This window comes from Clostridia bacterium (genome assembly GCA_035628995.1).
Taxonomy (GTDB): Bacteria; Bacillota; Clostridia; order Lutisporales; family Lutisporaceae; genus BRH-c25.
Window position 1 is genome coordinate 1 of the sequence record DASPIR010000025.1, and the last position, 46,192, is coordinate 46,192.

The window sequence follows — 46,192 nt, forward strand, 5'->3', positions numbered from 1 at the left end:
GTCCTGAACTTCTTCTCTTTTATATTTCTTAATATAAACTTGAATATAACTCCCATATGGCACCCCTAACCTAAAATATAAAATCTTCCCACTTTTATATAACCAAATGTATATACGGATGCTATATGCAAAAGTATTCAAAAAAAAGCAAAAAAAAAAGCTATGGGGGAGATACCAATAGCTCAAAAACTGGTTTTATGTAATTAGGTCCGTTATTAACTATTTGTTTCAAAATCCATTTTGAATTTTTTGTCGAATACTTATTCAAAATTTAGAATTTTTAGATTAGTTAATAAACTAGGTTTATTATACTATCCCCTTACAGCAACTGTCAATACAGTTTTGGGTATGTTAAAAAATTGACAGTTTTTATTTTGCCCGCTTCATATACAAAAAAGATAGGTGTAAAACCTATCTTTCATAATTCTCTTCTGTTTTTGAAGCTCACCCTTAAGAGCTGCTTTAACGGTACCGGGTGAAGCTTTCCGGGCCTTTTAACGCAAAATACGAAGGCAGTGTCCCCATACATTTTATCGATTATGCCGTACATGCCGTGCCAATCAGTGGCATCGTTCACCTTTACAATGTCTCCCACTTTCATAATCCTGACTCACCGCCATTGTATATGATACGACACTATTAAAACGTCTATTACATTATATAAAATAATGCTTGTATGGGTTCTATTCCATCCCTTCCTTTAATATTCCGTATCCTCTCATGCTCAGCACCCTGTAATATTGGATCAGAACCTTGTCCAGGGATTGACTTGCTTTAACAACCTTAGGGTCAACGAGGTCTTTTTCCTCTTCAATGACTACTTTCAGATCCTTACGAAGCTCTTCGATTCTTATTGACAACGTCTCTACCCTTTTCATAATCATCGCCCCTTATGGTTTATTAAACATTACTTAATATATTTCTATATTGACAAGAAATTTCCTCTAAATCTGAGTATATTTTTTACATTTCTCCACAATTTGTCATAATCATACCCTTTGCGCAAGCTCCTGCCATATTTCATATGTGTCCTCCAAAGCCGATTCCTTATCTGCAAGCTTTGCACCCATCTCCTGCAGGAACACATAATCTGCAGCCTTTTCAACATCTCCCATGGCTTCTTTTATGCTCTTGATCTCTTCTTCTAAAGACGCTATGACGCCCTCAACCTGTTCAAGCTTATTCCTGTCACTATCTGCCTTCTGCCGTGGCTTCTTTTCTGAAGCTGCCGGTTTGATATCCTTTTTCTTTTCTTCATGTTTGATTTCCTTGGGTCGCTTATCCTTGAAATAGTCATAATTCCCGCAGTACTCTATGAGGGCATGATTCTCAATGCTGTACAGTCTGTCGGCCAGCCTGTTGATAAAATATCTGTCATGGGATATGAATACTATTGTACCCTCATAATCCTCCAATGCTGCTTCAAGGGCTTCCCTGGTGTCAATATCCAGATGGTTGGTAGGCTCATCAAGTATCAGCAGGTTAATATCACTGTACATCAGCTCTGCAAGCTTGAGCCTTGTCTTCTCGCCGCCGCTCAGGCCAGACAGCCTTTTAAACACTGAATCCTTAAAAAAGAGAAACCTTGCCAGTCTGCCTCTTGCTTCACCTTCGGTCAGATTAAGGCTTTCCTTGAACTCCTCCAGTATTGTCCTGCTCTCATCCGCAAAGCCTATGCTCTGCTCCAGGTAGCCTATTTTTACATTGGAGCCGGTTCGAACACTTCCGCCCTCTGGGTTCTCATGTCCCATTATCATCTTTATCAGTGTACTTTTACCAGAACCATTAGGTCCAATTAAACCTACACGCTCCCCAAATCTTACAAGCATACCTGCTTTCCTAAGCAGCAGCTTGGAATCATAAGCCTTTGTAATTTCTTCGCAGACCACAGCATCCTTACCGCTTCTGCCGGCTGCTTCAAAGTTTAAGAATACACCTTTCCTATCCAATATAGGCTTGTTGATTTTATTCATCCTGTCAAGGGCTTTTTGGATGCACGCTGCCTTCCGGAAGAATTTTTCATTGTCTCCCCTGTTCCCCCAATCCCTCAGGCGCTTTATCGTGTCCTCCATCTTTTTTATTCTCTTCTGCTGGTCTTGATAGTTGTCGAATTCTACAAGGAGTCTTCTCTCCTTTTCTTTGACATAATACGTATAATTCCCTTCGTAGCTTTCGCACTCCCCGTCTTCCACCTCAATTATTCTGCCTACTGCCCTGTCGAGGAAATACCTGTCATGGGATATTATCAGCACAGTGCCTTTATAATCCCTGATAAAGCCTTCCAGCCACTCGATCGAATCTGTATCAAGATGGTTGGTTGGCTCATCCAGAAGCAGCAGCTCAGGCTGGGATATCAATATACGGGCAAATAATATCCTGGTCTTTTCTCCTCCGCTTAAGTCCTCAAAATGCATGCTGTACATGCCCCTCGGTATCTGAAGTCCAGTTGTCACCATGTCCACACGGCTCTCAATACTATAGCCATCCATGCCTTCATATTGAGCAGTCAGCTTTCCATATCTGGCTACCAATTCCTCAAGCAAACTATCGTCCTTCTCAAAAGACATCCTCTTTTCCAGTTCGGTCATCTGAGCTCTGAGCTCCATCACTTCCTCCACACCGCCCTGAAGCACGTCGTATACGCTGCTTCCTTCAAACCCACCGGGAACCTGCTCCAAGTAACCGATCTTAATGCCCTTCTTTAATGCCAGCATACCCTTCTCATATTTCTCGGTACCTGCTATGAGCCTGAATAATGTGGTTTTACCACAGCCGTTTCTTCCTACAATTGCAGCCTTTTCTCCTTCGTTTATCTCAAATGTGACGCTGTGCAACACCTTGTTGGCAGCATAATATTTTTCTATTTCCTTCATTGATAATGCTATCATCTTATATCTCTCCTTAATCTTACATATTGCGAAAAAATAAAGCCATGAACAAATAAAATCTGCTCATGGCTCTTCATAATCCGTTGAAATTAGTATGTTCCATGCAAAGACTCGTACTTGCTTAGTTGACTTATTCTATTAAAAATGGGCAGACTTATCCCGTTAAACTGGTTTACATATGCTCTTCCAGTTACTACAAAGGAATTCAAAAGTCTTTCTTTCCTGTCAACCAAGTAGTATATATTCAATCTTTGCACCACCTTTCCGATAGCATTCTTTACATAATCATTTTATTATTGCATGCAATAATTGTCAATCACTTAGTTACTGAAGGATTGTTATATTAATACTTCTCTGATTACTCTTTCAGCGTTCTTATATGATATTTTGTCTATTTCCCCTGCAGTAAAGCCCGCTTTTTTCAGTTCGTCAAATAGTTTGCCCATACAGCCAATATCTTTTATTGCCGTCAGTGGGCTGGTGCCATCAAAATCAGTACCTATAGCTATTACGTCTATGCCTGCCACATTTCTCATATGACTTATTTGATTTGTCATAGCTTCCACGGTGCCCTCATTCCCAAGGAAAATAGGCTCCAAATTTATACCTGTTACCCCGCCTTTTTCAGCCAGAACTCTCAGCATGTCGTCTGCCAGATTCCTGGAGTGGCCTTCTACAGCTCTGGCGTTTGAATGAGAGGCAACAAAGGGTTTACTGGACAGCTTTGCAACATCGTAAAAGCCCTTGTCCGAAAGATGAGCTACATCTATAATCATACCCAGCCTGTTCATCTCGGCCACTACCTCTTCTCCAAAGGGAGTAAGCCCTTTATCCTTATGCTTCCATTCGAAGTTCGGATAACCTATGCAGTTGGGATAATTCCATGTAAGTGTAATAAGCCTTACCCCTAGCCTATGAAGGTTCCTGAGGTTCTGAAGCTTTCCTTCTATTGCTCCGCCCTCTTCAACAGTTAGAAAAGCCGATATCCTTCCCTCCGACCTGTTCTTTTCCATATCTGCGATGTTTCCTGCAAATGCGATATCAGCACTGTTTTCCTCTATTTCATTATAGAAATTGTCTATCATGTCCAGGCACCTGTCCATAGGCTCGAAATCCTTGTCCAAGTCTACATACATTGCAAAAAACTGTGCAAGGGAACCCGCTTTCTTAAGCTTTTGTACATCTATGCAGAGATCGTTCTTCTGTAATTTAATCTCACCATTTGAATCTATGCATCTTAAAATGGTATCACAGTGCAAATCAATCAGTTTCATAGTATTCTCCTAACATAATGTGGTATATTAGTGTCACAATGTCATTTTAACAGATATATAGATATTTTTGAATAATAATGGAAATATTCTATTTTAAATTTTCTCTTTTTGATATCATAGTAAAGAGGAGATGATTTGATGTTTAAAGAAATGAGAAGACAGGATAGAAAGATAGATAATTCAGAAGCGATACGTGTACTAGAGGCCGGTCAATACGGCATACTCTCTACCACAGGCAGTGATGGCTATGCATACGGTATACCCATTAGTTATACATATAGTAATGACAGCATATACTTCCACTGTGCCGTGGAAGGGCAAAAGCTGGAGAATATAAAGCACAGCAACAAGGTATCCTTCTGCGTAGTAGGAGAGACAACTCCTCTACCCCAAAGCTTCAGTGTGAATTACGAAAGCGTAATAATATTCGGCAAGGCCGTTGAGATATTTGAAAGCGAAAAGCAGGCAGCTCTGGAAGCTATAGTTGCAAAGTACTCTGCAGCTTTCACAAAAGAGGGCTTGGAGTATATAAAGAAGTCTTCCGGTGATACCAGGTTGTTTAAAATAGAAATAGAAAATATTACCGGTAAAGCACGAAGGTAGTTAAAATCAGCTGTTGGGAGGTATGTGCTATGACAGAAGTAAAAAAGCAAAACTGCTGAGATACTTCACAGCAAGCAGTTGGGTCCAACTGCTCAGCAACCATGGAAAATGCATACGATTATTTAAAGGTCTTGGAGCCCGCACCTGATTGGATAGTTGGGTACATAGAGACTCCTATTGCTAAGATTCCGATAATAAGCACAGCACTTAGTTCGACTGACAAGGCAGGCACGATAAAAATAAGGCTTGGTATCGGCAGGGATAACTATAAAGTACCGCCCGGTATATATGCCGTCGGCAAGCCTGACAATACCTCTCCCATACTGGTTACAGCCAACTACAAGCTTACCTTTGACAGTCTGAGATGTGAGCTGACCGGTCTAAATGCCTGGATTGCAGTCGTTGACACCAAAGGTATAAACGTGTGGTGTGCAGCAGGAAAAGGTACTTTTGGCACCACAGAGCTGTCGGGCAGGATAAGCGCCTTGAGATTGGGGAGGCTTGTAACACACAATGTGCTGATACTTCCGCAGCTTGCCGCACCCGGAGTAGCCGCTCAGGTCGTGTTCAGGTTATGCGGCTTCAGAGTTGTATACGGTCCTGTAAGAGCAAGTGACATAAAAGAGTTTCTAAGTAATGGAATGAAAGCAACTGTAGAAATGAGAAAGGTAAGCTTTGGGCTTAAGGAGAGAGTTATACTCACTCCGATAGAACTGGTGCATAGCATAAAACCCATGCTGTTGATATTTCTTGCATTGCTTGCACTCAATCTCATAGTTGGAAAACATCCATCCATATCCACAGCAGCTTATACGGCGTTCCTGAATTTCATACCATACCTAGCAGCTTTCCTAATTGGCTGTGTTGTCGTGCCGGTGCTGCTTCCCTGGATACCCTTCCGTTCCTTTGCGTTGAAAGGTCTATTGGTGGGATTGCTACCGGCAGTTTATGCACTGCTTTATCCTGAGGTCTTCGGATATTATAGCGCCAGCTGGCTTATCAGAACCGCTTACATGCTTATTATACCGGTGGTTGCTTCCTTCCTGAGCTTAAGTTTTACAGGCTCAACCACCTATACCTCCTTATCGGGGGTAAAAAGGGAAATGAACTATGCACTTAAGCCTTATATTGCAGCTGTGGCATTAGGACTGATATTTTTAGCCACAGACAGCATAATACGGCTGCTGTATTGATGAGGTATTGTTATGGAGCATAAATATATCAAAAATGTTTCCACTCTAAAGCTTGATAGTGAAAAATGCATAGGCTGCGGCGTGTGTGTAGATGTATGCCCGCACCAGCTGCTTGTCATGAATAATGGCAAGGCAGCCGCCATAGACATTGATATGTGCATGGAATGCGGTGCCTGTGCGAAAAATTGCCCCGCTTCAGCCATATCAGTGGAATGCGGTGTAGGCTGTGCAATAGCTATATTGAACGGACTTTTCAGGAAAAGCAGTCCTACCTGCGAATCTGGCAGAAAAGGCAAGGGCTGCTGCTAACGAGACTTCAAAACAAGGCTACGGGTACCACTGAAGACACTGAAATCCACTGAATACACGGCAGGAAATATAAATCATACCGTGAAATTCCGTGGAACATCCGTGTGTTCCGTGGTACCCGTAATCTATTTTTTACCTATCTAAGTTTTATAAACTTCTCAATGTCTTTTCTTATAAGCTCTAGTGAGCTTCTCCAGAAGTCCACCTTTCTTACATCGATATTCATGACCTTTGCCACATCGACAATATTCATCTTGCCAGTCACAGACAGCATCTTATCGTAATCTTTCACAAATTCCTTGCCGCGTTTCAGGTACTCGGCATACAAGCCCTTTGAGAAGAGCAGTCCGAAGGCATAGGGGAAGTTGTAGAAGTTGAAGTCCGCATTGTAATAATGAGGCTTGCAAAGCCACATATACGGGTGCAGCCAATCATGATCGAGTCCATTGCCGTATGCTTCTTTCTGTGCGTTCAGCATGATTTCCTTCAATTGGTTCACTGAAAGCGAGCCTGATTCCCTTCTCTTGAATACTTCACTTTCAAAAATGTATCTGCTCAAAATATCCACAATGACCTGCGCTGAATCTGATATATCATTTTCCAGTATAGAGAAAGTCTCTTCCTCATTTGCTGTTTTTAATGCCGCTTCCTTTACAATAGTCTCACAGAATATCGAGGCTGTCTCTGCTATAGGCATTGGATAATCTGAATTAAGAAATGCCTCCTTCATCAGACATGCTCCATGGTATCCGTGGCCTAGCTCATGGGCTAAGGTGGTCACATTGCTGAAGCTTCCATCAAAGTTTGAGAGTATCCTGCTCTCCCCTATTGCATGAAGATTTTCGCAGAAAGCCCCTCCACGCTTACCCTCTCTTGGCTCCGCGTCAATCCACCTTTTATCAAAAGCATTGGCCGCAAAGTCCGCCAGAGAGTCGCTGAAGGTCCTGAAGTTGGCAACTATATAGTCTCTGGCTTCCTTATAGCTGAACTGCATATCCACATCCCCCATGGGCGCAAACATATCGTAGAAAGGCAGTCCCTTCTTATAGCCCATAAGCTCCGCTTTCTTCCTGAAGTATCTGTGGAAGTCCGGCAGACTTTCACGCATTGCGGTAAGCATTGCTTCCAGCGTTTCCATATCCATCCTTGCATCCAAAACTGTCTTTTCCAGAGGAGACTTGTAGCCCTTCATTTTGGATACAGTAATTACTTCGCCTTTTATTCCATTAAGACACGCCGCTACTGACTCGTCGACCTTGAGATAAGTCTTAAGCTCTGCTTCATAAGCTGTCTTTCTGAGCTTGGCATCCTTATTATATGCCATATTCCTGACTACTGGCAGTGGAAGCTGCTTTGCCTCCCCGTCAATTGTTATATCCACAAGAAGTGTTGAAGTTAAAAGCTCCTGGAGCTTTTCCCATGCAGCAGAGCCAGTTGTCTGCATTTTTGAAATCAGCACTTCTTCCTTGTCGCTTAAAAGGTATTTGCTTTTTTTCAGGCTTTCACGGAAATAGAACTGGAACTCGCTCAGGTAGCTGTCAGACTTGATAAGCTCATCTATATTACTTATGCTTCCAAGCCACTTTTCAAAGTTTACCTGGGGTTTTGTAAGCTCTGTAGCTCTTTCCTCCAAATTTTCAACTACTTTCAAAGCCTTCTCATTCTTAGCTTCAACACTCATAGTGAGCTGTGCAAAGCTGTAAAGACGGGTATAAAGCAGATAGAACTCATTAAGAGTCTTAACATACTTCTTCATCTTATGGACTGCATTTGTAGAATCCTTAAGATTGCTTTCTGCCCACTCCTTTATACTTTCGATTTCTTTCACACACTTCTCATAGTCTTTTTTAAACTTTTCGGACTCAAAGGATTTGTATAGTTCATCCAAACTCCATCTCTGATTCATCGGGTAACCTCCACTCATTTCTTTTTATGTATTATGCATTACCAATAAGCTTCTGCTTGAGCTCCTTTTCTATTGTGACAAGCTCAGCTTCAGCCTGCTGTCTCTTGAGTCTGCCTTCCTTCTGGATGTTAAGAGTCTCATCAATTGTAGCAATAAGATCCACATTTACCTTCTTCAGAGTTTCTATATCCACCACTCCGCGTTCTGTTTCCCTCGCCAGGTCAATTGAGCCAGTCTTCAGCATCTCTGCATTCTTTAACAACAGGGTATTGGTAGTATCAGTCACTTCCTTCTGCACTGCCAAAGCATTCTTCTGCTTAAGAAGGCTTATTGCAATAACAATCTGGTTTTTCCACAGGGGTATGGTATTTAATATAGAGCTCTGTATCTTTTCCACCAGCACCTGGTTGTTGTTCTGAATAAGCCTTATCTGCGGAGCTGTCTGCAGGGATACCATCCTGCTGAGCTTCAGATCATGTATCTTCTTCTCAAACCTGTTTGCCATCTGTATAAGGTCGTTCAGCTTCTGAGCATCTACAGGGTCGTTGGTTTCCTTCACCTTCGCCTGCATTTCGGGGATTATCTTTTCGCTTATTTCCTTAAGCTTCAAGGTTCCTGCCATTATGTAATAGTTGAGATTGCCGAGGTATTCAAGGTTTTTCTCAAAAAGGTAGTCCAGCAGTGTAATATCCTTCAGAAGCTGCATCTTTGACTTGTCAAGCTCATCAACAATCTTCTCTATCTCGGTGCTTAGCTTCTGATATCTTGCTGCAAACTTCTGAGTGCTGTTCACAAGGGACCCGATAAACGGGAATTTTGACATGAAGCTTTTCCCAGAGCTCACTCCGTCAACATCCAGCTCCTTTACCTTCAGCATAAGGTCAGTGAGTATGTCGCCTACATAGCCGCCATCCTTTGATCTTACCTCGCTTACAACATTATCAGCAAAGCCTGCAATCTGGCTTTGGGCTCCCACCCCGTACTGAAGTATGAACTGGGAATCCTCCAAATTAATGGTCTTCATTATTTCTTCCAGCCTTTGCCTCTGCTCAACCGTAAGCTTGGAAATTTCAACTTCCTCCAGCTTGGTTTCCACAGCTTTATATTTTTCAGTTTCCATAAGCACTCCTCCTCCGTATGATTATATATACGTAAATTTGCAATTTTCTACTAACGGAATATAATATCATTTTATCATTATTTTCTCAAAAATGTATACGCAATATCAATTTAACTTCCATTTTATGTACAATCAGCCTCCGGTGTAATATAATTACTTATATCGTACATCCGAGAGGAGATGCTAAAATGATTGCTTATAGAAAGCTGACACATGAGGATTATAATGATATAGTTGATATTTGCAGGGATATTTGGGAAGGTACCGATTATCTGCCTGAGCTTTTCCATGCATGGGTTGATGATAAAGGCTTGTTTTTAGGAGCTGTAGACACTGATACTAATAAGGTCATCGGAACGGACAAATATTCGGTGCTTTACGACGGCACAGGCTGGCTTGAAGGTTTGAGAACCCATAAGGATTACCGTGGAAAGGGAATAGGAAAAGAGCTTGCCTTGAGAGTGTTCAAAGAGGCTTTGGATGACCTTGGCGGGGACAAGATAAATAAAATTGCCTTTGCTACCCACATTTCCTCTGTTGAGAGCATCAGCATGATGAAAAAGCTGGGCTTCAAGCTTGAGCAGGAATACATATTTGTACAGAAGAACTATGAGGATGTGAAGGATACTCCGAGCAGCAAGGACTTCTCCATAGAAAGCTGGGAACCTACTTATGAGGAATTTAAAGAGCTTCCTTATATTAAAAGAAGAAATGGCATACTGCCCTTTGCTTTTTACTTCCAGATGCCCACTCCCGAACTATATAAAGAGCTGGTTGCGGATAAATGCTTCATATCAGTAAACGGTTATAGGGGAATGCTCAAATTGAAAGGCGAGCCTCACTTCATAGTATTTGATGAGAGCATTGAGGGCATAAATGCTTTTATGGATTACTCATTACTGATGTTTAAGGACAAATGCCCCTCTCCGCCTCTGACCTCAGTCATGCCAGAGGACTCGGAGCTGATTGAGTTGTTAAAAGCTGCTGGATTTGGCACAATGGCATCCTGGTCTTGTGATTATCTCTATTTTATATATTCAAGCAACAGGGCATAGCACCTATGAAGCGCATACAAATGTATGTGCTTTTTTGTATGCAAAATATGTGAAAAATCAGCGAAATATGATAACATATTTATATAATTATGTTAAATAAAAGAAATGAGGACTTCCTATGATTCATTCTTTTTTCGATAAGTCATTTAAAGCCATTTTACTTTTGGCTTTGATTTCATCTGCATTCATTCTGCCGCTTTTTATAATGGTCCAGCCACCTCACCCCACTGCGGTTTCCGAAGTCTGGCAGTACCGTTATGGAGATTCCGAGAAAAATGCTCAAGGTATTCCTCTATGGGTTTACGACAAAAATGAGGATCCGAGCTGGAAGTCCTTTTCTTACCCCGGCCAGCCACCAGTCAAACCTGACACAGGTGATGTATGGCTTCGCACTCAGCTTCCTGCCAAGGATTGGGAAATTCCACGCATAATGTTCACAACCAATGACCAGCTCTTCGAGGTCTATTTGGAGGACAAGCTGATTTATAAGTTTGGGAACATAGAGCAGCATGATGACCGGATTGCTCCCGGATCTCCCTGGCATATAATAAAACTTCCTGAAGACTATCATGGCAAAACAATATTCTTAAGGATGCATACCCCCTTTAATAGAAACCTTGGGCTTGTAAGAAGGTTTGAAATTGGGTCGGAAAACGAGCATTACTCTTATCTTGTAGCTAATGAAATTGATAATTTGCTGCTGACAACACTTTTCACCTTCCTTGGCTTCAGCCTGGTATTCATATATATGCTGAGGAGAAGTGTCAACTACGAGTTCCCTGCACTGGGCTTGTTCTCCATAAGTATTGGTGTCTGGCTGCTTGCAGAGACCAACTTCAAACAGTTGTTCCTGGACGCCCCCAGATTTTGGCTTTACGTAGCCTTTCTGTCCTTCTATCTTATGCCGGTAGGTTTTATGATATTTGTGGAAAGAGTGTTTTCCCCCGGCAATATTTATATGAAGATGATGTGGAGGCTCAATACATTCTTTGCTGCAGTCACTCTTTTACTGGATGTAACCAGGATGGTTCCTTTCATATTCACGCTTCAGGCTTTTTATATAGTACTTTTTCTAAGCGCCATAACTATTTTTGTTACCATTGCTAAGGCTGCAAAGGCCAACAGCTATGAGACAAAGGTTTTCCTATGGGGTTTCACACTGTTTTTGCTGTTTGGTTTTTATGACATATTAGGAATGTACTTTAGAATCGTGCCTTGGTCTCAGTACATTATACCCTATGGAATGTTCATATTCCTGCTTTCCATGATATATATACTAGGCCGGAGGTTCACAGAGGTATATGACAAGCTGAAGGTGTACTCCGAGGATATCAAAGCCAAAAACGAAGCACTTCATCATGCATATGAGGAAGTTAATGAGTCAAAGGATAAGCTGTCGGAATGGAATAGAGGTCTGGAGCAGACTATTCAAAAGAGAACCGCTTCGGTAAGAAACCTTCTGGATCATGCAGGTCAAGGCTTCCTGACTTTTGGAGCAGACCTTGCGGTAGGAGCGGAGTTCAGCTCAGAATGCTATAATATTTTCGGCTGCAATATCAATGGCATGACCTTTCCCGAGCTAATATACCCTGATAATGCTGAAGAAAGGGACTTTCTAAAAGCTCTTATCGGGAAAATACTTGAAAAAGAGGATGATGCTCAGAGGAGTATATATATTACTCTCCTACCCGAGGAAGTATCCTTTGGCAGTAAATGCATCCAAATAAGCTATAAAATAATAACAGATAAGGACTTAGACATCTCCGAGATGTTCATGGTCATCCTGACCGATATCACATATAAGCGCATGCTGGAGGATAAGGTGGAGCAGGAGCGCAATGTTCTAAAGATGGTGGTAAAGGTAGTTACCAGCTATAACGATTTCCTGGAAACCATCAAGGATTATAAGGAGTTCTGCAGATCCACGCTTCCCTATCTCTTGGACTGCAAGCAGCCTTTTGATGAGGTTGTTTACGAAATTTGCCGTACAATCCATACCTTTAAAGGTACTTTTAGTTTGTTTGATATGTCAAATATCATTGTAAAGCTTCATGGCTTTGAAACGGAAATATCGAATCTCAAGGACAATAAGGCTCCATCCAGCATGGATAGGCTGAAGGAGTATGTTTCAGAGCAAGATACTGAAAGCTGGCTTGAAAATGATATTAATATACTAAAAAATATATTGGGCGACCAATTCTTAAATAAGGAAGATACAATTGTTATTGAGAAGAGCAGACTGTTGTCAATAGAGGAGAAGATGCTCCTAATGCTCCCCTCGGCTGAATGCAGGCTGCTCCTACCCGATATCAGGAAGCTCAGGCAAAAACCTTTCAAAGAGGTTCTCAGCGGGATGTCCGACTATGCTCAAAAGCTAGCTGACAGACTGGATAAGATGATGAATCCTGTTGAGATTGATTCAGATAGTATACTTGTTGACATGGATAGATATCAAGGTTTTTCAAAAGTTCTAATCCATGTTTTCAGAAATATTATTGACCACGGACTGGAAACGCCGGATGAAAGACTGGAGCTGGGCAAACCAGAATACTGCAATATACATTGTGAGATAAAGCTTGTTGATAATAATATCAGCTTAATAATATCTGATGATGGAAGAGGCTTCGACTTTAAGAAAATCAGACAAAAGATTATTGATCGGGGAATTCTAGCGGAAGAAATAGCGTGCAGCCTTGCGGATAGTGAAACTGTCAGACTGATGATAGATAACCATATCTCAACCAAGGATGATATAACATACACCTCAGGTAGAGGATTGGGTTTATCGGCAGTAAAGGAAGAAACGGAAAAACTGGGAGGAACCTTCAGAATAGATGCTCACAGCGGGAATGGTACACGCTTCTTATTCCAGCTCCCTTATGAAGCAGCAATTGAAGTGCCAAATTTGTCTGCTGCCGCAATAATGGATCCCTTGGTCGAAACAGCGAAGGATTTCATGATCAATGAGTTGAAATGTGAGAACATTAGGTCATATAAAAACAGTTTCAGCAAGCTTGAAAGCATTTTACTCAAGGACTTCACTTGTTCTATCGGAATAAAGGGAATAGTATTTGGCAGATTTGTCTTTACAATGGATAGAAGGCTTGCAGAGAATCTCTTGGAGAATATTGTGATAGACGAATTGTCCAAGGAAGAAATTGATATTTATATCGAGGATGTAATTGCTGAGACCTCAAATATTATAGTTGGAAACTCCATAAAGAAATTCCCAGGGCTTGAAGATCTTATAGTTATCGAGCCGCCTATAGCCATAAGGCTTCCTGATGCAGTGATACGGTTTATAGATTCGACCGCTTGGAGCTGCAGAATCGAATCAGAGTACGGGAATATGAATATAAGCTTTATAGTGCCCTATGATAGCAGCTTTGAACCAAATGAAAATAAGGAACCTTCCTAGTTAGGAAGGTTCCTTATTTTCTACGGCACGAATACCTTTAGAAAGCGTTTCTTAACTTCTATATCCAAGGGGAGATTCGGCCCCCGCTCCCCGTCAATATCAGTCTCACAGCTTCCATCGCAGGCAATCATAAGCTTATCTGTATGAAAGTGATACAGATTTGGGTCTCCAATATGCTCTCCCCTTAATATTTTCAAAAATATAGAAAACATATTTGTGATATTGGTATTCTTTATCGCGATGACATCCATAAGTCCGTCATCGATTTTTGCATGGGGTGCAAGTTTGTTGAAGCCCCCTGCAGAGCTGCCGTTTAATATCAGAAACAACAGGAAGCTGTCTTCAATTACATTACTTCCATACTGCAGTCTCATTTTAAATGGAGTAAACTTCGGTATTTCCTCTATACCCTTCATATAGTACGCCAATTTGCCAAGAGCATTTTTAAGGTTTGTATCGGTTTTATAAGCTACGTCCGTCAGCAGACCTGCACTGCATACATTTAAAAAGTAGCTGTCGTTAACTCTTCCGATATCAACCTTTTTAATTTTTCCATTTTCTATAATATCGCAGCAAGCTTCAATGTCTCTGGGTATATTAATATGTGCGGCAAAATCATTGGCTGTTCCGAAAGGAAATATTCCAACCGGCAGGTCAAGCCTTCTGGATGCCATAATGTTTATGACACTGCTCAACGTACCATCACCACCGGAAATGCAAACAGCGTCATAATCTTCATGAATATCAAAGAATGCTTTTTCAAGAGTATTGATGTCGCTGCTTCTAAAGGGAACCATCATAAATCCGGATTTCTGGAATCTTTCAATCAGATAGTCCAGCTTATTCTTGAGAGTTCCATCTCCAGAGTAGGGATTATATATGAACTTCAGTTTTTTCATGCTTTCACCTCATTAAACATCATTATAGCATTTATAAAAGTATATTCTACTATTTTTTGTCATTTTCATCCTCTTTATGAAATAATAATTTATATATATCGGGAAAAACTAATTGCAGAACAAATTTTTAAATTTGAAAGGTAGGGAAATATGGAAAACCAAGAAAAACACAAAGGTACCTTTGAAAACAGCATTGCAACTCAGGAAGCGGACATAAAAAAAGCCCGTCTTGTCTCCAGTATTATGGAGAAAGCGGAGCAGGGTGATGAAGAAGAAAACAAAGGTAGAAGCTAAACTGCCTACCGGGTTCGAATCCGTGATATAAAAAAATCAGTGTCTTATTTAATACACTGATCATGAATTCTTTAATGGCGGAGAAGGAGGGATTCGAACCCTCGCGCCAGTTTCCCGACCTACGCCCTTAGCAGGGGCGCCTCTTCGACCAAACTTGAGTACTTCTCCTTGGACTACTTCATTAAAATTATATGAAATTATTCTGGAGGAGAGAGAGGGATTCGAACCCTCGGACGCTTTAACACGCCTCTGGTTTTCAAGACCAGCTCCATAAACCGCTCGAACATCTCTCCTCGAGTGAACAATATCCATTATAACAAGATTATTTTTAAGTGTCAATAAACAAATGTTATGTTATATGGCAAATTAGTGTCAGTGATTCATTTATATGACAGCTTTATTTATATGCAGCTTTCAAGGTTGTTATGCACGCCAAGCCAACACTTGACGTGCATAGGATTTCACTGTTATTTTTTTATTCTATCTATTCCACCCATATAAGGTCTAAGTACTTCAGGTATCATTACACTGCCATCTCCTTGTTGGAAGTTCTCCAATATGGCTGCTACTGTCCTTCCTATAGCTAAACCTGAGCCATTAAGAGTGTGAATGAATCTTGGCTTTTCCTTGGGATCCGGTCTGAATTTTATATCTGCTCTCCTGGCTTGGAAGTCTTCAAAATTGCTGCAGGAAGAAATTTCAACATACCTTCCGTAGCTTGGCATCCATACCTCCAAATCATAGGTCTTTGCGGACGAGAAGCCTATGTCGCCTGCACACAGGCACATCACCCGGTAAGGGAGCTTTAAGAGCTTCAATATGCCTTCTGCATCTGCAGTCAGCTTCTCTAATTCCTCATAGGAGTTCTCAGGGTCTGCAAATTTTACAAGTTCAACCTTGTTGAACTGATGCTGCCTTATGAGTCCTCTTGTATCCCTTCCGGCCGAGCCTGCTTCAGCCCTGAAGCAAGCAGTATAGGCTGTATGCTTTATGGGAAGTATTTTGCCATCAAGTATCTGTTCTCTGTACATATTCGTAACAGGCACCTCGGCAGTCGGTACAAGGAAGTATTCAGTGTTCTGAACCTTAAAGGCATCCTCTTCGAATTTTGGCAGCTGTCCTGTACCCATCATGCTTCTTCTATGAACCATAAATGGAGGGAATATTTCTGTATAGCCGTTTGCAGTATGAGTATCCAGCATCAAGTTTATTAGAGATCTCTCCAGCCTTGCTCCAAGTCCCCTGTAAAAGGTAAATCTTGCTCCTGTAACCTTTGCTGCAGTTTCAAAATCCAGTATGTTGAGATCTACACCGATGTCCCAATGGGCTTTTGGCTCGTACTCAAATTTTGTTGGCTCTCCGTTCTTCCTGATTTCCAAATTGTCTGCGTCAGAACTGCCGTCAGGTATGCCATCATACGGGGTATTGGGGATTGTCAGTAGTATGCCTGTTATTTCTTCATCCAGTTCTCTTACCTTTTCATCCAATTCCTTTATCTTTTCAGATGCCTCCCTCATTTCCAGAACCATTTGTTCAGCATCCAGCTTCGCTTTCTTAAGCTTGGCAACCTCTTCAGATACTTTGTTTTTCTTGCTCTTAAGCTCCTCTACCTCGTAGATTACCTGTCTTCTTTTTTCATCAAGCTTCATGATGTCATCAATTCTGAAATCCTGTCCCCTTCTTGAGAGCTTTCTCTTTATCTCCTCAGGGTTTGATCTGATTGCTCTGATATCCAGCATATTATATACCTCCTTTTGAAAAATTGGAAAAATAAAAAAGCCTTCCGTCTCAAATACAAGGGACGGAGGCCTTCCGCGTTGCCACCCTAATTAGCAGTAATTATTAATTACCACTCTCTCAAACATATAACGGCTGTGCCGGTACTGCTCCTCGCAGACTGCTCCAGGATGGACACATATAAGCTGTCTGCCGGCTTGCACCCACCGCCTGCTCTCTTAACGACACACTTATTGTTTTTCCCTTCAAAGCATTTCTAACATATATTGTATATATTTTTTAATAGTTTACTACTTATTATGCACATATGCAACTGTTTTATGAAATAATTATGCTGCCTTGCCAATATATTTGCACCGGCAGCATACTTTTTGTCCAGATAACAATTGTCCTTTTCAAACTCCAAGTAAAATATATAGTCAACTATCTCTTTTTTGCTTTTGAAATATATAATTGTGCCTACTGCAATGCCTGCCTCTTCTGCAATTGTCTTGACCTTGGCATTATGATAGCCATCTCTTGCAAATACCTCTAGCGCATGCTTTGCAATTAAATCCTTCTTCACACCTTATCCCCCTTCATTATATATACTTTATTATATCAATTTTTGCGTATATTTGTCTAACTGCAGGGCAATAATTCAGATATGCATGTTAATAAATGGAAGAAGGGAAAGGAGAGCATCATATGAATAAGCTTGATATTATAAGTCAGCTTGCAGATTTGAAAGAGATAGACTACAAGAACACACTGGCAATAACCAGTATGATTGAGCTGCTTATAGAAAAAGGCGTTTTGGAAAGGCATGAAGTCGCTGTAAAAGCACAATTCTTGGAGGATCAAACTCTGGCAGAGATAAAAAGAAGCAATAGATTCGGTATTAGCTAATACCGAATCTATTGCTGTTTTTGACTAAAATATGGTAAATTATAATCAACACAATGACCTATTTTGCTTTGGGGGTGATCAGTGTGAAGAAAATCGAAGAAGTACTTCAAGCTTTGCATGAACTGGAGGTTAAAACAGAAAAAGGGGTTTCTGCCTCTGAGATAAGTAAAAGGATGAATATCGACAGGACAAATATCAGTCGATATTTGAACCAGCTTTATAGTGAAAAGAAGATTTTGAGAATTAACGGCAGACCTGTTCTGTATTGCTCAGTAAAGTGTAAAACAGCTGATATAACCCCAAACATGCGAGTTGGTGAAAATAGCCTGGATAAGATCGCAGGAATCCATCAGAGTCTTCAGGTGCCAGTACAGCAGGCAAAAGCAGCTATTTTGTATCCTCCTAATGGACTGCACACCTTGATTCTGGGAGGAACCGGTGTAGGAAAATCCATGTTTGCCGAGCTTATGTACCAATTTGCTGTAGAATCAGGGGTAATAGCTTCCAATGCACCTTTCATTCGTTTTAACTGTGCGGATTATGCAGATAACCCTCAGCTTCTTATATCTCAAATCTTTGGAGTTAAAAAAGGCGCCTATACCGGCGCCGATAAAGATCGGGAAGGACTCTTGAAAAAGGCGGACGGAGGAATGTTCCTGCTGGATGAAGTGCACAGACTATCACCCCAGGGGCAGGAAATGCTTTTTACCTTTATTGATAAGGGCTTCTTCGAACCTTTGGGAGAGACGGAGAAAAAAGTATATGCAGATGTGCAGATAATTGCCGCCACTACAGAAGAACCTCAGTCCTTCCTATTAAATACCTTTGCAAGAAGAATTCCTATGATTATAAATCTACCGTCCCTAAAAGACAGAGGGCTCAATGAACGTTTCTATCTTGTTGAAAGCTTTCTAAGACAGGAATCAAAGAGAATCGGTAAAGGCATATATATTGACAAAAGCTCCATAACATCCTTTTTACTATACGATTGTCCAAACAATATCGGTCAATTGAAAAGTGACATACAGTTGGCTTGTGCCAGAGCATTTGTTAATTACAAATCAAAGAATGAAGACTATATGCTGGTTGCGCAAGCAGATCTTCCGCAGCACGTTAAAAAGGGTATGCTGAACCTCCAGAACAATAGAAACGAGGTTGATTACCTCCTTAAGAGCAAAGGGGATATCCTGAGATACAGCTATAAAGAGGAACAAGAACAGAGTCCAGAATACCCTCATCAGGACAGTGAGGATTTTTACGATATTATCGAGAAAAAACTTCAGCTTCTTAAGGAATCAGGAATGAAGGAAGAAGAAATCAATCATATTGTAAATATGGACATTGAAAGTCATTTTAAAAAATATATAGGAGAACTCCCTGAAAAGTTGAGAAGAAATGAGATTTCTAAAATTGTGGCCGCTGAAGTAATGGATTTAGTTATGGAAATAATCGAACTGGCACGGGAAAAACTCATGCGGGAATATGATGAAAAAATTCATTTCGGCTTGCTTTTACATGTTAACAGCTTTATAGAAAGGGCAAGAAAAGGAATCAGTATATATCATCCAAAGCTCAATTCGATTCGTGTAGAATATCCTGATGAGTTTTTAGTTGCCATGGAAGCTGCAAAGCTTATGGATAATAGATTGGGAATACATACGCCCCTTGATGAAATAGGATACTTGACAATGTTCTTAGCTTCAAACCCTTTAGAATCAATCTCAGAAGAAAAGGACAAAGTAGGAATACTGGTAATCATGCATGGTAATTCAACTGCAAGCAGTATGGTTGAGGTATGCAATTCTCTGGTCGGGACAACTCATACTGCAGCCTTGGACATGCCCCTTGCCATGAGCCCCCAGACAATGTATATCACCGCAAAAAATACTGTGCTGGAACTGGATAATGGAAAAGGCGTACTTCTGATGGTTGATATGGGTTCTCTTGTAAATTTCGGTGATATGATAAGCGAAGAAACCGGTTCATTGGTGAAGACGATTGATATGGTAAGCACACCCCTTGTCATGGATGCCTGCAGAAAGGCTGTACTAGGTAGAGACCTTTACTATATTTATGACAGTATTAAAGAAGCTTATCAATTGAATGCATTGGAAAATGCAAAGGGCGGCTCTGTGAAAAAAAGTATAATAATCACAGCTTGCTTTACAGGAGAAGGTGCATCCCTGAAGCTTAAGGAAATTATTGAGCATAAGCTGGAACAGCGGTATGAAACTGAAGTGATCCCTTTAGAGATTATTAATAAAAATGAGTTCTTAAGCAAGATAGAGCGCTATAGAGAAAGGTACAAGGTTCTGGCAGTTGTAAGTACAGTTGATGTAACCCTGGAGGATATTCCTGTGATTCCTGCAATAGAGATTCTTACCTATGAAGGAATAGGGCGGCTTGACAGTATAGTCAGGGAGGAGAACACCTACCTTGGAGTAAAGAAATCCCTGAAGGAGCATTTATCAGCCGTAGACTGTGAAGCCGCGGTAGATAATGCAAGGTACATTATTGACAACATTGAACAAAGCCTGAAAGTGCGGGTAAAAAGTGAAGTGAAGATAGGAATTATCCTTCATATGAGCTTCCTCTTGGACAAGCTTAAGCAGGGCGGGCGGGAGACTATATTCAATGACTTGGACAGCTTCAAAGAACTATATGGCCTTGAGCTTATGAAAGTCAGCCGCTGCCTGATACCTCTGGATAAGCACTTCGGCATTAAGGTAGGTGAAAATGAATCGGCCTATATATGTAAAATGTTTTTATCAAATAATGAACTTGAAGCAATAAGTGTGTAAACCGAGAAAGTGTGTAAAAAGTGTGTAACTTGTTTTACACACTTTTTTTATCTAAAAAATCCGAATTTTCAAAAATCACACTTTTATAAAAGGCTGGAATTGCAGCATATTTGCAGGCATAAAATAATATGCAAATTTTCTTAATCTTTCGCGTGGTTTGGCAGCAAATTTGCAAATATATAAAAATGACAAGAAGTAAAGGGAGGTGCATCAAGCGGTCATGAAAAAATCAACTGTTATTGTAAATAGCGAATGCGGACTGCATGCAAGGCCAGCAAGTATGCTGGTAAGTACTGCAATGAACTTTTCTTCAGATATTCTTATTAAGAAAAATGATAGGACAGCAAATTGCAAAAGCATCATGAGCATATTAAGCATAGGCGCCTCAAATGGAGACGAGTTAGAGATTGTCATCGAAGGTCCTGATGAAACCGATGCATTCAATACTATAAAGGATTTGTTTGACTTCCGTTTAGCAAATGCCTGACAAAAATATCTTGGCAAATAGGTAAACATCCAGTGCGCAGTAATAGTTAGTGGTACAAGGAATTAGTAGAGGAGGGTGAAGATTGTGTTGAGGGTTATGCTGGTATGTTCCGCAGGCATGTCTACCAGCCTGTTGGTGACCAAGATGAAAAACGCTGCAGCAAAAGATGGTATTGACATTGAGATTTTTGCAGTACCGGAGGTTGAGGTAAAGGAAAGTATCGATCATGCTGATGTAGTACTTCTGGCTCCACAGGTAAGATTTCTATTTAACAAAATGAAGCAGGAGCTTGAACCCAAGGGAATTCCTTTAGCAGTCATTGACGGTATGAACTATGGGCTGATGAAGGGAGACGCTGTAGTTAAACAGGCGTTGGAGCTTACTGCTGCCACTAAGTAGCAGTATAGTCTTACAAATAATAAAAAGGGGGATTAATATGAAAAAGTTTCTGGAATTCATGGAAAAGTATTTTGTTCCAGTAGCTGGGAGGATCGGTTCACAAAGACACCTTGTAGCTGTACGTGACGGCTTTGTAAGCATCATGCCGCTGATACTTGCAGGTTCAGTGGCCGTATTGTTGAACAACACACTGTTCAAATGGGTGCCTGCACTAGGTATTTTGACAGGTATTAACGGCAATGTATGGTGGGGTACCTTTGCCATTATGACCTTGGTAGTAGTATTCTCGATAGGTTATAACCTAGCTAAGAGCTATGGTGTAGATGCTTTGGCTGCCGGTTTGATCTCCGTTGCCTCTTTCATCACTGTTACACCTCAAGCCCACGGTAATGCAGGCTGGGGATATATTCACTGGGGATACTTGAACGCTTCGGGCTTATTTACAGGTATTATAGTTGCACTCATAGCAACTGAGATATTTGTTAAACTCATGAAAAGGAAACTTACAATCAACATGCCTGAAAATGTACCGCCAGCGGTTGGCAGAGCCTTTGCCGCAGTTATACCAGGTATGGTGGCATTATACCTTTTCGCAATAGTTGGGCATATAATCACAACCGTTGGGGCAAACAGCCTTTATGATATCATCTATAAACTCATTCAGGAGCCTCTTCAGGGTTTTAGCCAAGGATTAGGCTCAGCCATTACTCTTGCAATACTTATGAATGTATTCTGGTTCTTTGGGCTGCATGGCGGCAACATTTTCGATCCAATAGTGAACTCACTATACCTGCCCGCTCTTGAAGCAAACGCAAGTGCTGTACAGCAGGGTGTCGCCGCTACTAACATCGTAACAAAGTCATTCTATGATTCCTTTGTTCACATTGGAGGCTGTGGTGCAACTTTAGCCCTTATTGTTGCCATATATATAGCCACCAAGAAAAGGGATGAGTACAAACAGGTTGCCAAGCTGTCAGGACCTGCAGGGATATTTAATATCAACGAACCCATGATGTTTGGCTTGCCACTCATTCTCAACCCTATGCTTCTGATACCGTTTATACTTATACCGGGCGTACTGACCTTCATTGCTTATATCGCAACCGATTGGGGACTGGTGCCAAAGACATTTGTGCAGATACCATGGATTACCCCGGTTGGAATAAGCGGGTTCCTGGCTACAGGTGGCAGTATCAGGGGAGGCTTGCTGTCAGTAGTAAACTTTGCAATTGCAGTACTCATATACCTGCCTTTTGTAAAGCTGGCTGACAATATGGCAAGCGAACCTAATACAAGCCACAACGAGAAAAGTAATAAGTCAATAAATCAGAGCGCTTGATATTCAAGTGCTTCTGGCACTGAGCATGATTTAATATGTGGGAGGTAAGGGCGTGTATTTCCTTACCTCGTCACATTTATCCAAAATATACTTTATCACTATCCAACAGTAATACGACAAGGAGTGTTTTTTATGGATTTGGAAACTATGGTATTTACAATCATTGCACACAGTGGCGATGCAAGAAGCTCAAGTATGGAAGCGATCGGACATGCAAGAAATGGAGAGTTTGATAAAGCCAATGCATGTCTGGATGAAGCCAATAAGAAATTGCTGTTGGTACATTCAGAGCAGACAAAGCTCATTCAAGCAGAAGCACAAGGCCAGGAAACAAAGGTGTCCCTGCTGCTTGTACATGCTCAGGATCATCTTATGGGTGCAATGACTGTAAGGGATCTGGCAGGAGAATTCATTGAACTGTATAAAATAATGAATGCAAATAGGGGTTAGCCCTGCAGTAATATTCTTAAGTATATTGGGGGAACCGGAATGAAACAATTAGGAATTTCAATCTACCCTGACAGAGCTAGCCAGGAAGAAAACAAAGCATACATTTCACTTGCTTCTCAATATGGCTTTACAAGGATATTTACCTGTCTTATATCTTCTGATGATGATATTGACATGGTTAAATCAAAATTCAGTGATATTACCAGTCACGCTAAGGGATTAGGAATGCAAGTTATTGCTGATGTCAGTCCCTCTATATTTGATATCTTTGGCATAAGCTACCAGGATTTGAGGTTTTTCTTTGAACTGGGGCTGTCCGGAATCAGACTTGATCTGGGCTTCAGCGGGCTTGAGGAAAGCATCATGACCTTTAATCCTTATGGGCTCAAGGTTGAAATCAATATGAGCAGTGGAACCAGATATTTAGATAATATTTTTTCTCATAAACCAAATGTGGAAAATCTTATAGGCTGCCATAACTTTTATCCTCACAAATATACAGGGCTCTCCAGGAAGCATTTCGAAAAGTGTTCCAAACAGTTTAAACAAAACGGGATTAGGACGGCTGCTTTTATCTCCTCAAAGGAAGCCGGTTTTGGACCATGGCCGGTGAGTGAGGGACTTTGCACGTTGGAGGAGCACAGAAACCTGCCTGTTGCAGTACAGGCAAAGGACCTCTTCAATACCGATCTTATTGATGATGTTATCATTGCAAACGCCTTCGCGTCAGAAAGTGAGCTTATCGCCTTACACCACCTCGATAAAGAACTTCTGACCCTGGACGTACAATTGATTGAAGGCCTACCTGAAATCGAGAAAAAAATAGTCCTCGATGAGCTTCACTTTAACAGGGGAGATGTATCTGAATATATGATCAGATCTACTCAAAGCCGTGTAAAATATAGCATGCATAGCTTTAAGCTCTTTAATGCTCCAGCCATAAGGCGCGGAGATATTATGATAGACAGCAGCCTGTACGAAAGATACGCCGGGGAATTGCAGATTGCTCTTAAGGATATGGAGAACAGCGGAAGAACAAACGTTGTAGGCAGGATATCCGAGAAGGAAATATACTTGCTTGACCATATAGAACCCTGGCAGAAGTTTAGGCTTAAGTTGGAATAAGAACTAATCCCTTAATAATAAAGCTGACTATACTTGCGCAAGTATAGTCAGCTTTATTATTTAATATGCTTTTGCTACATAAACCATTTTTTCGGCCTTGCCACCGCAAACGAGGCATTTATCCCCTACATGCTCCTGATGGAAAGGCATGCACCTGATTGTTGCATTAGTATCTGCCTTTAGCTTATCCTCACAATCTCTGCTGCCGCACCACATTGTCTTCACAAAACCCGGTGTCTCCTGCATTATCTTTTTGAACTCCTCGTAATCCGTAGTGGTATAGGTCTTTTCCTCCCTATTCTTGAGGGCTTTGTTGAACAATGTAGTATGAATATCATCCAGAAGCTTGGTGATAGTCTCTGTAAGATTATCCATCGGTACAGCAAACTTCTCAAGGGTATCCCTTCTGGCTATTGTAACCTGGTTATTTTCAATATCCTTTGGTCCGATTTCCATTCTTATCGGAACGCCCTTCATCTCCCATTCGTTGAACTTCCAACCTGGGCTGTAAGTGTCTCTGTCATCCATTTCAATTCTGAAGCTCTTATCCAGCTCCTCTTTTACTGCTCTGGCCTTGTCAAGAACTCCCTCCTTGTGGAAGGCAATAGGGATAATAACAACCTGAACCGGAGCCACTCTTGGAGGCATTACAAGTCCTCTGTTGTCTCCATGCACCATTATTATTCCGCCGATAAGCCTTGTGGAAGTTCCCCAGGAAGTGGTCCAAGCATGTTTTTGTACTCCATCCCTGTCCAGGAATTTTATGTCAAACATCTTGGAGAAATGCTGTCCCAGGTTGTGTGATGTACCCGCCTGCAAAGCCTTTCCGTCGTGCATCATCGCTTCCATTGTATAAGTATCTAACGCTCCCGCGAATTTTTCCTTCTCACTCTTCTGTCCGAGTATCACCGGCATTGCCAGCTCATCTTCAGCAACCTGCCTGTATATTTCAAGCATCTGCATTGTTTCCTTCTGAGCATCCTCATAATCTACATGAACGGTATGCCCTTCCTGCCACAAGAACTCAGCCGTCCTAAGGAACGGTCTCGTTGTCTTTTCCCAACGTACTACGTTGCACCACTGGTTTATCAGGAGTGGAAGATCTCTGTAGGACTGCACCCACTTGGAATACATATCGCAGATTATTGTCTCTGAAGTCGGCCTTATGAATAGTCTTTCAGCAAGCTCCTCGTTTCCCCCGTGAGTTACCCACAGCACCTCTGGGGCAAAACCTTCAAAATGATCTGCTTCCTTCTTCAAATAGCTTTCAGGTATCAAAAGCGGGAAATATGCATTCTTATGCCCCGTAGCCTTAAATCTTTTGTCGGACACTCTTTGAATCCCTTCCCATACACCATAGCCATAAGGCTTTATTACCATGCAGCCCTTGACCGGAGCATAATCAACCATATCAGTCTTTAGAATGACATCGGTGTACCACTGGGAAAAATCCACTTCCATAGGGGTTATCTCTTTTACAAATTCCTGCTGCTTCTTATCAGCCATATTAATCTCTCCTTATCTGAATATATTATTGAATCGTAGTACTTTCCTAAAAATAAAAAAACCTTCGTCTTGTAAGGGACGAAGGTATACTCGCGGTACCACCCTATTTGAACGCACGTAATCAATACGTACATTCCTCTTAAACCTTTAACGCAGGTATACGATCGGAGTTCATCCATAGCTCTGAGGTCGGGTTCAATAAAAATGAGCCCGGAAAGCCTTCCAGCCGCTGAGCTTTCCTCTCTTTCAGCATCTTCTTATCTACTATTCCTCTTCATCACCTTGCGGTCTTAAGTTAAAATCATTATATATTATACCCATATGAGTGTCAATATACCTTGGCGGGCTTTGGAAAATTTCTTCATATTTAACAACTAAAAGTTAGCGTTTTGTCAACCAATTAAGCAAAATAAGAAGGATACTCGCGAATAATATCGAATTTATAAGTATATATTGAAGGTTAAATTTCTTCGCAAGGAAGTGTTCGCGTGTCAGGTTACAATGAAACAAAAGGCATTGATATGTTCGGTGAGGAAAATGGAGAACTCTTAAAGGTAATCCTTGACAGCATAAACGATGCCATCTGTGTAGTAGACGAAAACTGCATAACCCGTTACTGGAATCTGGCAGCAGAAAAGCTTTACCAGATTGATAGTGATAAAATAATGGGCAAGCATATAAAGGAGTTCTTCCCAAACTCATTGCTTCCTAGAATCATAAGAGAAAGGAAGGCTTATGACAATATCTACAACAGTCCCAAAGAAGGCTGCTACAATGTCATTAGCGCTTCGCCGCTATATATAAACGGCCGCCTTGTGGGTGGAATAAGCTTAGACCGCGATGCTACAGAATTCATAAAAACCTCTGAGCTGCTTGTAAAGGCTCAGTCTAACCTTAACGTACTTGAGCATGAAATATCAATAATCAATAAAAACCTATACTCCTTTTCTCAGATATTAGGCAACAACAAAACCTTCAGAGATAGCATCAGACTAGCCAGAGATATATCGAAATCGAATATAAATGTGCTTATAACCAGTGAGAGCGGTACAGGCAAGGAGCTTTTCGCCCGTGCTATACACATGGAAAGCGGGCGGAATGGTTATTTTGTACCTATTAACTGCAGTGCTATACCTAATGAGTTGATTGAAAGTGAGCTTTTCGGCTATTCAGCAGGAGCGTTCACCGGGGCTTTGAAAAGCGGCAAGATAGGAAAAATAGAACTGGCACATAATGGTACGCTTTTTCTCGATGAAATTGGAGATATGCCTTTAAGCATGCAGCCCAAGATACTGAGAGTACTGGAAAATGGAGAGATGACCAGGATAGGCAGCGAAAAAACCATAAAGGCTAATATAAGAGTAATTGCTGCTACTAACAAGGATTTGTCGGAAATGGTAGAAGCCGGCTTGTTCAGGAAGGACCTTTATTACAGACTGAACTCCGTTGTTCTTAACCTTCCGCCTTTAAGAGAAAGGAAGGATGACATCCCTTTGCTGGTAAACCGATTTGTTGAGGATTACTGCATGGAATACGGAATTAATATTCTTGGGATCACCCCTGAGGTTATGGATATATTCATCAACCATAATTGGGAAGGAAATATAAGAGAGCTGAAAAATGTCATAGAGCGAATCGTGGTACTGGCAAGAAACAAAGACACCGAAGTTATTGATATCTCATTTCTTCCTCAGAATCTGAGCAAGAATAAAAAATTACGCTCCGTCCCTAAGCAGGAGAGTTTATATGATCTGAATACCATATTGGACAATGCAGAAAGGGAAGCAATAATCACTGTAATGAGAATTGCAAAAAACAATAAATCCCATGCAGCGAAGCTATTGAATATTCCCAGAAGTACATTCTATTTCAAACTTAACAAGTATAATCTGGAAAAATGAAAAAGTCATTATTGAAACGTCAATATTTCGACATCAGTGTCAATATATTGACGTTTTTTGTATTGAAAATTAGTATAAGTGTCAATATATAGACACCCAAAATTGCAAATCGCTTTATAATGCCTGTTTTTGGCTTAATTTGATGTTCTTAAGCCTTTGGCACGCAAATTGCTATATAAATATATTATTGTAATTATTGAAAGGGGGAACTCCTGTGAGGATTGACCAGCACCCTATTATTTCATTTAACAAAGGTAAGAAAGTGAAGTTCTCATTTGACGGAAAAGAGTATGAGGGCTATGAAAATGAGCCCATTGCAGCTGCTTTACATGCTGCGGGAATCAGAGTTTTAGGGCACAGTCACAAACTGGGAAGACCCAGAGGTTTTTATTGTGCTATAGGAAACTGCTCTTCCTGCCTTATGGTAGTAGATGGTGAGCCAAATGTAAGGATCTGCGTGGAGAAGCTTAAAGAAGGAATGATCGTGGAAACCCAGATAGGAAAGGGGGATCTAAAGTGAAGCATACAGAAATAGTTGTAGTTGGCGGAGGTCCTGCCGGACTGTCTGCAGCCATAAATGCAGCAGCCTCTGGTGCTAAGGTTATGGTTATTGACAGGAGCAGCGAGCTTGGCGGGCAGTTGGTAAAGCAAACCCATATGTTCTTCGGCTCTCAGAAACAATATGCCTCTGTAAGAGGTATAGATATTGCAGCCATCTTAACCAATGAGCTTTTAAAATATCAGGACAAGGTAGAAATCATGAAGGATGCTACAGTGATAGGACTTTATGATGATGGAGTACTTTCAGTTGAAAAAGACGGAAAATACTTTAAGATAAAACCAGAATCAATAATTGTAACAACAGGAGCTTCAGAAAAGTTTCTCACTTTCCCAAATAACGACCTGCCGGGAATCTATGGAGCAGGGGCAGTTCAGACATTGATGAATGTACATGGTGTTGCACCTGGAAACAGCGTTATTATGGTAGGTGCAGGCAATATAGGACTTATAGTAAGTTATCAGCTTATGCAGGCTGGAATTAAGGTGAAAGCCATAATAGATGCAGCTCCTCGAATAGGTGGATATCTGGTACATGCATCAAAAATAAGAAGAATGGGTGTGCCAATAATGACTTCCTGCTCTGTGAAATATGCTCACGGAAAAGATAAACTTGAAAAGGTCACAGTCTGGAAGCTGGATGAAAAATGGCAGCCGATACCAGGCTCAGAAACAGACATAGAAGCAGATGTAATGTGCATCTCCGTAGGTTTATCACCATTAGGAGAGCTTCTATGGCAAATAGGCTGTGATATGAAATTCATACCCGAGCTTGGCGGACATGTTCCCTACAGAAATGAAGAGTTGGAGACAAGCATTAAAGGCGTATATGTAGCAGGAGACGTTGCAGGTGTCGAGGAAGCAAGCAGCGCTATGGTTGAAGGGCGGCTTGCAGGTCTCTGTGCAGCAAAGAATCTTGGACACGCTGCAAAGGAATTCGAAACCTTAAAGAAGGATTATATAGAACAGCTGAATTCTCTAAGATCAGGCCCTGTAGGTGAAAAAACACGCAAGGGTCTTAACCAATTGGTAGTATAAGGAGGTAAGTGATATGTTGGAAATAACCGGTATAGCAACTCCTGCGAATTTAGCTGATGTTACTCCTTCAGCGGAAAGAATGGCTAAAGGACCAGTTGCGGTGATAGAATGCTTCCAGAAAATACCCTGTAATCCATGCCAAACTGCATGTAAAAGGGGAGCAATAAAGGAATTTGAAGATATTAATAATAGGCCTGATATAGACCACGAAAAATGCAATGGCTGCACAATGTGTGTAAGCAATTGCCCAGGACTTTCTATTTTCGTAATTGATGAGACTTATTCTGAAAAGGAAGCACTGGTAAAGATTCCTTATGAATTCCTGCCGCTTCCTGAGGAAGGAAGTTTTGTTACAGGAGTAGACAGGGAAGGAAAGCCTGTATGCAGGGCAAAGGTGGGAAAGGTTCAGAATACAAAGGTTCAGGACAGAACACCAGTAGTATCGCTGGTCGTACCAAAGGAATTCTCCATGACCGTAAGATGCTTCAGCATAGAAGATTATTACAGCGATAACACCATGATATGCAGATGTGAAGAAATAACTCTCGGGGAAATAAGAGAATATATAAGAAAAGGCTATCAGAGCGTGGATGAAATTAAGAGAATATCCAGAGCAGGAATGGGTCCATGCCAGGGCAGAACCTGCAGACAGCTTATAATGCAGGAGCTTGCTTCAGCAACAGGCAAGAAAATGTCTGAGCTCAAAATGTCTACCTTTAGGCCACCAACAAAACCAATTAAATTAGGAGCTTTGGCTGGAGGTGAAGATAATGAATAAAACTGCAAGTGTTGTCATAATAGGTGGCGGCATATCCGGCTGCGCTATAGCTTATAATCTGGCAAAGAAAGGTGTAAAGGATATAGTTGTCCTGGAGAAATCTTTCTTGTGCAGCGGTTCTACCGGCAGATGCGGAGCAGGAATCCGAATGCAGTGGGGAACTGAAATGAACTGTCGTCTTGCTAAGTTCAGTACCGAATATTATGAAAAAGCTAATGAAATGCTTGAATACGAGTATGATATAGGATTTAAGCAAGGCGGCTATCTTATAGTAGCTGCAACAGAAAAGGAAGATGAGCAGTTCAAAAAGAATGTTGAGCTTCAAAACAGGCTTGGTATCCCTACAAAATATCTTACTCCAAAAGAGGCAAAAGAAATTATTCCTTATATGGATGAAACAAAGATAATAAGCGCAACCTTCTGCCCTAAGGATGGTCATTTGAATCCTTTCCATACCACTCAGGCCTTTGCCAATGCTGCGGTGCGTCTTGGTGTGGAAATAATGAAATATACTACAGTTACCGGTATTAAGGTAGAGAATGGAAAGGTTGTTGGAGTTGAAACTGATAATGGCTTCATATCCACTCCTATTGTAGTAAATGCAGCCGGTGGGTACTCAAAGGGAATAGGCGAACTGGCCGGAGTCGATATCCCGATTTATTCAGAAAGGCATCAGATACTTGTTACGGAACCTGTTGCACCTTTGCAGGGACCTATGTATATGGGTTTTTCACTGAATATCTATATTCAGCAATCCCCTGAGGGGAGCTTCATCATGGGAAGAGGCGATGCCAATGAACCTAGGGATGGCAGGATAAATTCCAGCTGGCATTTTCTTGAGGAAATGGCCAAATCCACCACAGAGCTGCTGCCGCTTCTTGGAAAACTGAATGTTGTACGCCAATGGGCAGGTCTGTACTGTATGTCCCCCGACCGACAGCCGATATACGGACCAGTGAAGGAAGTAGAAGGCTTCTATTTAGCTACCGGTTTCAGTGGTCACGGCTTCATGTTTGGCCCTGTTACAGGAGTGGTAATATCCGAGTCCATACTTGGAGAGACCCCTACTATACCGATTCACATGCTTGATAAGGACAGATTCATGCGTGGAGAACTTCTGCTAGAGCCATCGGTAGTATAGCATTTTTACAAATTGACTGATTATTAGGCTTATCAATATAGCCTTTTATTTGATATAATATTATAAATGGTATAAATAATCTTATTGTTTTGGGAGGTTATGTGGTTATGAAGGTTTTGGGTAAAAAACCCGAGCTCTGTATACAGTGTCATGCTTGTGAAAGCACATGCTCCAATACATGGTTCAAGGAAGATAATTCTCTTAAGTCCTGTATAAGAATTGGAGAGAATGAAAACGGGGACGCTGCAATCACCTCCTGCACCCAATGCGGGGAATGCATAGATATCTGCCCTGTTGAAGCTATAACAAGGGATAAGAACGGTATTGTCAGGATAAACAAAAGCATATGTGTCGGCTGCTTCATGTGCGTGGGCTACTGTCCCGAATTGGCAATGTTTATGCAAGAAGAATATATAGAGCCTTTCAAATGTGTGGCGTGCGGCCAATGTGTCAAAAATTGTCCAACCAATGCCATATTTATATGAGAAGCTTTTATTTGAAATATTAACGAAAGGGAAGCTTCTCATGAAACTCGTTTACGGGGCATGACAAATTAATGTGGAATATATGCCCCTACTCGTTATAGTTCAGGAATAAGCTTAAGGAGGAAGGTTCAATGAATATTGAAAATTTGAAATCAGCTCACAAGCTGCTTTGCGAGTACAAATACGAGCTGAAGAAAATAGAAAAAGGCTACACCAATAGAACATTATATGTGAACCTCAGTGATAAAGAGGTCAAAGAAAAGCCTGTGACGCAAATGATGAAGGATAAGTTCATTGGAGGCAAGGGCTTTGGATTATGGTACCTCTGGAATGCAGTATCAGAGAAAACAAAATGGAACGATCCAGAAAATGAGATAGTAATAGCTACCGGTCCATTAGGTGGAATTACACAATATCCAGGTTCCGGAAAGTCCCTTGTTGTAAGTCTTTCACCACTTACTGACATGCCTATTGACAGTAATGTTGGAGGATATTTTGGTCCCCTTCTTAAGTTCTCGGGCTTTGATGCTCTTGAGCTGCAAGGCAAGTCTGACAAGGATGTCATTATATTCATAGACGGCAATAATGGTGTGGTAAGAATAGAAGAAGCTCCTCTTGAGGCCATTGACAGTCATGTACTCGGCGAGCAGCTCACTGAAATGTACGCTGAAAATGAAGCAGACAAGAGAAATATATCTGTAGTATCTGCAGGTACCGCAGCGGAGCATACACATTTAGGCTTGTTGAACTTCACCTTCTATGATGTGAGGAGAAAAGCGACAAGACTGAAACAAGCCGGAAGAGGCGGAATCGGGACAGTATTCAGGGATAAGAGGATAAAGGCCCTTGTGGTTCGTTTCGAAGGCGTTAAGGGCAATCTCAATCACCCTGCTGATCAAGGCACATTAAACAGAACGGGCATTAAATTTCACAAGGAAATGCATGACCTTGACGATAAGCAAAACAGGATGCGACAGGTTGGAACCGCCAATATAATTGAGGTAATGGATCAGTATGATTTACTTCCAACTCACAATTATAAATTCGGCTCCCATAAGAATACCGGAAAAATTTCTTCAAAGGTTTTTAAGGAGAAAATAACCCAGGGTATGGCTGACGGCTGCTGGTACGGCTGCAGCATGGCCTGTGCCAAGGCAGTAGACAATTTCGTGCTCAAAACCGGTCCATACAAAGGACAGAAAGTCATAGTTGATGGTCCTGAATATGAGAACGCTGCAGGACTCGGTTCCAACTGTGGAATATTCGATCCTGACGCAATACTTGAGCTTAACTTCTACTGTGATACTTATGCCATTGATACCATTTCCTTCGGTACAATGACTGCCTTCATCATGGAGTGCTATGAAAACGGCATACTCAACAAAGAAAGGACCGGAGGCCTTGAGCTGAAGTTTGGCAATGCAGATGCAGCCCTGGAGCTTATACACCAGATGTCAAGGGGGGTCGGCTTTGGCAAGATAGCCGGACTAGGCACTAAGAAGCTGAAAGAATTTTTCATAAAGGAATTCAATACAGACCCGAGCTTTATAAATGACATAGGTATGGAACAAAAAGGGCTCGAGTTTTCTGAGTATATGCCGAAAGAATCCCTTGCACAGCAGGGAGGCTATGGACTTACCAACAAAGGACCACAACATGATGAAGCATGGTTGATATTCATGGATATGGTTAACAATCAGATTCCTACCTTTGAGAATAAGGCTGAAGCACTGCATTACTTTCCTATGTTCAGGACATGGTTTGGCTTAAATGGCCTTTGCAAGCTTCCTTGGAATGATGTAACGCCAGCAGACAATAAATATACAGATGAGCCCGCAAAGATTCCTGAGCATGTGCAGAATTACGTAGATATATTTAACGCAGTTACGGGAAACAGCATCGACAAGAACCAGCTTATTACCCAATCAGAAAGAGTATATAATTTCCAGAGAATATTCAACATTAGAATGGGTAAAGGTAAGAGAATAAATGACAGAATACCTTATAGAGCTATGGGTCCTGTTACTGTGGAGGAATATGAATCACGGCAGGAAAGATATGATGGTCAGCTTAAGGAACTGCTTGGCTTCGACCCAACAGGAAAGAGCACAGAAGCAAAGATAAAAGTAATGAGGGAATATAGGGAAGACCAGTATGAGAAGCTGACAGATGCTGTTTACAAGAGAAGGGGCTGGACAATGGACGGAATTCCAACCCTGGAAAAGCTCAAGGAGCTTGGAATGGATCTTCCTGAGGTAGTTGAAGTTGTAAAGAGACATATCTAAAGTACAAGGCGGTGCAGCATGATACATGTGAATGGCAAGGAGTTGCAGTGGGAGGAAGGCATGACAGTCACCGAGATGCTTAAACGAAAGACCTATACCTACCATAAGATAGTAGTAAAAATAAATGATGTGGTAATACCCAACGAACAATTTGAGACTACAGTAATACATGACGGAGACGATGTTAAAGCTATTCATCTTTTAGCAGGTGGATGATAAAATCCGGAGGCCAAGACCTCCGGATTTTTTTATATCTTTCTATATATCTTCCAGTATTATATCTTCATATTTAAGCAATCCAAGCTGGCTCAGCCTGATTCCTGCAATACTGTTCTTATAGGCAATCCCTGCTTGGGGGTGATATAAGAAAATCCACGGAGCATCATCAACTATCGTCTGCTGAATCTTCTTGTACATTTCTATCCGCTTCTCAGGATTGATAATCTCCTTTGCTTTGTTCATATTCTCTGTAACTATTTCTTTTTTGTAACTTGAAAAATTCGTCTTGCTCTCAGAGTTAAAGAGAGGCTGCAGGAAATTATCCAGATCTCCGGTATCACCAATCCACCGGCTTATATAAATATCACACTTATGTATGCACTCTAAATTCAAGTACTGAGACGGCTGAACTCTAATAAACTCACATTCTATCCCTATTTCCATAAGATCCTTAACAATAAAGTCTGTCAGAGGGTTATAGATTGAAGTGTCGCTTTCTTCTCTTGCTAATATCTTCAGCTTCTGTCCGGTTTTGCTCAGCCCATTTTTTTGCAATATCTCTTTTGCAAGCCTTGGGTTGTAGCCATATCCTACATCATTTGTGTTGTCTATCATGCTTGGAGGGAACGGCCCCTTTGCTTCTATACCCATTCCACCTAAAAGCTCATCAATAATTATTTTTTTGTTGATTACCATATTCAGTGCTTTTCTTACTTCCTTGTTCTGAACATAGGGAGAGTCTGACAATAGGTTGAAGCCCACATAGTAAGTACCTATGATGCTTCTGGTTTTTAATGTAATGCCCTCTACTCCCCTTATTGAATTAATGGTGTCCTTCTTATCAGCTATTATATAGTCGTACCTGCCCCCTATAAGCTCTTCTGCTGCATTTACATCATCAAACTTTACTATTATCTTCTTAATATAAGGCTCACCATTGTAAAAGTCCTTAAAAGCTTCAAGAGTAGCTCCAGAAGGTTGGATATCTACAAGCTGATAGGGACCGCAGCCCGAAAAACTGCACTTTTGAATCTCCTCCACCGGTAGTATGGCTGTACAAAACTGTCCCAAATTTAGAAGAAAACCAGAGTATGGCAATGTAAGGCTCACGGATATACGATGCTTGTCAAGCACTTTTATACCCCTGACTCCCTTCTCCCTCCCACGATTGTACTCTTCTGCTCCATCCACGCACATAAGTGCCCAGCTGTTCGGAGAATTGAGCTCTGGACTCAGAACTCTTTCAAAGGAATACTTTACATCCTCTGCATTAATCACTCTTCCATTATGGAACTTTGCTCCCTTTCTCAGCTGGAATACCCAAGTCAGGCCATCTTCCTCAAGATACCAGTTCTTTGCAATACCCGGCATTATTTGACCGGAAGAGCTTACAGTAAGAAGTCCGCTGTTGATATTGGACATAATATGGCTTCCAATATACTCAAAAGACATATGTGGATCATAAGTCTGCAAAGAGCTTGGAATACAAGTTGTCACTACGGAGTCATAGGTGCTCGGACCAGCTATTTCATGAATCAGCTTATCCGTAGAGCCTTTCAAATCTGATGAAGTATTTTGCAGGGATTCCAGAGATGTCTTTGTAAACTGTGTATATAGAGAAGCCTGCTCTACAGTTGAGATTAGTCTTTCAAAGGTTCTGCTCATTTCATGAGTGGAATTAACCACAGCTTCAAGATTAGATGTCTGCTTTATTATAGCGGTGTTTATCTCGTCAGATACACTGCTATTGTTGTCAACCGCTTTGATGATAGTATTGAATACCTCCATGGTATTCTTTGATATATCCGTACCTTCCTTAACCTTATCGATGGTTGTATCCATCGAATCCAGGGCTGTTGCGACACTATCATTTATTTCATTTATTATATCATTTATAAATTTTATAGAATCAACACTTCTCTGCGCCAGTTTCTTCACTTCCTGTGCAACAACAGCAAATCCTCTGCCGGACTCACCTGCTCTTGCAGCTTCAATAGCAGCATTGAGTGAGAGCAAATTTGTGCTATCTGCGATATCCTTTATAACATCAAGCATCTCATTAATGTTGGCAGCCTTGCTGCTCAGCATATTTACAACCTCTTTTGATTGCTGCACTGATGTTTCAATAACATTCATAGCTTTTATGGAATCATCAACCGCACTGCTTCCCTGCCTGGCAACACTCATTGTCTGTTCTGATATCTGCTTTGCATTTTCAGTGTTTGCAAATACCTCTTCTGCAAGTGCGGAATAATTGCTGATTTCGTCTACTAGCTTCTGAACTGAATCAATCTGTATTTCTACAAACTTTGATATGTTTCCGGTAACATCTATCAAGCTGTCAACTACAAGACCGGCCTCCCCTATTTTATTATCAATTCTGTCTACTATGCATTTCTGATTATTCTTACATAGTGCTATTTTATCATTATTTTCTTTCTCTAAAGCCAGATTATCCTTTACAGCATGATGTATGCGTGGTTCATCTTCAGATTTATTTTTTTTCGTAAGCTTCAGATTGAACATTTGCCGGCCTCCTTAATTATATTCTATAGCATTTTATTCGACAGCAATTACCATATTTCCTTTATTTATACACTGTTTAACCTGTTTTGTATACAAACAAAATTACAGCCAGTATACCAAAAATCAGCTTTCCGCCTGGGAAGAAGTTCCTGACTGGCATCAAAAGTGCGCTTAAAACAACTGTAAACATAAATACCCATTGTATACTTGTAAACTTCACTTATTAGATATAAAATCTTTATATGTGGGTTTTTTTATTTTTTTTGGATATGTATGGGAGGGTTATATGCATACATTTGTTTATTTGAAGGAGTTCTTTCTGCAGCATAAATGGAAGTACATATGGGGTGTTGCTGTGCTGGTATTGGTAGATGCCCTTCAGCTTATAACACCCAAAATCCTTGGAAGGATTACAGATGAATTAGGGGCCGGCTCCCTTGCTATGAGGGATATATTTTACTATATAGCTGTTATTATCTCGCTGGCGGTGCTTATTGCAGTATGCAGATATATTTGGAGAATGCTGGTAATGGGGTCTGCAAGAAACTTGGAATACTGGCTCCGAAACAAGCTTTTTGCACATCTGGAGCTGATGGCACCCAACTTTTTCAACAACCACAAAACAGGTGATCTAATGGCCCATGCAACCAACGATATAAATGCCGTAAGAATGGCCTTCGGCCCTGGAATTGTCATGATAACCGATGCAATTTTTCTTACTTCGGCTACAGTAATCATTATGGTCACGACCATAGACCTGCGGCTTACTGCGGCTGCCCTTCTACCGCTTCCGATCATAGCAGCTCTCATGATTTTCTTTGGACGAATTGTTCAAAGCAAGTTCAAAGGTGTACAGGAAGCCTTTTCAGAGCTTACGGACCGAGTTCAGGAGAGCATATCCGGAATTCGAGTTGTAAAATCCTTTGTCCAGGAAGACAGCGAAATAAAAAAGTTCTCTGCCTTCAATGATAATTATATGAACAAGAATATGAGCCTTATAAAGGTTTGGGGGTTTATGTTCCCTGCAGTAGCCTTCATCGGAGCCCTTAGCTTCTTAATGGCCCTTTATTATGGCGGCCTTCAGGTCATTGATGATGAGCTGTCACTTGGCCAATTCGTATCCTTCATTTCATACCTTGGTCTTCTAACCTGGCCTATGATGGCCCTTGGCTGGGTTATAAACATACTTCAGAGGGGAACTGCCTCTATGAAGAGAATCAACGAAATACTCAATATCTCTCCTGAAATATTCGATAAGGAAGACATCCTGGAAATCCACGATTATAAACCCTCTCTTCAGTTTAGCAATCTGAGTTTTACCTATCCTGGTGCTTCTATTCCTGCTTTATCAGGAATCAATCTAAGAATTGAAGAGGGTAAAACCCTTGCTATAGTTGGCAAGACAGGCAGCGGCAAAACCACTCTGGTCAACCTGATCATGAGACTTTATAATACGGAACCCGGAGAGCTTCTTATAGATGGAATTGATATTTATGATATACCTCTTAGGGAACTGAGAAAAAATATTGGGTATGTCCCTCAGGACAATTTTCTTTTCTCTGCATCAATAAGAGATAATATTGCCTTTTCCGATACCTCCATGGATATGGAAAGAGTTGAAGCTGCAGCAAGAACAGCTCAGGTCTATGACAATATAATGGAGTTTCCCGGGAAGTTCGATACCATATTGGGTGAAAGAGGTGTGACCTTATCTGGAGGTCAGAAGCAAAGAGTTTCTATAGCAAGAGCTATAGCGAAGGATCCAAAAATCATAATACTTGACGATTCCTTGTCTGCAGTGGATACAAAGACTGAAGAGCTCATACTTGGTGGTCTCAAGCGGGTAATGAGGAACAAAACTGCTATTGTAATTGCCCATAGGATATCAACCATAAAGGATGCTGATGAAATAATAGTCCTTGATGAAGGCAGAATTATTGAGCAAGGTACCCATGAAGAGCTGGTGCAAGTTAAGGGACTCTATAACAATATATATGAAAAGCAGCTGCTCGAAGAAAAAATTGAGCAACAATGTTGAATGCACATACGATTCTATTGAGTGTGGTGCGAATTCAACAAAAACAATGAAATGTTTACGCGAAATTTGAATGGCCAATGTAAAATGTTTTTCGCGAAACAAATACATAGGGGTGTTGAAATGAATAATAATCTCAAGGAAGAAGAAGCCCTCGGAAAAGCCTTTGATATGAAGCTTATGAAACGACTGCTTAAATACACCAAGCCTTATTGGTGGATGCTGCTCATTTGCATTTTTATGCTTACACTTATTACAGCCGCAGACCTTGCCAGGCCTTATCTCATAAAGATGGCAATTGATAATCATATATCAGCCTATGACGCACCAATGGCCGCATTCAACAAAGAACCAGAATACCCCAGTGTTAAATATAAAGATAAATATTATGTAAGGGAAAGCCTGCTTGCAAAAGAACATAAGACAGAAGAAAGATATCAGCTAGTGAAGGTGGGAAAAGACTACTACCTTATAAATGGAGCTTTTGATAAAAACTCCGCGTCGGACTTGACAGCAGTGAAGGAAGGTAATTTCTATGGAGAGCTCTTATCAAAAGATGAGTATAAAGCTTTCCGGGAGCAGGATAAAACAGGTATAAAGAGGATTTCCATAATATTCTTGCTTATTATTCTGGGAAGCTTTATTCTAAATTACATTCAGGTTTACATTTTGAACTATACCGGGCAGAAAATAATCTACAACATGCGTCAGGAGCTTTTTACGCATCTTCAGAAGCTGTCCCTCTCCTTCTTTGATCGGAACCCTGTAGGAAGGCTGGTAACCAGAGTAACAAGTGACATGGAAAATCTTAACGAGATGTATACCGCTGTGCTTGTGAACCTGTTCAAGGATGTGCTTATGCTCTGCGGGATAGTTATAATAATGCTTAAGATGAATGCGCAAGTGGCTCTGGTAAGCTTTATAATAATTCCTTTGATAATATTATCTGCCTCAATTTTTAGGATTAAAGCAAGAAACGCTTATAGGCAGACCAGGGTCAAACTCGCCAAAATAAATGCCACATTAAGTGAAAATATATCCGGAATGCGTACTATACAGCTTTTCAATAGAGAGCACTATAACTACAAAGAATTTGAAAATATCAACAAGGAGTATCGCGAGGCAAGTATGCGAGAGCTTTTCGTTTTCGCTGTATTCAGACCATCCATGGACCTCATATATTCTTTGGCACTATCCCTGCTGATTTGGTATGGCGGCGCAAGGATGCTGTCAGGAACCCTCCCCTTTGGAGTACTGTTTGCATTTATAAACTATATTGAACAGTTTTTCCAGCCAATCAATGACCTGACAGAAAAGTTCAATATCCTTCAGTCAGCTATGGCTTCCTCAGAAAGAATCTTTCTTCTGCTTGATGAGAAGGAGACAATTAACAATCCTAATGTTCCAGATGCACTTGGAAGAATCAATGGTGATATTGAATTTAAGAATGTATGGTTTGCTTATGAGGGAGAAAACTGGGTCTTAAGAGATGTCAGCTTTAAAATCAACTCAGGAGAAACTGCAGCCTTTGTAGGAGCTACCGGAGCCGGTAAAACCTCTATAATAAGTCTGATCAGCAGGCTCTATGATATACAAAAAGGTGAAATACTTATAGATGGAAAGAATATTAAAAATGTAGATAAATATGAATTGAGGTCACAGATTGGAACAGTACTTCAGGATGTATTTCTCTTCTCAGGAGATATAAAATCCAACATCAGACTAAACGAAGCAAGCATTGATAATGAGGCTATAAAACGAGCTTCAAGCTTTGTAAATGCAGATAAATTCATAGAAAAACTGCCTAAAGGCTACGATGAAGAGGTTAACGAAAGAGGAACGACCTTTTCTTCCGGCCAGAGACAGCTTCTGGCCTTTGCAAGGGCTTTGGCTTTTGATCCGGCGGTACTGGTGCTGGACGAAGCAACCTCCAATATCGATACAGAAACTGAAATGCTCATTCAAGATGCAATAAACAAGGTTATCAAGGATAGGACCACTATAGTCATAGCCCATAGACTTTCAACCATACAGCATGCGAGCAATATAATAGTGCTGCATAAAGGAAAGGTCAGAGAAATGGGCACTCATCAGGAGTTACTGGACAAGAAAGGCATGTATTATGATCTGTATCTACTGCAGTATAAGGAGAGTTAATCTCCCCGAGGTTAATAGGAAACCACCCAAAATAAGAACAGCCATATCATAGCCACATATGAGTATACAAAAATTGATGGCACTAACTCACTACACCTAAGAAAAGTCTAACGCCTTCCAATATCCAGACCTGGACGTGTAAGGCTTGCTTCGGCGTCCTGCCTCGCATACGACTTTTCTAAGGCTCCGCTCCTAAGTGCCATTGACAATTTCTGTATAAGCACATTTAGGCTATTGATTTGGCTGTTCTACCAATTAGCTACTCAGTAGAGGAAAGCTATGTATCGATATAGGGAAGCATTAGCTTTGTATATCAGCGAACACTTATAAGCCTTTGGGTAACAGAATAGAGCTTGATACGTAGGAAAACCCGTAAGATTTACGTGATGTAAATCTAGCACATACCAACAGGACGTTGGGTTTATGTGCGTTAGAGTTTTACAAGTATCAAGCTCTAATTCTGTCCAAAGCTTATATTGTGTGAGTCGATATACAAAGCTAATGCAGCTTATGTAGCTATACATTGCTATCCCTGCACAATCATTCCTTCTCTTAGCTCCTCTGCCGCTTCCTTATCTGTCAGTACCTCAACCAGTCTCAATGCGAAGTATATGGCAGTTCCGGGGCCTTTTGATGTTATGTAGTTTCCTTCCTGTGAAATAATATCCTCGCCAATAACCGCTCCCTTGAGTGTTTCTTCAAAGCCTGGAAAGCAAACTGCTCTCTTGCCGTCAAGGAGTCCTAATTTGCCCAGGATACTTGGAGCTGCACAAATTGCTGCAATGGGCTTGCTCCTATCTGCAAAACCAAGGATAACCTCCTTGAGACCTTTATGCTCTCCAAGATACCTGGTCCCTGGCATTCCGCCGGGAAGCACCATCATATCCGCTCCTAAGTTGTCCGCATTCTCAAACAACTCATCGGCTGTTACTGTAATACTATGAGCTCCTTTTACTTCCTTCTTACCCGTTATGGATATCATTCTTGCATCGATATCCGCTCTCCTTAAGACATCAACAACAGTAATGGCCTCAATTTCCTCAAAGCCCTCTGCCAAATAAACATTTACTCTTTTCATACCTGCTTCTCCTTTCAATACTTTTCATAGCCTGTACGGGCGATTCATGAATCGCCCCTACTCCCCGTGACCTCGCAACCGTTATTATATCTTTTCCGTTATAACAAAGTGCAGCTTTGCGACATTCGAAAGTTTTTCTTTTCCATTAGATTGTACAAATTCTCGTGCTGCCTCGACCACCATTGATGAGCCACCCTTGGGGAGCTCCATCCCATATTCCTCGGACAGTTTATTCATCGCCTTTACATACTCATTCCTTGCAAGGATGCTTGCAGCTGCTACCACCACATTTTCTTCCGCTCTTGGTCTTTGCTCCAAGTTAACCTTTCTTCCCTTCTCCATCAATGCATTTTTAATAAGCTCCGGATTTCCGAACTGGTCAGACAGTACATTGCTGCAATCCACTAATTCCAGCACGTTCTCAATAACCTGCGCATGGCCCCAGGCAAGAAGCCTATTTAAGTTCTTGATTTCATTGTACATTTCGTTATATCTCTTATTATCTATGGAGACTACTGAGTACTGGCAGGTTTTAGTTATCTCTACAGCCAGCTTTTGAATTTTCGTGTCAGAAAGAGTTTTGCTGTCAGCAACCCCTATTTCCTTTAGCCTTTTCTTCATATCAGCATTTGCATATACTCCTGCAATTACAAGAGGTCCAAAATAGTCTCCCTTGCCTGATTCATCAGTGCCTATAAGCTCCATTTCCGAATCTTCAGCATTACTGGCTGCCTTGGCTTCTTTATGTTCTGATTTTATTAAGCTCCCCGTTCGAGTGACGCCCTCAATAAGCTTCAGACTCTCTTCATCCTTTATCTGTGATAGGTCACATCTTACTCCATTTTTTTTACTTTCATAAATCCTTATTAAGCACTTTCTTTCATTGAGAACGATATTGAACTGCAGTCCATAGTTTATTTCACCATATGAACTTACTTCAGTCCCGTATTTCTCAAATGCATCCTTGAGGTATTCATAATAATCATATTTATCCTTTGCCTTGTACAAGCACATCACTCCATTGCATCATTTATTGCTCTACATATGTGAATTTCCTAATTTTACATATATATTATATCAATTTAACCTATATTTAAATAATTAATTTATACTCTCCAAATTATACTGAATAACTTTCTCTAAAGAAGAAATAATAATAGTAGAAGAAAAAGTTCTAAATAAAAATAGCCCTCCCCCCGGGGCTATTTTCATTTGTCTATTGATTATTCTGTGCCGGCGGTGTTTCGGGATTTGGGGCTCCACCAGTCAGTGAATTAAGTCTTCTTAGTATGTCTTCCAGCTCTGTAATCTTTCCTCCATATTCTGCCCAGTTTCCAGCCTTCTGTGCATTTTGTGCAGCAGCAAATGTATCATTTGCCCTTCTTATGAGCTCCTCTACTGTAGCATCCTGGTTTTCAGTAGGTGCAGGAGTTGGAGTTGGCTGCTCCTCTACCTTTCCTTCTATCGGAAATATTCTTGCAAGGGCTTTTTCCAAAGAATCTTCCATAACAACATTATTTCTGAAATATACAATTACCTTCTTTTGCTCTGGAAGTGCATTTGCATTTAATGCCTTTATATATATGGGCTCTACATACAGTATTGAATCCTCAATAGGTATGGTAAGCATGTTTCCTCGTATGACCTGCGAATTTCCGCCTGTTGCAAGCAGATTTAGCTGCGGGCCAATTATAGTATCCTGACTGACTATTCCTTCCACCTGCATAGGACCCTCTACAATCTTCCCCGATGGAAAATTGTAAAGCACTATCTGCCCATAATCTTCAATATCGTTCTTTACTGCCAGCCAGGATATCATATTGTTTTTTCCTTGTGGAGTATACGGAACCATCAGCAGGAACTCTTCCTTCTCGCTGCCCGGAAGTCTCATTATAAGATATGAAGACTCTACTGTTTCAGCATTTGCCTGGGCAGTACTTGCTCCATAAATTTGTGTGGATACATCCCAGACATCACTCTTGTTATAAAGCTCACGCGCACTCTTCATATGATATTTCTTATATATATCTGCCTGTATATCGAACTGCGTCTGGGGATATCTAACATGTGTTTTTAAGCCTTCCGGCATTTCGGCCAACGGCTTGAATAACGTAGTGAATATTTTAGAGTATGTCTGTATCAATGGGTCATTTGCATCTGCAATATAAAATTCAGTGGTTCCGTTATAAGCATCTACTACAACTTTAACAGAATTTCTTATATAATTTGTTGTTGTCTGGCTGTTGATGGGCTCTGAATAAGGATATCTGTTGCTGGTTGTATACGCATCTAGTATCCAGTATAGCTTTCCGTTGCTTACAACTACATATGGATCCTCATCATAGCTAAGGAATGGGGCAAGTTTACTAACCCTTTTGGTTATTTCCCTATTTATCAGTATTTTACTCTTTGAGCTTAAATCCTGGGACAGCAAGAAGTTGAGCTTTCCTTCCTTTACTGCAAAAAGCATCCTATTCAATAGGTTGAGCTTAATTCCACCTGTTCCATTATACTCTGTCTCGACATTTGCATTAGTGGCGGGATAATCAAACTCCTTTTCCCTTGTGTTAACTATGACAAAATCCTTAGTAAGCTCTCCAAAATATATCTGTGGAGTATCTATTTTAATATCAATATCTGATACTACAGGCATATCTCTAATAAACAGTCTTGGCTGACCCGAAGTAGTAACTTCGTTGACTGGTGACATTGCAACACCATATCCATGGGTAAATTTGAGGTATTTGTTTATCCATGAAGCTGCTTGGGCCTCTGTCTGCTTTGGTATATTGGCAGTTTGAAGCTCCCTTGCGGATACAAAGACATGCCGATAAACACCGTTTATCATATATCTATCTATATCAATGTCATTAAACTGATAGTAACTCTTCAACCCTTGTATTTGGTTGTATATGTCTTTTGCTGGTCTGTAATCATTTATAGGTATGTTGTTTATCGTTACCCTGTTGTTTTCGATATCCTTTCTGGTAAGATCCTGGTCTACGGGAAACTCTTTTTCCTGTACCTTATCAAGACCATATGCATAATTTGTGTAATTAATATTGTTCTGCAGGTATTTCTCTTCCTTTGCCAACTCGTTTGGAGCTACAATTATGCTCTGGACTGATCCTGAAACGACTCCTGAAACAACCATTGCTACTATGAGGAGCAGTGGGCCAAAGGCAGCCAGTTTGATGCTTTTCTTATTTCTTGAAAGTATTAACAACACAGCGGTCAGTACACAGATACCCATGTAAATATAATATGATGGAAGGGCTACGTTAACATCAGTATAACCGGCGCCATATGCAACTCCCCTTGGAGAATAAAGCAGGTCAAAGGTTCTCAGATAGAAACCAAAGGCCATTAGCAGGAAGAATACTCCTCCTAAAAACATCAGCTGTTTTGAGGCAGCACCAAGAATGTTCCTGTATATATCCTTGGGATTGTTAATTGGCCGTACATTTATATCAAAATGTTCATTGGTCACCTTTGTATTAAAGAAATTGAACATATTGAAAAGCAGAGTCAATACCGCAAATGCAAATACAAGCACCAACAAGAAGTTATATAGTTTATTAAGGAACGGAAGTGAAAATATAAAGTAACCGATGTCTCTTGAAAATATTGGATCTGCTATCCCAAAAGCGGTTTTGTTCATAAAAATCAGAAAATCATACCATAAATCAACTACGAATATCAATGAGAGAATAAAGGACAGACCCAAGGAAGACAGAAGGAATACCTTCCTCCTAACCTTTTTTTCAACATTGGAAAGTACGACACCGCTGTGCTTTATAGAATGAGCACTTATGGAATTAAGATACACATAAAATAAAACAAAAAGTACTATAAGTGAAGGAACAAAAAATTGCAATTGAGTAAAAAGCTTTTTAAAGAATACCTCTTTGTATCCAAGCTCTGAGAACCATTGATAGTCAATCAGATATACCGCTATATTACTAAAGAACGCTATTACCAGAACAAATATTGCCAGCAATATCGTAATGCCCTTAGTTTTTAAACTGCCAAATCCTTTCATAGTGACCCCTCCCCTTATTTGCATATAATTAAATTATACAATTCACAACCAAAATATACAAACTGTTTCAAAGCAAAAGTGCAGGCACATGACCTGCACTATAATGCCGCAGTCATGATGTCGGACAAAGTCTTCACATAGTTGTAGGTGCCCGCATCAAATTCCTTGTTCTTTATGGATGCAGAAAGATAAGCCACTCCCTTTAGCCTTCCCCTGTCTATCATCGGTACTGCTATTACCGACTGCCAGTCCGGCATT

The 46,192-nt window shown here is 40.8% G+C and carries 38 protein-coding genes, 2 tRNA genes and 1 other annotated feature; of the genes, 23 read left to right on the forward strand and 17 right to left on the reverse strand.

All coding sequences use genetic code 11. The annotated features are described in order from the left end of the window. Positions 1-418: 418 nt before the first annotated feature. From VEB00_10995 to VEB00_11015, 5 genes are all read right to left on the reverse strand, one after another. Complete coding sequence (locus tag VEB00_10995) at positions 419-601, reverse strand: hypothetical protein (protein ID HYF83539.1); 183 nt, start codon at positions 599-601, stop codon at positions 419-421. 82 nt (positions 602-683) lie between these two features. After that, a complete protein-coding gene (locus tag VEB00_11000) occupies positions 684-878 on the reverse strand; it encodes an aspartyl-phosphate phosphatase Spo0E family protein (protein ID HYF83540.1) in 195 nt (64 codons plus the stop codon). A gap of 111 nt (positions 879-989) precedes the next feature. Beyond that, positions 990-2,888, reverse strand: coding sequence for an ABC-F type ribosomal protection protein (gene abc-f / locus VEB00_11005; GenBank protein ID HYF83541.1), 1,899 nt, complete (start codon positions 2,886-2,888; stop codon positions 990-992). An 89-nt stretch (positions 2,889-2,977) separates the two neighbouring features. Beyond that, complete coding sequence (locus tag VEB00_11010) at positions 2,978-3,136, reverse strand: hypothetical protein (GenBank protein HYF83542.1); 159 nt, start codon at positions 3,134-3,136, stop codon at positions 2,978-2,980. Between the two features lie 90 nt (positions 3,137-3,226). After that, positions 3,227-4,162, reverse strand: a complete 936-nt coding sequence (locus VEB00_11015) for a dipeptidase (GenBank protein ID HYF83543.1) — start codon at positions 4,160-4,162, stop codon at positions 3,227-3,229. Between the two features lie 138 nt (positions 4,163-4,300). Between VEB00_11015 and VEB00_11020 the strand changes: the two genes are divergently transcribed. The 3 genes from VEB00_11020 to hgcB all read left to right on the forward strand — a co-directional run bounded on the left by VEB00_11020 (position 4,301) and on the right by hgcB (position 6,267). Beyond that, positions 4,301-4,765 carry a pyridoxamine 5'-phosphate oxidase family protein gene (locus VEB00_11020; protein HYF83544.1) on the forward strand — a complete coding sequence of 155 codons (465 nt, stop codon included), beginning with the start codon at positions 4,301-4,303 and terminating at the stop codon, positions 4,763-4,765. Positions 4,766-4,866: 101 nt separating this feature from the next. Then, positions 4,867-5,958: a mercury methylation corrinoid protein HgcA gene (hgcA, locus tag VEB00_11025; protein HYF83545.1), complete on the forward strand. Its 1,092-nt coding sequence runs from the start codon at positions 4,867-4,869 to the stop codon at positions 5,956-5,958. 12 nt (positions 5,959-5,970) lie between these two features. Next, complete coding sequence (gene hgcB, locus VEB00_11030) at positions 5,971-6,267, forward strand: mercury methylation ferredoxin HgcB (GenBank protein HYF83546.1); 297 nt, start codon at positions 5,971-5,973, stop codon at positions 6,265-6,267. A gap of 136 nt (positions 6,268-6,403) precedes the next feature. On the opposite strand, the gene VEB00_11035 is transcribed toward hgcB, so the two are convergent. Continuing rightward, entirely contained in the window at positions 6,404-8,173 is a 1,770-nt protein-coding gene (locus VEB00_11035) for a M3 family oligoendopeptidase (protein ID HYF83547.1), read from the reverse strand. Between the two features lie 31 nt (positions 8,174-8,204). Beyond that, a complete protein-coding gene (locus VEB00_11040; protein HYF83548.1) occupies positions 8,205-9,293 on the reverse strand; it encodes a toxic anion resistance protein in 1,089 nt (362 codons plus the stop codon). A gap of 188 nt (positions 9,294-9,481) precedes the next feature. Here VEB00_11040 and VEB00_11045 point away from each other — a divergent pair, with 188 nt between their 5' ends. After that, a complete protein-coding gene (locus tag VEB00_11045; protein ID HYF83549.1) occupies positions 9,482-10,348 on the forward strand; it encodes a GNAT family N-acetyltransferase in 867 nt (288 codons plus the stop codon). 118 nt (positions 10,349-10,466) lie between these two features. Further along, positions 10,467-13,766 carry an ATP-binding protein gene (locus tag VEB00_11050; GenBank protein HYF83550.1) on the forward strand — a complete coding sequence of 1,100 codons (3,300 nt, stop codon included), beginning with the start codon at positions 10,467-10,469 and terminating at the stop codon, positions 13,764-13,766. Positions 13,767-13,786: 20 nt separating this feature from the next. Here the strand turns inward: VEB00_11050 and VEB00_11055 are convergent, their stop codons facing one another. After that, positions 13,787-14,665: a YegS/Rv2252/BmrU family lipid kinase gene (locus VEB00_11055; GenBank protein ID HYF83551.1), complete on the reverse strand. Its 879-nt coding sequence runs from the start codon at positions 14,663-14,665 to the stop codon at positions 13,787-13,789. A 150-nt stretch (positions 14,666-14,815) separates the two neighbouring features. Between VEB00_11055 and VEB00_11060 the strand changes: the two genes are divergently transcribed. Continuing rightward, positions 14,816-14,959, forward strand: a complete 144-nt coding sequence (locus tag VEB00_11060; GenBank protein ID HYF83552.1) for a hypothetical protein — start codon at positions 14,816-14,818, stop codon at positions 14,957-14,959. A gap of 75 nt (positions 14,960-15,034) precedes the next feature. Here VEB00_11060 and VEB00_11065 read toward each other — a convergent pair. The 4 genes from VEB00_11065 to VEB00_11080 all read right to left on the reverse strand — a co-directional run bounded on the left by VEB00_11065 (position 15,035) and on the right by VEB00_11080 (position 17,261). Next, positions 15,035-15,127 (reverse strand) — tRNA-Ser (locus tag VEB00_11065). 35 nt (positions 15,128-15,162) lie between these two features. After that, positions 15,163-15,252 (reverse strand) — tRNA-Ser (locus tag VEB00_11070). Positions 15,253-15,426: 174 nt separating this feature from the next. Continuing rightward, a complete protein-coding gene (serS, locus tag VEB00_11075) occupies positions 15,427-16,698 on the reverse strand; it encodes a serine--tRNA ligase (GenBank protein ID HYF83553.1) in 1,272 nt (423 codons plus the stop codon). A 254-nt stretch (positions 16,699-16,952) separates the two neighbouring features. Next, the gene (locus VEB00_11080) at positions 16,953-17,261 is read right to left on the reverse strand and encodes a helix-turn-helix domain-containing protein (protein ID HYF83554.1); all 309 of its coding nucleotides are present in this window, start codon (positions 17,259-17,261) and stop codon (positions 16,953-16,955) included. Between the two features lie 122 nt (positions 17,262-17,383). Here VEB00_11080 and VEB00_11085 point away from each other — a divergent pair, with 122 nt between their 5' ends. The 7 genes from VEB00_11085 to VEB00_11115 all read left to right on the forward strand — a co-directional run bounded on the left by VEB00_11085 (position 17,384) and on the right by VEB00_11115 (position 24,185). Continuing rightward, a complete protein-coding gene (locus VEB00_11085; GenBank protein HYF83555.1) occupies positions 17,384-17,584 on the forward strand; it encodes a hypothetical protein in 201 nt (66 codons plus the stop codon). Positions 17,585-17,667: 83 nt separating this feature from the next. Then, a complete protein-coding gene (locus tag VEB00_11090) occupies positions 17,668-20,385 on the forward strand; it encodes a sigma 54-interacting transcriptional regulator (GenBank protein HYF83556.1) in 2,718 nt (905 codons plus the stop codon). A gap of 220 nt (positions 20,386-20,605) precedes the next feature. Then, entirely contained in the window at positions 20,606-20,872 is a 267-nt protein-coding gene (locus VEB00_11095) for an HPr family phosphocarrier protein (GenBank protein ID HYF83557.1), read from the forward strand. Positions 20,873-20,956: 84 nt separating this feature from the next. After that, entirely contained in the window at positions 20,957-21,271 is a 315-nt protein-coding gene (locus VEB00_11100) for a PTS sugar transporter subunit IIB (GenBank protein ID HYF83558.1), read from the forward strand. A 37-nt stretch (positions 21,272-21,308) separates the two neighbouring features. Further along, positions 21,309-22,610 (forward strand): PTS sugar transporter subunit IIC, encoded by a 1,302-nt coding sequence (locus VEB00_11105; GenBank protein ID HYF83559.1) that lies wholly within the window; start codon positions 21,309-21,311, stop codon positions 22,608-22,610. Between the two features lie 132 nt (positions 22,611-22,742). Continuing rightward, on the forward strand, positions 22,743-23,060 hold the full coding sequence (locus VEB00_11110) for a PTS lactose/cellobiose transporter subunit IIA (GenBank protein HYF83560.1): 318 nt from the start codon (positions 22,743-22,745) through the stop codon (positions 23,058-23,060). Positions 23,061-23,099: 39 nt separating this feature from the next. Further along, positions 23,100-24,185 carry a MupG family TIM beta-alpha barrel fold protein gene (locus VEB00_11115; protein HYF83561.1) on the forward strand — a complete coding sequence of 362 codons (1,086 nt, stop codon included), beginning with the start codon at positions 23,100-23,102 and terminating at the stop codon, positions 24,183-24,185. A gap of 60 nt (positions 24,186-24,245) precedes the next feature. On the opposite strand, the gene proS is transcribed toward VEB00_11115, so the two are convergent. After that, positions 24,246-25,691, reverse strand: a complete 1,446-nt coding sequence (proS, locus tag VEB00_11120) for a proline--tRNA ligase (protein HYF83562.1) — start codon at positions 25,689-25,691, stop codon at positions 24,246-24,248. A gap of 71 nt (positions 25,692-25,762) precedes the next feature. Further along, positions 25,763-25,978: a binding site (T-box leader), on the reverse strand. A gap of 201 nt (positions 25,979-26,179) precedes the next feature. Here proS and VEB00_11125 point away from each other — a divergent pair. From VEB00_11125 to thiS, 8 genes are all read left to right on the forward strand, one after another. Next, positions 26,180-27,592, forward strand: coding sequence for a sigma 54-interacting transcriptional regulator (locus tag VEB00_11125; protein HYF83563.1), 1,413 nt, complete (start codon positions 26,180-26,182; stop codon positions 27,590-27,592). A 214-nt stretch (positions 27,593-27,806) separates the two neighbouring features. Further along, a complete protein-coding gene (locus tag VEB00_11130) occupies positions 27,807-28,112 on the forward strand; it encodes a (2Fe-2S)-binding protein (protein ID HYF83564.1) in 306 nt (101 codons plus the stop codon). Then, positions 28,109-29,188 carry an FAD-dependent oxidoreductase gene (locus VEB00_11135; GenBank protein ID HYF83565.1) on the forward strand — a complete coding sequence of 360 codons (1,080 nt, stop codon included), beginning with the start codon at positions 28,109-28,111 and terminating at the stop codon, positions 29,186-29,188. The genes VEB00_11130 and VEB00_11135 overlap by 4 nt, the downstream gene beginning before the upstream one ends. A 13-nt stretch (positions 29,189-29,201) precedes the next feature. Then, entirely contained in the window at positions 29,202-29,966 is a 765-nt protein-coding gene (locus tag VEB00_11140; protein HYF83566.1) for a (2Fe-2S)-binding protein, read from the forward strand. Further along, complete coding sequence (locus tag VEB00_11145) at positions 29,959-31,107, forward strand: FAD-binding oxidoreductase (GenBank protein HYF83567.1); 1,149 nt, start codon at positions 29,959-29,961, stop codon at positions 31,105-31,107. The genes VEB00_11140 and VEB00_11145 overlap by 8 nt, the downstream gene beginning before the upstream one ends. Positions 31,108-31,214: 107 nt before the next feature. Next, complete coding sequence (locus VEB00_11150) at positions 31,215-31,592, forward strand: 4Fe-4S binding protein (protein ID HYF83568.1); 378 nt, start codon at positions 31,215-31,217, stop codon at positions 31,590-31,592. A 131-nt stretch (positions 31,593-31,723) separates the two neighbouring features. Beyond that, on the forward strand, positions 31,724-33,877 hold the full coding sequence (locus VEB00_11155) for an aldehyde ferredoxin oxidoreductase C-terminal domain-containing protein (GenBank protein HYF83569.1): 2,154 nt from the start codon (positions 31,724-31,726) through the stop codon (positions 33,875-33,877). 18 nt (positions 33,878-33,895) lie between these two features. Continuing rightward, positions 33,896-34,093 carry a sulfur carrier protein ThiS gene (gene thiS / locus VEB00_11160; protein HYF83570.1) on the forward strand — a complete coding sequence of 66 codons (198 nt, stop codon included), beginning with the start codon at positions 33,896-33,898 and terminating at the stop codon, positions 34,091-34,093. 42 nt (positions 34,094-34,135) lie between these two features. On the opposite strand, the gene VEB00_11165 is transcribed toward thiS, so the two are convergent. Continuing rightward, the gene (locus VEB00_11165) at positions 34,136-36,622 is read right to left on the reverse strand and encodes an ABC transporter substrate-binding protein (GenBank protein ID HYF83571.1); all 2,487 of its coding nucleotides are present in this window, start codon (positions 36,620-36,622) and stop codon (positions 34,136-34,138) included. 286 nt (positions 36,623-36,908) lie between these two features. Here VEB00_11165 and VEB00_11170 point away from each other — a divergent pair, with 286 nt between their 5' ends. Beyond that, positions 36,909-38,660 (forward strand): ABC transporter ATP-binding protein, encoded by a 1,752-nt coding sequence (locus tag VEB00_11170; GenBank protein ID HYF83572.1) that lies wholly within the window; start codon positions 36,909-36,911, stop codon positions 38,658-38,660. Between the two features lie 120 nt (positions 38,661-38,780). Then, positions 38,781-40,814, forward strand: a complete 2,034-nt coding sequence (locus tag VEB00_11175) for an ABC transporter ATP-binding protein (GenBank protein HYF83573.1) — start codon at positions 38,781-38,783, stop codon at positions 40,812-40,814. Positions 40,815-41,340: 526 nt separating this feature from the next. Here the strand turns inward: VEB00_11175 and VEB00_11180 are convergent. From VEB00_11180 to VEB00_11190, 3 genes are all read right to left on the reverse strand, one after another. Continuing rightward, complete coding sequence (locus VEB00_11180) at positions 41,341-41,892, reverse strand: DJ-1 family glyoxalase III (GenBank protein HYF83574.1); 552 nt, start codon at positions 41,890-41,892, stop codon at positions 41,341-41,343. An 84-nt stretch (positions 41,893-41,976) separates the two neighbouring features. Further along, positions 41,977-42,900, reverse strand: a complete 924-nt coding sequence (gene rnhC / locus VEB00_11185) for a ribonuclease HIII (GenBank protein ID HYF83575.1) — start codon at positions 42,898-42,900, stop codon at positions 41,977-41,979. 208 nt (positions 42,901-43,108) lie between these two features. Further along, on the reverse strand, positions 43,109-45,934 hold the full coding sequence (locus VEB00_11190) for a UPF0182 family protein (protein ID HYF83576.1): 2,826 nt from the start codon (positions 45,932-45,934) through the stop codon (positions 43,109-43,111). Positions 45,935-46,192 lie beyond the last annotated feature (258 nt).

Excerpts from the sequence above, each read along its gene's own strand:
- VEB00_11155 (HYF83569.1), top strand. The coding sequence starts at position 31,724 with ATGAATATTGAAAATTTGAAATCAGCTCACAAGCTGCTTTGCGAGTAC.
- VEB00_11000 (HYF83540.1), bottom strand. The coding sequence starts at position 878 with ATGAAAAGGGTAGAGACGTTGTCAATAAGAATCGAAGAGCTTCGTAAG.
- hgcA (HYF83545.1), top strand. The coding sequence starts at position 4,867 with ATGGAAAATGCATACGATTATTTAAAGGTCTTGGAGCCCGCACCTGAT.
- VEB00_10995 (HYF83539.1), bottom strand. The coding sequence starts at position 601 with ATGAAAGTGGGAGACATTGTAAAGGTGAACGATGCCACTGATTGGCAC.
- proS (HYF83562.1), bottom strand. The coding sequence starts at position 25,691 with ATGGCTGATAAGAAGCAGCAGGAATTTGTAAAAGAGATAACCCCTATG.
- VEB00_11165 (HYF83571.1), bottom strand. The coding sequence starts at position 36,622 with ATGTTCAATCTGAAGCTTACGAAAAAAAATAAATCTGAAGATGAACCA.
- VEB00_11085 (HYF83555.1), top strand. The coding sequence starts at position 17,384 with ATGAATAAGCTTGATATTATAAGTCAGCTTGCAGATTTGAAAGAGATA.
- VEB00_11040 (HYF83548.1), bottom strand. The coding sequence starts at position 9,293 with ATGGAAACTGAAAAATATAAAGCTGTGGAAACCAAGCTGGAGGAAGTT.
- VEB00_11015 (HYF83543.1), bottom strand. The coding sequence starts at position 4,162 with ATGAAACTGATTGATTTGCACTGTGATACCATTTTAAGATGCATAGAT.
- VEB00_11110 (HYF83560.1), top strand. The coding sequence starts at position 22,743 with ATGGATTTGGAAACTATGGTATTTACAATCATTGCACACAGTGGCGAT.
- VEB00_11145 (HYF83567.1), top strand. The coding sequence starts at position 29,959 with ATGAATAAAACTGCAAGTGTTGTCATAATAGGTGGCGGCATATCCGGC.
- VEB00_11095 (HYF83557.1), top strand. The coding sequence starts at position 20,606 with ATGAAAAAATCAACTGTTATTGTAAATAGCGAATGCGGACTGCATGCA.
- VEB00_11150 (HYF83568.1), top strand. The coding sequence starts at position 31,215 with ATGAAGGTTTTGGGTAAAAAACCCGAGCTCTGTATACAGTGTCATGCT.
- serS (HYF83553.1), bottom strand. The coding sequence starts at position 16,698 with ATGCTGGATATCAGAGCAATCAGATCAAACCCTGAGGAGATAAAGAGA.
- hgcB (HYF83546.1), top strand. The coding sequence starts at position 5,971 with ATGGAGCATAAATATATCAAAAATGTTTCCACTCTAAAGCTTGATAGT.
- VEB00_11180 (HYF83574.1), bottom strand. The coding sequence starts at position 41,892 with ATGAAAAGAGTAAATGTTTATTTGGCAGAGGGCTTTGAGGAAATTGAG.
- VEB00_11035 (HYF83547.1), bottom strand. The coding sequence starts at position 8,173 with ATGAATCAGAGATGGAGTTTGGATGAACTATACAAATCCTTTGAGTCC.
- VEB00_11115 (HYF83561.1), top strand. The coding sequence starts at position 23,100 with ATGAAACAATTAGGAATTTCAATCTACCCTGACAGAGCTAGCCAGGAA.
- VEB00_11020 (HYF83544.1), top strand. The coding sequence starts at position 4,301 with ATGTTTAAAGAAATGAGAAGACAGGATAGAAAGATAGATAATTCAGAA.
- VEB00_11055 (HYF83551.1), bottom strand. The coding sequence starts at position 14,665 with ATGAAAAAACTGAAGTTCATATATAATCCCTACTCTGGAGATGGAACT.
- abc-f (HYF83541.1), bottom strand. The coding sequence starts at position 2,888 with ATGATAGCATTATCAATGAAGGAAATAGAAAAATATTATGCTGCCAAC.
- VEB00_11170 (HYF83572.1), top strand. The coding sequence starts at position 36,909 with ATGCATACATTTGTTTATTTGAAGGAGTTCTTTCTGCAGCATAAATGG.
- VEB00_11050 (HYF83550.1), top strand. The coding sequence starts at position 10,467 with ATGATTCATTCTTTTTTCGATAAGTCATTTAAAGCCATTTTACTTTTG.
- VEB00_11140 (HYF83566.1), top strand. The coding sequence starts at position 29,202 with ATGTTGGAAATAACCGGTATAGCAACTCCTGCGAATTTAGCTGATGTT.
- VEB00_11175 (HYF83573.1), top strand. The coding sequence starts at position 38,781 with ATGAATAATAATCTCAAGGAAGAAGAAGCCCTCGGAAAAGCCTTTGAT.
- VEB00_11190 (HYF83576.1), bottom strand. The coding sequence starts at position 45,934 with ATGAAAGGATTTGGCAGTTTAAAAACTAAGGGCATTACGATATTGCTG.
- VEB00_11060 (HYF83552.1), top strand. The coding sequence starts at position 14,816 with ATGGAAAACCAAGAAAAACACAAAGGTACCTTTGAAAACAGCATTGCA.
- VEB00_11045 (HYF83549.1), top strand. The coding sequence starts at position 9,482 with ATGATTGCTTATAGAAAGCTGACACATGAGGATTATAATGATATAGTT.
- thiS (HYF83570.1), top strand. The coding sequence starts at position 33,896 with ATGATACATGTGAATGGCAAGGAGTTGCAGTGGGAGGAAGGCATGACA.
- VEB00_11105 (HYF83559.1), top strand. The coding sequence starts at position 21,309 with ATGAAAAAGTTTCTGGAATTCATGGAAAAGTATTTTGTTCCAGTAGCT.